The organism is Paenibacillus sp. JT22N7 (assembly GCF_059383875.1).
Map to the genome: position 1 here is coordinate 57672 of NZ_JBXENY010000016.1, position 57671 is coordinate 115342.

Sequence of the window (57671 nt, forward strand, 5' to 3'; positions counted from 1 at the left end):
CGTTCTCCTTGATATTTTTGAGCAGGGATCGGGCCATACATATTTGATTTAGATAACATCTCCTTAAAAGTTATCTCGCCCCATTGCTGCAATCGCAATGGTTCCGGCGCATGCTTCATCAATGTTATTTTCCAATCACTGGTATCGTTCAGTTCAGAAGCACTTACTTTTACCTCATAGGAAAGGTTTAACGATTGATGCTCCCCGGTCCAATCCACTTCTTTGTTAAGGGAAGGATCGTTCAGATCAAAACCCAATTTCTCTGCTTCTTGAATAGCATTTTCAATCGTCATTGTCCCTTGAAGAGCAATTCTCTTTTTGAAGGTGATTTCCCAGCGATCCTTCCCTTGTTTGAGACGTCCACGCAAAATCCAGCCTTTACGGTACAAATCCAATGCAGAAGTATCCAAAAATCGAATATCCAGTTGCTGATGCTCAGCTTGGTCCAGATGAACAAGGTCGGTGCGCAGTTCATGTTTATCCGTAAGTACCTGGTTGCCATCCAATAAAAATTTGATTTCATACGGCATATCGGTTTGACTCATTCTAATTCCTCCATTCGCAGAAATGAATGTAATAATAAAAAAAGTGGGGGAAGCCCCCACTTTTTGCTTAATGTGCTGGAACTGCCTCTTTGATCACCGGGTAGAAAGTTCGTGCGTCTTTCTTTTCATCTTGAGTTCGAAACACAGTGATATCAAGCTTCTCTCCATTAAGCTCAACCGGGATATGTTCCCTGCCATCGAGAAACGCGACTGTACCTAGAGCAAGTAGGCCTTCTGGGCTTGTACCGACAAAAAAACCCCCGATATTTTTAATCAGCTTTGTTTTTTTGCCTTGATTATCTATTTCTTCCAAAGAGTATTCAATCGTTATCACTTCAGCGAGCTTACTAGCTTCTATTTTATTTACTTCTACATGTCTAATGAAAACAATTGAATCTTCTTTTTCCAATTTGACGAAGGGGCCATCGTTAATCAAATAATGGTACCAGAAATGATGGCCGCCCAATTTCCTCCTTTTACTGCCTTGCTCGCCTAGAAACACATGCTCAAAATAAGAGGTGCTGTTTCCTTTAATTAGTTTGAACCACAGTGCTTTCAGCATGTTCTTCCAATCATCATCTGAATTCCCAGCCGCAAGATGTCCGTTCGATTCAGCATATTCCCGAGCAATTTGCATGGGCTTAGTTCCAATAGCAAATTGTAAGAACTCATTGACCTCAGCTTGTTCCTCAGGAGAAGTTGATTCCTTGCTTCCTACTTTCCAATCATAATTATCATGCAATTTAATAAATAAGTCGTACGAGGGCTGTTTGCTGTCAGGAATTAGGGTTTCCTTAAATACTGTAATCTCATTCTTTTCACTTCCTGGCGTTGAAGCTTCATCGGGCTGCGGGTTCATATCGACGATAACGTAACCTTGTGCAGGGTCCTTTTGATTGTCACTAAGTCCTTTAATCAAAGGGAGGATTCCGTTTTCCTTCATATCCGCTTCCCAAATTTTTTGAAATGTCATCAGTGTATCCCTCCAAAAATGTGTTTTTGAACCTGTAACATCTTGTGTGTTTAAGACCGCTTTTATGTATCAAATTACGACAGCCATAATAAGTTAATATAATTATTATGACCTTTATATGCCAAACAAATGAGTGATAATAACACTGAATTTAGGTAAATATAATATTCGTTGTCAGCTCATAAACAAGGAGGATACAATAATGTCGCAAATGTTAGATGCTAACGCACGAGAAAATGGAACGCGGTTTTTAATCTATCCGCAAAGCAAAACCATTCCTGGATTCGAACAACCCGAGGTGGTTTATCTTAATGCTCAGCCAGGCTCGATTCAGAGCGGACCGGAAGACAACAGAATATACGTGGTTGATGCTGTTAATAAGATTCCTTTTGGCTTTGAGGGTTCCCCTGCGTTCAAGTACAGATATGAAGGTGAACAGAATCCGCCCGTGAAGCCCGATGCAGACGGCCATTTTGATCATATTCGACCGGGAACGCATGAGTTTTCAGCAATGACCATGTTTGCCACGGTAAGGCGTGTAATGGAGATTTGGGAGGATTATTTTGGACATGCCATTAAATGGCCGTTTTCGCCGCCAAAACTTCTGCTAATTCCCAGAGTGGAATGGGACAATGCTCACTCAGGTTTGGAAGGTTTTTTGGAGTTCGGTTTTCCTAGAGGAAGAAATGGCAGAATAGATCATAATGATGCCTATTGTGAAAATTTTGATGTATTAGCGCATGAAACAGGCCACACCATTAATTTTTCGGTTTTAAAAGGGTTAGATGAAATTCAAAATTCTGATCAATTAACGCCTGAGTATGGCGGGCATCATGAGGCTTTTGGCGATCTAGTGGCAATAGTGGCAACCTTACATTTCGATTCTGTAATTAAACGGTTGCTGGATAACACGAAGGGGAACTTGTTCTCCCCTAACGAATTAACCCGACTCGGGGAATTAAGCGGTGGCCGATCCATACGCATAGCATTTAATGATTTCAAAATGAGTATGGTTGGGCGAGAACCACATGCTTTATCCCAACCATTTACGGGAGGTGCCTTTGATATATTAGTAGAGATGTTTCAACTTAATTTAATTGAACAAGGCTTAATTTCGCAATCGCTTGGAGATCGCTCGTTTCATGCAAAGGGAGATGAGATTTCTAAAGTGCAACGGGAATTTGAAGCCCTTTATCCAGGCAAGGAGGAGCAATTTACGAAAGCATTGCTGGATGCCAGAGACACATTTGGTAAGCTAATGGCCACTGCTTGGAGCAACACAGAGGTGCAAAAATTTAGCTACAACAAAATGCTGGGCCACATTTTGGATGCAGATCGCGAGCTTTATAATGGGAAATATGAAAAAACCATTCGTGGCTGTTTTGACTGGCGTGGAATTACGGCCTCAACCAGATTTCAATTTGATTCGATGAAAACACATCTTGTAGATGAGCTGCTGCCCGTTTAAATGAGGGGCTGAAATGGATTCAAACATTCGCTACAGATCCGCGCGGTTTTGTAGGGAATGTTTGAATCAAAAATGCCTCCCCAAAAGATACTAAAATATTGTTAGCTCCCGCTCTGTAAAGAGTCAGGGGGCTAATTGTTTATGAATAAATGGCCAACCGAAAATATACGCATCTTAAGCAGTATTTAAAAGGGGCGCAAGAGGCGCTTCTGCATTGAACGTACATTATCCAGAAATCGTGACGATTGAACCGCCGCCATCTTTATATGTATGATGTACCATTTTCGATTTGGCGAATTATCCATTATAATAAGCTCAACAATAATATGGATATTGGGGGCGGTGTTTCAACATGGCGATCCTTACTTTTCTCATTATCGGCTGGGTCCTGAATTGGTTTAAATTCGAGCGGGTGTTTAGTCAAGCCTTTAAAGAGCTATTTAACAAAGAGGTATCATCGGCAAGTTACTACTTCCTATTTTTTGTCATAGGGGTTTTCGGTGAAATTGTGTTACTGATTCAAGGTGCCTACTACGATTATTTCTTGCAAAAATAGCTGATAGAATAGGCTTTGCAGCATAATAACCGATATCGGTATTTGGGCTCACAATGAGCCGGGAGCTTCTGATATGGCTGGTGTTTCTTCGCATAATGCCCGTTTTCTTGATAAAAATAAAGCGCTTCTGCAGCAGTAGTTTGGAGAAAGCGCACAGCAGCAGGCTGACGCCGGTCATTGACTGGTGCCAGCTTTATTTAACTTTCCCAGCTAACATGGACGCTGCGGCACAGAAATTGTCCGCCAAAACCTTCTTGTGAGTCGATGACAACATGTATCGCTTCTTCCTGATAAGTAAATTCCAATTGAAAAATAGTATTGTGCTCCTCGACAGTAGAGAGATTCTCTTCCTGGACCCCATCAAAACGGAAGATGACATTTTTCGCTGCCTCTTCAACTAAGGAGGGCTTAATAGCAATGGTCAAGCTTTTCTCCTCGCTCGAACCTTCAGTTTCCCCATCCCAGCTTGCATCCATTATTTCATCGTAGTGAAAGGGAGGAAAATAACCATAATGTGCAATGAGCTGCTCCGCACCTTGAATCGAATGGCGTGGGGAGAAAATCCGTTTGATCTTATGCGCTTCCTTTAACTGCTTATGATACATGGGGGCTGTGAAGAGCAGCAGCGATTCCGGGTTAATCTCCATCACGATCGCTGTGAAAGCGGCCCAAGATGAAGTGCCAGTTGTCCCCGTGGTCACTTGAATGTGATCATAGCGAAGCAGCTCTATTTTTGGCGAATGACTGAGCTTTAACCGATATCCTAATGTATCCTGATGCGCATGGGGGAAATGCAGCCATTCTGGCTCTATGGACAGCACACGGATGCTCCACTCTGCTGCCCTATTCATGCTTTTTCCTCAAGGGTATTTATGTAGGCCAGCGGATTATTTTTCATATCAACCTCACCTTTACGGAATAAAATATTAGCTGCTGCTCGAAATTTATAAATAGCCCGACATTGGGGAATTATTCTAAGGGCGGAAAAAGGCGACTGATCCGCTTTCTTATGAATAGCCAAACATAGTAGGAGGAGATTAAATGAAATTTGAACTTGGGCGCTGCATGCTGCTTGAGCGATTAGCGGAAGCCGACATGACCATCGGTCAATTAACCGAAGCGCTGCATTATAAACACGAGCGGATGAATGATTTTATAGAAAATAAGAGAATGATGCCCTTGAAAACCGCTATTTCAATCGCTGATACGATTGGATGCTCGGTAAATGACCTATATGAATTAATCGCGCTAGAAGCCGAAGCCCCTCCCAGAGGCGAATAGGAGGCTCATCTAGGGCGTATGCCGCCAAGCCGAAATGCCGCCTTGCGAATCCAATTGTAGAAATAGCCGCCCCTCTTCATGGTACAAATCAGGACAGAAGGCTTCCTCTGCAGCTTCCTGTGCCCCGTCATGCCTATTCCATACGGTCATATTCAGCCCCCTCCCCCATAAGAACAAGCGATCACCATCTACTGCTAATTTTCCCTGTGGATGAGGATAAACATTCTCTATTGGTGAAGTGGTCTCATAGGCAGGGGCCTCTCTTAATACGATTGAACGTTCACCCGTCATCACATTGAACACCATAACGACAGGCAATGCGCCTTCATCCGGCAAATCCTCCTCATCGAATAGATCGCCATCCACTTGTCCCCAGATTGCAATGGTCTGCGAATCTACCCAAGCGGCGGGCAAGTCCCAGTCCACAAGTATTTCCCAAGGTGAGGATACGGAAGCACCGTCTTCCGACTCACGAGCGTTTTTAAGCCAAGCTCGGACATTCCAGGACCGAATAATACCAACAGGCTGCCATACCCAGCCCGTATCTACAACCCACTGCTGATCCGGCGATACATAAAGTTTGGCGTGAAAATAATTAAGATAGCCGTCGTCTTCATATTCGGCCTGTGGACGGCTGCTTAGAAGCTCCCCTGTCAACACATCGGTTAAGTCCACACGATTCCACAGTGTTCCATGAATGAGCAGAGATCGTCCGTCAATCTCGGCAAAGGCTAACGGAAAGGTACATACCTCTGAATGATAGTCGTCTCGAGACAGCTTCATCATTTGTTGACGGGCGAGCAAATCATAAACTGCGGCGTGACGGCCAAAACAGTTCGAAACCGCTGCATATTGCCCATCTTTACTGATTACGACTTGTACGGGATGATGAATATTGAACTCAGGGATATCCACTTGGAGCAGTTGTTCAGCAAGTCCTGTAGCAAGGTTCAGCTTCCACAATTCACATGCATGATTTAAGGCAAGCACCGACCTATTTTGCTCATTAGGCAAAGGATGCATAACAGCGATAGGACCTGGGGAGGCGCTAAGCGCTGGCAAAGAAATGTGATGCAATGGCATATTACCACCCCTTTTCATTAATAGCTCTATTTTAATCTATTCCTATGTATCTTCCAAATACTAGGGCGTGCAAGCAAACCGGAGTCGGTCTACTGCGTCTTGCTTAGCGCTTATTCGAAGCGAATCTCAAAGCAAATTTCAAAGCAGATCTCAAAGCAAATCTCAAAGCAAATCTAAAAGCAAATCTAAAAGCAAATCTCATCTGACGATTCAAGACTTAAGGAGCCGCAGCGTGAGATTGTTGCTAAGACCATTGTCGCTAAGACCATTGTTGCTGAGGCCATTGTCGCTAAGAACACGCGGCTCGGAAAGCTCGCTCCTTTTTTTTGGAGGACTGAGGTTCCGCTATTCTGGCTTTTTCAACGATTTTAGGCTTTAAGCGGACAGGAGATCCGTTATCTACCTAATAATCCGAGCAAAATGGCTATTGGAAGTGCATTAGCGTCTCCTGAGTCCGCAGCCTGTCCCATAACCCGTGATCCTAATAAAATAGCGTCTGCTGTGTCCGCCAAAATTATCTTTGTGCAGGGAGTAAAACTATGAAACCAAGCGCATAGAGCTGCCTTAAGGTACGCTTGTTTATATTCATGGAGAGTGATATTTCCGGTAGAAGAGGCAATACGATTGACGCTAAATTCAATCAGGGTCTGGCTTGCTTACGTTTGTATACATGCCTTAGTCGGTCGGACGGCTGTTTTGGAGGACTGGCGTCTTTTTTTTGCTGAGATAAATGCCAATTCACCACAATAGGCTCAAAAACTTTTAAAATCAAGTGAGAGAATTAGCGAGGATGGGGAGTCTTAGTAGTGAGATAAACAAAAGTCGCACCGTAAGAGGAGGGAAGCAAGTGGAGCTGAGAGACGATCATATGATAATCAAAGCCGTGCTGAACGGAAATAAACAAGCGTACGCGGATATCGTCCGGCGCTATCAAAATAAGCTTTATGGACTGTTTCGAAAAATGGGCTCTTCCGAGGCTGATGCTGAGGATTTGACGCAGGAGACGCTGCTCAAGGCGTACCGCAAGCTGGCATCGCATAATCCGGTGCAAAGCTTTGCTGGCTGGCTTTATACAATAGCTGTTAACTTGCAGAAGGACGGCTGGCGACGGAAAACAGCAGAATCCCCCGTGCAGGATGAAGGCTGCGAACGCGAGACACCCGAATCCAAGCTGCTGCAAAAAGAGCTGCGCTCTGAGCTGGACCATCTGCTGGAGAAGCTGCCTGAGCATTATCGGCTGGTGCTGGTTCTCCGCTACACGAACCAGCTGAGCCACGAGGAAATCGCCAGCATAACCGGCATGTCTGTACGGCAGGTCACCAACATCGTTCACCGCGCTAAAATCAGACTGCGGAAAATGGTAGAAGCCAAGGAGGGACAACGTTATGACATTTTGGAATCGTACAAAAGCTGAAACAGCCGGTCTTAAAGCGGGGGCTGAAGCAGCGACACCGACACCAACACCGACGATGGAAGATAAAAAAATAGAAAGCGTCTTGTTCGAGGACAAGCTTCAAGACGATTTTACCGATCGGGTGATGCTGGAGCTGGAGGGCATCGACATAGAGCCAGCGGGAAATCGTGATCCGCTTGATCTTGAGCCGGGCGCCTCATCTATTGCCCATCAAGTCAAACGTCAATATGCGGTCAGAAAATCTTCAAGACGCAAAGCCTGGGGGCTTGCAGCCGCTGCCGTCGTGCTCGCGGGAAGCACGCTGCTATACGCACAACCGACACTTGCGGATATGGTGCGGTCGCTTTTTGCCCAGAACAGTTATGTGGATAACGGCATGAAGCAGGCGCAGGAAGCAGGACTTGTGCAGCATCCGGATGCCAGCGCCGAGGATCAGGGTTATACGCTGAAGGTTAACGAAGTGATAGCCGATTCGACCCGTCTCATTGTAGGAATCGACATTTATGATGCGAAAGGAAATCCGGTAGCTGGCGAAATTCAATCTACTAATGGGAATTTCAATCTTTTTGATGTAGATAGAGGGCATATTGGAGATATCCCTTATGGAATCATGACGGGAGGCAATACGACTACGAGCCGATTCGAATTTGTTTTTAGACGGCCAGTATTGAAAGACAAGCTGCAGCTCGACGCTTACATTAACCAGATCGCCTTGCATCAAGGAACACCGGGTTCGGATGACTTTTCGTCTAAGACGGTCAAGGGTCGATGGGCGCTGCGGTTCGATGTCGATTTGAGCAAGGCGAAAGCCCAGACGCTGCTCACCCCTATCGGCATTTCTTATGAGACGCCAAGCGGCATTCGGATTCAGATGCAAGGAGCAACCCGTACGCCGAGCGGAGGCTCGCTTGAATTTACGACGTCGCTGACGCCGGAGGCGGCGAGCAGGGCATTAAACGGTCAAAGCGGGTTTAATCTGTTAAACTACCATCTGGAGGATGAACAAGGCAATGTGCTTGAGAAGAGCCCAAGCATGACGGAAATGGAATTTTCAAGCCGTCGCTACGAGTTTGACCGATGGAGCGGGTTGACGAAATGGTTTTACCAATTCGATGATTTTGCCTATGACAAGCAGCAGATCCGGTTTGTGCTGGACAGCTATATGATTCGGGAAAAAAGCGAGGCCTCGGTCGTCTTTGATCCGTCTCAAGCTTCGGCCGAAAATCCTGTCCTATTTGAAGACGCTGGCGATTCATTGCTGCTCAAGGGATTAACGGTCAACTCAGATGGGGTAGGGAAAATTCCAATTGGGGGAACGTTCAGCAATCCCAACTTTGCGTCGGATACTTGGATCGCCGTTGATGAGAATGGCAAGGAATACCGGATGTCGGTTGGCGGGGGATATAGCCCTGAACATCCGAATTTGGACGATGGGGCTGATCTTGGATTCGTGATGTTTGGCATGAACAGCATGCCGAAAGAGCTGACGATTAAACGCACGGTCATCAATCGCCAGTACAAGGATGCCGACTTGTCTTTCATCATTCCGTCAGAGGGAACGACTGGTGTCATTCCGCAATAAGCCAGCGGGGCGACAGCGGATGGGCGTTGTCCCCTATGAAACTGTAATTTGGGGTATGATGGCTATTGCAGCTACATGGATTTACGGATTTCTCCTTTCAATCACGAGGATGGGGTGAAAAAATGAAAGAAACGATATTCGTGCTGGCACCAGATTCATTCAAGGAAAGCATGACAGCAAAAGAAGTCTGCATCGCAATGGAAAAAGGGCTAAGGAAAATCTATCCGGCAGCAGGTTATATTCATGTCCCGATGGCTGACGGAGGAGAAGGAACGGTGCAATCCCTTGTGGATGCTACAGGCGGGACTATACATTATAAAGAAGTAAGCGGACCGCTTGGCCAGACCGTAACGGCAGCATATGGCATTCTTGGCGACGGTACAACGGCGGTTATCGAGATGGCATCGGCCAGTGGCATTCATCTGGTGACGAAGCAAAAGAAAAACCCGCTTTGCACCACTACTTACGGGACCGGCGAAGTGATTCGCGCTTGCTTGGATCAGGGAATCCGCAAAATCATTATTGGAATCGGCGGCAGCGCCACCAACGATGGGGGAGCGGGCATGGCTGAAGCGCTCGGTGCAAAATTCCTTGATGCACAAGGACAGGCACTTTCGCGTGGCGGAGGGGCTTTGGAACACTTGGCCCGCATCGATGTGTCGATGCTGGATGAGCGTTTGCAGGAAGTGCAGTTTATTGTCGCCTGCGATGTGACGAATCCGTTATGCGGGGAGCATGGCGCTTCGCAGGTATTTGGTCCGCAGAAGGGAGCGACGCCGGAAATGGTTCAGCGGCTGGATGCGAATCTTTCACATTATGCAGATGTCGTTAAGCAGCAATTGCGTAAGGATGTTCGAGACATACCGGGCGCAGGCGCAGCTGGCGGATTGGGGGCAGGCCTATTGATTTTCACGCAGGCGGTTTTGCGCAAGGGTATTGAAATTGTAATTGAATATACAGAACTTCGAGACAAGTTGGCTGAGGCCGATGTCGTGTTTACGGGTGAAGGCGGCATCGATTTTCAGACGAAATTTGGCAAAACCCCCTACGGTGTAGCACAAGCGGCCAAGGAAGCGGGCAAGCCGGTCATAGCTATCGCCGGATACATTGGGGAAGGAATCGAAACGTTATACGCCGAAGGCATTGATGCTGTGTTCGGAATTGTTCCAGGAGCCTCCGATTTGGAGAAGCTTCTGAAGGAAGGTCCAAGCAACGTAGAACGTACTGCCGAGAACATTGCGAGGGTGTTGAAATTAACGAAAGTTTAGGAGAGCTGCGGGCTAATTCAAGACAGTTCAATAGAGACGAGCATGCCCGCTTTATCCTTTGCCATACTTCTACCCTGTTCAGCAGCACCGTGCTCACACATAATTCAGTTATTGAATACCGACGGTGCTTTTGATGATATCGAAGGGGAGGAATGGATATGTTTGATAAAACGGTAGCGCTGCAGCCTTATGCGGATATGTCTGTGCATATGGAGGGCTTTGAGGTGGTTTCGGCCCAGCTCGGCGGTGATGAATGCGTGTATGTACTGCTGGTTAACCGCATCCCGAAACGGAAACGAGGCGTGCACGTCCCATCAGCACTGAAGGAAACGTACACCTATAAGGTGCTCATCATAGAAGATAACTATATGGAAGCAGTGGTGATTGAGGGACAGCATTTCAATTATCATTATGTGCAGCCCCTTCGGAATAAACTGCTGTTAGTCGGTGCGCGCTGCTCTTATTATGGCTTAGAGAGATATGATTTGAACGCCAAAGTATGTGACTATAAGGGCGAGACCGTTCGGGAATTTATGCTGGGAGACGGCATTCAGAGCGTGCAGGTAACGGAGAAGGGCACCATTTGGACCAGTTATTTCGACGAAGGTGTTTTTGGAAATAACGGGTGGAATCATCCCATTGGGGCACAAGGTCTCCTGGCTTGGGATGAGCATGGCAACAAAATATACGAAGACCACACGTCGAATATCGCGGATTGTTATGCGCTGAATGTCGTGAATGAACAGGAGATCTGGTTCTATTTTTACACGGACTTTCTGTTAGGCCGTATTTCAGGCGGACCCGAGCAGGCTAAGGTTACCTATATGAATCCGAATATTTCCGGCTCCGCCGGGTTTTGTACGGATGGGTACCACTTTTTATTCGACGGCGGCTACGGCAAGCATGAGACCTTTATTTTGAAGAAAAATGAAAAACGAGACAGCTTGAGTGCGGGGCACAAAATTCATTTTTTGAATGAGCAGGCGGAGCCGCTTAAACCGCTTACTCAAGATTTTCGAGAAAACCGTGTGCTGTTCAGTGAAGGCAACTATTTGTACAAAGTGGCGATTGAAGAATTAATTTAGTTCATATAGACTTAGGAGAAAGTTAGAACGAAGCGAGTAAGGGAGCTGCCAGGATGAAAGTGCAATTAGAAGGCATTACCGTATTATCGAATGATGTATCCCGGCTGGCCAGCTTTTATCGTGATGTACTCGGATTTAAAATCGTAGTAGAAGAAGGTCATTATGCGGAGTTTGAAAATAATGGGGTTCGTTTGGCGATATGCTCCAAGCCGTTAATGGCGGATAATACGAACGACCATCCTTCGTTTACAGAAGAGCATAAGGGACAGGCGTTTGAGCTTAATTTTCAATGCTCTTCTCCAGAAGAGGTTTATGCTCTTTATGATGAATTTGTCTCAAAAGGAGCTACAGCGATTACAGCGCCTCAATTAAAGGCTTGGGGACATACAACAGGCTTTTTCGCTGATCCGGAAGGCAATATTCATTCGATATTTGCGATCAATCCCATTGAAGCGAGTCCACAGTAGGCATTAGACAAACAGACAGCCCGCATCTCATGTTATTAATGAGTGAAGGCTGTCTGTTCTTTTTGCCCAATCGTTATTTTATTCGAGTCCTGCCTGTGCTTTGGATAGCAGCTTTCCTTTGTTGAAAGAGAGGATAGCATTCGCTCCTGTATCTCCTGCGCCATAATAGGAGTAGACGACCATATCTGCGGTTTCGCTCAAGGCGCTACCGTCACCGCCAACAATATTTTTCACCTCATCATAGGTCATGCCAATCACAATCTGCTGATACTGATCAAAGGTAATTCGAACATCGTCCCCTTTGTCAGCCGGGCCATTATCGCTTGGCGCAGACGCATCGACACTGCCGCCAGCTTGATTAATGGCTACAACCGTTGATTTGAGCTCTTCCAGCTCTTGTTCCTTAGCGGCTAGCTGCTGTTCCAGCCCCGCAACCTTTTCCTGCAAACTGTCAAAATCTGATTGTGTAGGTCCCGAAGAACCACATGCTGAAAGGGTAAGCAGCGACAATATAAGGGCCACTCCGCTTAACCATCGTCTATTATTTTTTTTCATAGAGACAACCCCCATTTTAAGATGAACTCGCTTTTATACAGCAACCAACAGTTTCTGGAAAGAAAAACAATGCCGCCATCCAGTTTACCATAGCAAATACCTGATGTAACTGAGGCTTTGGCTCTGGTCCTAATTTCTTAGTCTTATGTTCTGCTTCCAGTTAACTGAATCGCTTCTCTATATTGGCTGGGCGTTTGTTTCATTTGCTGCTTGAATTGCCGCATAAAATGAATTTCATTATTATAGCCGCACATCTCCGAAACCTTCTTCACGGAAATATCCGTCGTTGAAAGCAAATATTTCGCATGCTCGATTCGGCTCAGAATCAAGTCCGTAATCGGGCTAACGCCAAAAAAGTCCTTATACAAGTGCTGAAAACAAGATTTGCTCATCGTCAGCTCATGAGAGAGACCGGCTATCGTCCACGGGAGAAAAGGCTGATTGTACATTTTGGTGCGGACAATCGACATTTTATTGTAATGGGTGCTGCTGATTTCTTTATTGGAAACATGGATTTTGTTGCTTAGCTTAATAAAAAACAGCTTCAAATATAATTGAATCGTTTCTGATTTGAAACGGTTGGAGGAATAGTTTTCATAGCACAAATGGTTAATCATCAACGACAGCTCGTTCATGTCGCCAATGCGGACGATTTGATTTTGGGGGATTTCTAGCTCAGCGAGCAGAGCTTCATCACCCTCCTGCAGCTTGAAGTGAAACCAGTCATTCGTAAACTGCGCTCCGCATGCGCGGTACATTTGCGGCTCGTCCTCGCTGTAAAGAATGAAGGAATTCGGTTCAGTCAGCATTTCGGAGCCATTTAAGGTGAAAAATGCAGGTGTTTTCAAAAGCAGCAGCATATAGTCGCCGGAGCCCTGCGGCCTATTTATAATAAAATCGCTATCGTGGCTATGATTAAAGCCGATATTTCCAATATTCATAAGCGCCTCCATGGATGCGGGGTATGCCCATTGTATAATCCGCTTGCTGCGTTGTAAATATAATTTGCACAATAGGTTAGTAGATGCGCATAATGTGTAATTGAATGCCCATGCCCTTCTAAATTATGCTGAATATATCAAATTCAACGTTCAGCGTGACGTGGCAAAGAGGGGATATATATGCAAATCCATATAACGAATCAACGTGGCCCTGCTATCGAGAAGGGCATGATCGGACTGTTTTTCGAAGATATCAATTACGGGCTCGACGGTGGTCTTCATGCGGAAATGATCGAAAACCGTTCCTTTGAGTTTTTAGAGACAACAGGGGACAAAGGCAGTGTTCAGGAGACGTATGCCGGACTTTATGGCTGGAGCGCATATCCGCAAGCTGCAAGCGGCGCTATTTTGAATATCGAAACGGACAAGCCGCAAAACACGACAAACCCGCACTATCTGGCGTTCACCGCGACGGATAGCCAGAAGGCTTTTACGAATAAAGCGTATGATGGCGTTTGTTTGAAGAAGGACGTGGCCTATCACGTCTCTTTCTACGCACGAGCAGAAAATTACTCAGGTGGCATTGAAGTGTTTGTGGAGAAAAATGGCAAGAATATGGCTTTTGCTGAGGTTACTTCATCCGTCAAGGGCGAATGGATTCAATACAAAGCGGAGCTGCGCGCTAGCGAGGTCGTTTCTTATGGCGCTTTTGTCATTCAACTGAACGAGCCGGGCACCGTCTGCTTTGATTTTATTTCCATGATTCCCGCAGATGCGGTGTTGGGACTGTTCCGCACAGATTTGGTAGAGCTGCTGAAGGATATGAAGCCGGGATTTTTGCGGTTTCCCGGAGGCTGCGTCGTAGAGGGCTACTCTCTGGATAACCGTTACCAATGGAAGCATGGCATAGGAAAAGCGGAAGAGCGGAAACCAAATACCAACCGCTGGGCGCTGCATGGAAATAATGAGGAAAACCAGTTTATGAGCCCATACAGCCACTATAATCAGACGCTCGGAATCGGGTATTATGAGTATTTTCTGCTATGCGAATATTTGGGGGCGAAGGCAATCCCCGTTTTGAATGTTGGACTCGCTTGTCAGTATCAGTCTGATGAGCTCGTATGCGTCGATACGCCAGCTTTTCAAGAATACATTGACGATGCGCTGGATCTGATCGAGTTCGCAAATGGACCAGCAGATTCGCCATGGGGACTTATTCGGGCGCAAATGGGGCATCCAGAGCCTTTCGGGCTAGAGATGATTGGTCTCGGTAATGAGCAGTGGGAAACGGAGCATGTCGATTTTTATAAGCGCTCCGATCTGTTCCAGCAAGCCATTCATCGTCAATATCCTGGGATGAAGCTTATCGGCTCAGCAGGCCCGGATATTTCCTCTGAAAACTATGAAAATGCGTGGAAATATTATAAAGACAGAACAGCGAAAAATCCGGATTTCGTGTACGCGGTAGACGAGCATTATTATGTAAAGCCGGAATGGCTGTGCGAAAACGTCCATTTCTATGATAAGTATCCAAGAAACATTAAAGTGTTTGCTGGCGAATATGCGGCTCACCATGGCAATGGCATGAACGCGCCCCATTTTAACAACTGGAGTGCCGCTTTGGGAGAGGCAGCCTTTATGACGGGGCTTGAGCGGAATGCCGATGTAGTCGTCCTTGCTTCTTATGCGCCGCTGTTCGCAAGATTGGGCTATTCTCAGTGGTCGCCAGATATGATATGGCTTGATGGCGAGCATTCCTATGGCAGCCCTAGCTACTATGTGCAAAAAATGTACAGCACGCTTATGGGAAGCGAACTGCTTAAGGTCGTCCATGACGACGAGGAAATTCCGTTCTCCGTCTCCTATGATGCAGAAGAGGGCGCGATCTTCGTGAAGCTGGTCAATACGCTCAAGCGTACCGTTCGGGTAGAGCTGAAGACCGAATTCCAGCTCGCCGAGGATGCGGAAGTTTATATTATGCAAGGCGGAGAAGAGGCGGTCAACTCTATCGAGCTCCCGCTTAACGTAGCTCCGCAAAAGCACGAAATCAAGGTGAGCAGCACGATGGAATATGAGGTCCATGCGAAGTCATTTCATGTCATTAAGATGTTTTGCAAGGATGGGAAATAGGGATAGCTTTAACGGTGCAATAGGAGTTATGACGGTGGGTTGAACAGGAACAGGAACAGGAACAGGAATAGGATCAGGTGGGGCCCAGCAACGACCAGTCAAGCGGCGGAGATTAGTATCCGTTGCTGGGGCTGGTCTTTTTTTTGTGAGGGGAAATGGGCCTAATTTCTAGCATCGCTTCGAATCAGCTATACGTCGGTCCAGCAGCATGCTATAGTAAAATTTAAGCAGTAGCAGGGGGATTATCCCATTTTCAATAGCGGATTTAGCATTCTTGAACCGACCAAGGAGATGGTTTTTATGGAGCATGATGATATCAACATAAGAATGGATAGGCAAAGGGACATTTTAGCAGAGGAGCATAGAGATCCTTTCGTAATAACCTTTTTCACCTACGCCAATCAGGATATTTATGGTTTTGTAGCTAAGGGCAGCACGGGATTTTCCAAATATGGCTTAGACATTATTGCCGCAGCCGTATCCACGCTTACGATTAATGCCGTTAATTCCATTAATCAATTTACAGATGACAGTCCTGAGGTAGACATGGGCAGGAACTATATGAAATGCATCATTCATGAAAAAGTCAGTAGGGATTCGCAAATTTTATTGCGATCACTCCGGTTAGGCATGGAAGACATTCAGCGTTCATATGGCGAGCAATTTTTGATTATTGAGGAAATAAGGATGGAGAAGAATTGAATTGAATTGAATTGAAATAGACAGGGAGAGAACCGAGATGAAACAAGCATTAATCGTTATCGATGTGCAGGAGGTTTTTTTTAACTTGCCGGAAAATTACTTATATCAAAAAGAGGACTTGGTGCTCCGCATTAACCAATGGATTGCGGCTGCACGAAGGGCAGAGGTTCCGGTGATTTTTATCCAGCATACGGATTATAACAATAAAAATGGAGAATTTTATGTCGATTCACCAGATTGGCAGTTGCATCACGGACTGGATATTAGGCCAGGGGATGCAGTCATTCGAAAAACGACATGGGATTCGTTCCACAACACTGAATTGCCTGTTGTTTTGGAGGGGAAATCGATTGAACAGCTTATTTTTGCTGGAGCACAAACCGAATTTTGTTTGGATACAACGATTCGAGCCGCGTACAGCCGTGGCTATAAGTCTAATATTTTGGCGAAAAATAGCCATAGCACCCTTGCGAACGCTGTGCTGACCGCTCCTCAAATTATTGAGCATCACGAGCACATATGGAATGGAAGGTTTGTCAAGATTCGCGACTTAGACGAGCATGTATTTTAACCCTGTATGACCCTTTGCAGTTGAAAAATGCTGTCAACGTTTCTCAACGAGCCGCCGCCGCTTTTTTTGATTTAATTTCAGCAGCTCTGGAAGCTCGATCCTTTTTTGGAGGACTGAGGTTCCGCTATTCTGGCTTTTTCTACGATTTCAGGCCGTAAGCGGACAGGAAAGTCGTTATTGCGCTCCTAATCCCGTCAAAATGGACATTTACCGCGCATTAGCGGCTTCTGAGTCCGCAGCTAGTGCCTTAACCCGTGATTCGGTTAAATAGCGGCTTCTGAGTCCGCCAAGTCAGTCTTTGTGCAAGGGAGTATCGGGTTAACCCTAATGTTCTACTCATAAGGGGGACAATCCCGGTAGTAGAGGCCATACGTTTGATGCTAGATTCGATCTGAATCTGGCCCGTTTACGGTTGCACACGCACTAGATTGTATTCGCTCTATTTCATATCCCATTTCCTTCATAGCGGCAAGTCCGTCCTCGATGACAAGCATTTTCGTCCCAGTCCATCCGCAGCTTAATCCATATAAGAGCCACTCGCGAACCCGTTTGGGATGATTGAGATTGTAATTCTCTTCAGGCATGTTGTTACTATTATTAGCCAATATAAATCCCGAATTTAGTGGACACCCAGCGATAGGATCATCCCATGTGCGTATGCGGATGTGTAAAGGGTGGATTTTGGAATCCTTTAAATAAATTTTTAGTTCGTGCATACAGGTCTGGCTTTCGACTCGCATAGACAGCGTATATTTATAGTCTACTCCGTCGATTGATATACTGCGCAGCTTGTTCTTCAACTTGATCACCTGTTCATATGAATTTGCTGGCGTTGTTGTACCGTATTTCTTGTACTTATTGATTAGATCGTCTTATGGGAGAACGGGAAATGGAAAGCAGAGATCATTCCTTCTACAAATTTCCATAAACCACAATTTCATCAGCCTGCTCCAGCACCTCGCGAACCCAAGCAGTGAATGAATGGATAAAGGCAAGCTGGCCCGGGTCTTCTAAAGATAGGGCATCAAACTCCTGCACAACCTGTTCCCAGACCGCCTGCGGTATCGGATTATCCCAGCAAGGATCGAAAGCTGCATAAATCTCGCCTGTGCGTATATCGGCAAGCGGGTATTTTTGCTGAATATACGGCAGCATATCGCTGAAATCTTCCTCATAAATAAAAATCCGATTATTGGCTGGTTCTGCATCCTCATAACGAACGGGGCTAAAGGAATAGCCGATGCCATTTTTAGGCCCGTTGTAACGATATTTCATGGTGCGGATCGTTTCCGCCTGCTTTTTGCTCATGGCTCCTTCGGCCCCCATATCCTAGTTTTATAGATTTCCCGCTTATTTGCCACTCATTTCATTTAAAGCATCAGGATAAATAATGGTGTCAAAAATAGTTCCCGTACCCTCATCCTGAATGTTAATGGTGACCTTGAGCTCTTCGGGAGATACGCCAGCAATTGCTTGATAAGACATTGCCGCCGCTCCAATGCCAAAATTCGCAATTGCATCGAAGCTGTTTTTGTAAGCTTTTTGATCCACGATACATGTAAACTCTGAGAAAGCTTTGTTATGCTTGACATCCTTAATAAATGCCAAATAGTTCCCGCTTTTTAGATCCTCTATCGCTTGCAGCATGCCTTTTCCTGCTTTTTTCATTCATTCCTTATGAGCAGCTTGCGGCATTCTAAAAGTGACGGAACCGTCCGTATTTGTAGTAATTTCGTCAATCCCAATCTTTTTCGCATCAGCCGTTATACTGTCCATATCCTGGTCTTTGAGTATGGAAGCTGGCATCGTAAATTCGGTCTGTAGCAGCCTGTTATCGACCTCGATGGATTGTGATTGCTCGTTTGTGTCCGCAGCTTCAGCTTGTTGATGATTTGTAGAAGCTTGGGAACATCCGGCAAGTGACAAGCACACGATTAGTGCAGCCGCTCCCCAAATATGTATTTTCTTCAAAAAGGTACCCCCAACTTTATTCGGTTAATGTAAATCCTTGGTATTATACCATAAAGCTGAGGTAGAGAAGAGTTCTACTAGATTTATGCAGGCTGAGTGGAGCGCATGAAAAGCTAGAATGCAATGACCTCTCCATCCTCAGGAATAAACGCTTCATTTTCCAAGCCTCGCTCCTTCAGGAAGATTCTAAGCTGCTGGCGCTTGAGTGTACAATGGCTAATGGCATCCATGTGAACAGCGACGAGCTTCGTAGCTGGCGAAACCTTGCGAATACGCAGGATATCTTCCGCTGTCATCGTAATAGTCGTCCCCAATAGCAGCTGTGCGCGTGCGGTATGCAAAATCGCAATATCCGGCTGGTTCTCCCTAAATGTCTCTTCAATCGCAGGCGTATAGACGCAGTCACTGACTAAATAAATAGAACCATCCGCTGCTGTACTTAGGATGAATCCGGATACAGGGCCAAGCAGTCTGGTAAAAATACCTTGGGCATGCTGTCCTTTGATCCGTTTCAGCTGTATGCCGCCCCATTCCAACGAGTTGCCAATGACTTGTACGTTGAGGAAGCCGGCAGTTTGCAAGAAGGTCTGATCTTCCGGCTGGCAAAAGACGGGGGTTCGCTTGTTTAACACCGAGATCGCTTTTTTATCCATATGATCAAAATGTCGATGGGTTAACAATACAGCGTCCATGTCCTCAAAAAAAGGGAGGGGAACGGGCAGCGGGGTTAGCGGATTTCTGCGTAATGTTCGAGTGAAAGGAACAGGCGGAAGCTCGCGGGCGTCACTTAACATCGGATCCACAAGTATTTTTTTACCGTTTATCGTAACGACCAATGTGGCGTGGCGAATATGTTGGATTGAAATTGTAATAGGAAGCACCTCCAAATAATACCGATCGGTCTGTTTTTAAATTAACATACTTTTGGAGTGCCATCAAGCTGCTATTCCTCTTGCGTTACGGTGCGAATCTGCATCTAAGAAGTTGAACACGGCAGAAGAGTATGCTATTTTAAGACCAATCGGTATTTTTCTGAAAAGAGGGCTGGATATGCGCAAGGGACAAATGACGAAAGAACATATTATTCGCCAATCAGCAGGCCTGTTTAATACGAAGGGGTATGCGGGCACGTCGTTGTCGGAGATTATGGAGCGCTGCAATGTCCGCAAGGGCGGCATCTATAACCATTTTGAAAATAAGGATGAAATTGCGCTGGCTGCTTTTGATTATTCCTTTATGCAATTAAAGAGTTTGCTGATGGATGCCATCTCGAACAAAGCTTCCTCCACAGATCAACTGCTGGAAATATGCGATGTCTATGTAACGTTGATTGAACAGGATGCTTGTGAAGGCGGATGCCCCATTCTAAATACTGCGGTGGAAAATGACGACGGTCACCCGCTGCTCAAGCAAAAGGCGCAGCTTGCCATGAAAGAGCTGATGACCGAGCTTGGGAATATCGTTAGGGAAGGGATGGTTAGACAAGAGTTTCGCAGCGATCTGGATGTGGAAGCATCATGCAGTGTAGTCATCGGGCTAATTGAAGGCGGAGTCATGATGAGTAAATTATTTGATGATGCTAAATATATTCGGCATTGTGCGGAGCAAGCGAAGGCTTATATAAAGGAACGAATCGTTGCTTAAATGTCTTCGTGACCTGTCTTCTTAACTTTTCACCCTCCCACCCCGTGAAGGCGGAATGCCACAAATTGAATAGGAATAGGAAGCTAATTTTCAAAAAAAAGAGCCAATGCCGCGTTTGACCGCGAGCATTGGCTTTAGTTCTATTATGCTTTTATCATACTTCTATCATCTCACATTTAATATTTAATATTTAATGAGGTTGATAAATCTGATAAGCAAAGTGGTAAAGCGTCGTTTCATTAGAGCTCAAAACCGCATTATTGGAGCTGAACTGGATCGGAATAATATCAAAGTAGTGGTAGGAAACCCAGTTGTCATAGCCATAAAGTCCAACACCAGGCTGGATGCTGGAGATAGAGGCAGTGAATCCTCCGCTGGAATTAGTAGTGGTAGTCGCCGTATAAAGCAGATTGTTCAGAACCGTTCTGATGCTCACGGTAATAGGCACATTAGCAGCTGCATTTCCGCTTGAATCTCTAGCTGAACCCGTCACGGTAATATAGTTTTGGATGCGATACTTATTCCCATACCCATAGGTCATATAACCTGAAACGTTAGGGTCGGAGGTAATGTTCGATACCGTGACTGCCGCAGCCGCATTGCTCACGCTGAAGGTGTAAGGCTGCGAAGCATTAAACGAAGATGTGCTTAATACTCTAAAATAATAAGTGCCAGCACTCATGTTGTAGGTTCCACTAGTATTTTGGTTAATGGTAGCCAGTTGATTTAGGTTCTGGTTGTAGATGTTAACCTGATAGTTTGTGCCAGCCGCTGGATTGTTAAAAGATATCGTGTACTGCTTAGCTGTGCTGACCGTGAATTTGATCCAGTCCTCGTCAAAAGCGTTGTCGATGGTCTGGCTGACGGTGAAGGCGCTTGTTTTTGCTTTGGCATACACATAGTTGTCATCAGGCTCGGCACTGTCATAAACAGAGGATTGAACGACTGTAAAATAGAACGGATTGCTTGCATCATAGCCTGCCACCGTATTGACGGCCAAATAATAGATGCCCGCTGGAGCGATCCGGCTTACTTGCTCGTCCATTTGCGGACCATAAACCGAATAATGCTCCTCTACCAATTGCAAGGTATCTAAATCTAAGCGGAATAAGTGCAAATCATAATCGACAGCTGCGGATTGCACCGTTTGTAAAAAAGCGGTCAGTTTGCTAGGCGCAGTCGTTTGAAAGTTAAACCACTTCTGCCCGCCAGCTTGGTCAATATAATCAAAATAGACTTGGCCCGTATTGATCGTATAGGCGTTGCCAGGATCGGTATTGTATACCGCCTGAGTGACGGAGTCGAGGGAGCGCTGTTGCAGGCTTTGTGTCGAACTAGAGATGTCTGAAGGTGCAGGCAACGCTTCTGTAAGGTCAAGCTTGCTGCTTTCCGGAATGTCGAAGGATGGCAATTGTGTGCTGCTGGTTGTCAGACTTACCTCGGGAATGGCCTGGGCATTCGCGCTAGGTGTGAAGGAAAACCCGCCAAATACCGCCGTGACTAGTAGAGAAACCGCCAATAAAAGCCGCTTGAACATGGTAAACTCTCCTTTTTCTTCTAGTAGACTACGAATATAATCATTACATATTTATCTATTTTTTACAATTGTATCTTTGTGAACTTTTTGTCAAAATTTATATAAAGGACGAATGAAAATAGTGAAAATAGCGAGAATAGGCATAAAAAATAGCCCCGACATCCACGTTGTTGTGGTCGTGAGGGCTATTTGTGTATGAAGTAAAAGTTTGGAGTTGGCTCGAAAACTACTCGTTTACGATGTCAGCGATCAGCTCGCTTGCAACCTCAATGAGCTTAGGAATGACCGCATCGTTCGTGCCGGAAACGTAAATATCGCCCTCATAATGCCGGAAGGGGATCGAAGCTTCTCCGCAGCTCCACATAAAGAAATCGCCTTCTATAGACATCGTGGTAGCGCCTTTTACAGTAAACACCGATGTATATGAAAAATCAGGCTTCGACGCAAAATATTGTTTGCATTCTTCCAAAGAAATCGTCAGCGCCGACGAGTTGTTATTTTGCAGGGCTCTTGTAATGCGATAGCGTTTGCTCATTGAAATACCTCCAATTTAAAATGTTGAATGTTTTTTTATTTGATTGTTTTGCGTTCCGACATATAAGTTGCAAGCCCCAGCACCAGCGCCAGTCCCACAAGTACAGCTCCAACCCATGGCAGTGCGTTTAAGGACAGTTGAGTGATGACCCAGCCGCCAATAAAGGCGCCCACAGCATTGCCGAGATTGCCGGCGGAGTGGCTCGAGGTCGAGGCGAGAGCAGGAGCGGCTTTGGCAAGGCTCATAATTCGAACCTGCAGCCCCGGCATAACCGCGAAGGAACCGGCTCCCCAGAGAAAAATCGTCACGACGGCCGCCACTGGACTATGAATCGTAAAGGTTAGGATAGCCAAAATGACGGATATGGCCACATAAAGCCCTAAAATGGCGGGCATCAGCTTCCAGTCGGCAAGCTTCCCGCCGACAATGTTGCCGAGCGTTACGCCGCAGCCGAAAAGAACTAAAATCCACGTTACGCTGTGCTCAGCAAAGCCCGTAACCTGCGTAAGCAGCGGCGTAATATAAGTGAAGACGGCGAATAGTCCGGAATTGCCGAGCGCGCATATTAGCAGGAATACAAGGAGCTTCGGTCTTGCAAGAGCGGCAAGCTGTTGAACGATGCTTGCTGTTTGTTCCTGCTTGATTTTTGGAATGAAAACCAATATGCCTGCCAAGGCGATGACGCCCATGATGGCAATGGCTCCGAATGAGGCTCGCCAGCCCATATTTTGTCCGATAAAGGTACCGAGGGGAACGCCAATAATATTGGCAATCGTCAGTCCGGCCATCATAATCGATACGGCCCCGGCCCGTTTGTTCGGCGGTACAAGATTAGAAGCGATCACGGCTCCGACCCCGAAAAAAGTACCGTGCGTCAACGCGGTAATGACCCGTGCGCCCATCAGGACGGCATAGCTTGGGGCAAAGACCGAAATGACATTGCCGACAATAAATAAAACCATCAGCAGACATAACAGCCGCTTTTGCGGAATCTGCTGGGTGAGCATAGTCAATATCGGGGCACCGATAGCTACCCCAAGGGCATACATCGTAATCAGCTGTCCGGCAGCCGAGATGCTGACATGCAAATCTGTTGCGACATTAGGCAGAAGCCCCATGATGACAAACTCCGTCATGCCGATGGCAAAAGCACCAACCGTAAGAGAGAGAATCGAGACCGGGAACGGTTCCTTGGCTGCCCGTTTCTGGCTTAAACGTTGAGATAACTCCATGATGTAAATGACAACCTTTCTGCTGTGCAAAATAAATCTCTAATCGTTACGGTATGTATCCAAGCAATTAGACCTATTTCCTCATTATTTAGGTTTTTGAGTGTAATATCAAGCTATTTATAAATGGTGTTAAATAAATTTATATTGTAGATGAGAATTATTATCGATAAAATAAAGAAGCACACAGATCAGGTTTTTATCGGAAGGTGAAACGATGGATATAGAGCAGCATGTTAGGCTGTGGAATCAGGCTTCTATTAAAATATTAGATATACGGCATCACGTTATGCGCACGGGGGAGCAAGTGAAGGGCTACCGGCTGCCAGCCAGCGGTTTTTTATATACAGCAAGAGGCAGTGCCCAAGTTGCACTGGACGGAAAATTCTATGAAGTGAACAAGCTGCAGGTGCTGCATGGCGGAAAGGGCATAGGTCTGGATATTTCCGGGGTCGAGGACTGCTTTGAATATTATATGATTTATTATCGGGCCAGCCTTCCGCTGCCCAGCAGCAGAGAGCTTCAAGCCTTACTGGAGCAGCAGCTCCCTTTTCACATTCAATATGCCTTCGTTCCTCATTATCCGATTGTTTTATACAACTATGTTACAAGCCTTAATCAAATGTGGAGACAGGCGGACGCCCTTTCAAAATTCCAAGTCAAAACCTTGTTTTATCAATTCGTCCACGAGCTGCTGCGGCAGCTGGATGCACAGGGCATTCCAACGATGAAGCCGAATATGGTGGCGCAGGCAATCCGTTATCTGAACGAGCGATATGCAGAGCCCATCATGGTGGATGGACTGGCAGAACTGCTGGATTGCAGTGCGGGGCATCTATCCAGAAGGTTTAAAAAAGAGACGGGAAGCAGTCTCATTGAATATTTGACTCGTATTCGAATCCATAAAGCGAGAGAACTCCTTTTGCATACCGATGCGTCGCTACAGGCGGTTGCGGAAAGCGTGGGTATTCCAGACGCGATGTATTTCAATCGTATTTTCAAAAAATATGTTGGCATTTCTCCGGGACGCTTTAAAACGAGCTATGTTCATTTGCCATCCGATCAGTATAATGCTACGGGCAGGTCAGAATCCTCCATTGTCAGGCGTACCTTTCGCCGTTATATTCATAATGGTGATAATCATTATCAATATAAACAAAAAGGGGACTCACGCATACCAATGAAACCGAAACAGTCGATTACGCTCCTTCTTATGCTTAGCCTTACCCTATTACTGTCAGCATGCTCCGGCACATCAAACACGACAGCTGCGAGTGGCAATGGAAACGGCAGCAATGCAGCGCAGCAAACGAACAGCGGGCAAGCAACCCAGCAGCCGTCCACGCAGGAGAAAGTCATTCAGCATGCATGGGGAGAAACGGTTATTAAAGGGGAGCCTCAAAATATTATTTCCTTATTTCCGGCCGCTACCGATTATTTGCTGGCGCTTGGCATCGTGCCGCAGGCGGCATCAAGCAATGAAGAAGGCAGCGATCAATTCCCGACCTATCTTGCCGATCGCCTGCAAGGGCAGAAAAATTTAGGCTGGCAGGTGGAGCCGAATTTTGAGAGCATTTTAGCCTTGGAGCCAGACCTGATTATTGGCCAAGACTTTATGGGCGAATCCTTTGCCAGCTTAAATAAAATTGCCCCTACCTTGTTTGCGGAGAAAGTGAAGGATGAGCAGGGCATCATTCGGATGAAGACGAGCCTGCTTAAGCTGGGCGACATGCTCGGAAGAACGGAGCAGGCGAAGCAGGTTATTGCGGATTACGAGAAGCTGGCTGCAGAGGGCAAAGAGAAAATCAAGCAAGCTATCGGCGATGACACGGTTATGTTTTTGCGCCTGTCTGATAAGGAAGTGCGCTATTATAGCAAACGGAACTATGAAGTTCTTTATGATGATCTAGGCTTGCAAGCGCCAGCTTCTATACCGGATCCAGCGGATTCCATGCAGGTGATCTCGCTGGAGAAGCTGCCGTCTATTGACCCGGACCACATCTTCTTATTGTCATCCGATCCTGCGGAAACGACGGAGATGCAGAAGACTGAAGTGTGGAAAAGCTTGAAGGCTGTTCAAAATAACCATGTCTATTTGGTGGACTATGGCCTATGGTTTCAAGGTCCTGGCGGTCCAATCGGCCAAACGAAAATTATCGAAGAAACGGTTCAATTTCTTACCCAATAAAGGGCGGCGAGCAGAGGAGGATGGTGTGAGATGGCAATATCAGCAATAGAGCAGCTCATTCGCGAAAGAAGAACAATACGTCAATTTAACGAACGGACATTGGCGAAGGAAACGGTCATTGCTCTATTGGATGCGGCTGTATGGGCTCCGGTTCATTCGCGCAAGGAGCCTTGGCGATTCATTTTGTTCATGGGAGCCGGAAGGCAGCAGTTTTCAGATGCGGTGCTGCATACGTTCTCGGAGGACGAGCGGGAAAAATGGGGACAGAAGCTGCAGCTTGATTATTGCGAACGCATGCAAGCCCATTTGCTCATCGTCATAGAGGCTGACGCTAGGCAGCGGGAATGGGAGGATGCTGTTGGTGCAGGCTCCGCGCTTATTCAAAATATCCAGCTGCTGGCGTGGGAGCAGGGAATCGGTGTCGTATGGAAGACGAATGAATATAATTTCGACCCGGATTTTTGCAGGCTTACGGGCGTAAAGCCAGGCGAACGAATTATTGGAACGCTGCATCTTGGTTATTTTGATCCCGATAAGAAGCCTAAGCCTCGGCCTCGTACACCTGTTGGGGAACTGCTAACCTGCATTACAGGGGAATAGAAGAAAATTCAGTTCAGCTTTCGAAAAAAAGGAAGGGATCCCGACTTCTTCCGGGATCCCTTCTATGCCGTGCGGAACGAGCCTGCCGCGGCTATGCTGTTCTGACAGCCCACATATGAATTCAGATGTCCATGATACACCAATTCCAGCTTGGGCGTATGCTGGAGATCGCCAGGCGTTACGAGCAGCGGCGACTTGTCGATCAGAATCATCCCGCTTTGCTGGAACATCGTCGCCACGAATTGTGAGCAGAAGTATGAATTTTTGCGCTCCCATTCGATATTGAACAGAATGCCTAACATGCCGACCAAATTGTAGCTATACAAATCTTGATTTTGCTCAAAATGCTGAACCTGATTTCTCAGATTAGCATAAACTACCGGGCTCACTGTGCATCGATAAAGGGCGCACATCGACTCGCCGAAAAACTCGCTGCTCACGTCTTCCCGGACGAATCCTCCGAAGAACGGATTGTTCGGATTTTTCCTGCCGAAGCTGTACACTTCGCGTAGGTCCGAATCAAAAGCGATCGAAGCGTGATTCAGCGGATCCTTCGTAAACGTTCGGATAATCCTTGTGAAGAGGGTTCCCGTATCTGTCAGAAGCACATAAATCTCTTTTTCTATACTCATCCCACATGACCCCCACATTAAAGATCTTTTGTCTGCTATTAACTTTAATACAGGAGAGCATGCTGCGGAACCTTCTGAGGTAATAGATGATCCCCGACCATTGTCTAGTTTCATTAGCGGCATGCGTGATTACACTCGCCTCCACACATGTTCCGGAAGGTGTTCTGGCTGATTGATAATGACTGAACCGTCATCTAATCTGAGCCAGGATTGAACATGCTGCTCACCTTCCGTGAGCTGGATTATTCTTGCACCGCGTGCAAACCCTTCTTTACCATAGCTGTTATAGCCGGTTGCCCGTCCGTAATAAAGATTTATGCTGTGCAGCTCACCCCAAAAATCGTTAATATGGTCATGACCAACGAACACGCCCCGTACATCATTCATTTCAAGAAAAGCAGTAAAAAGCCCCGAATTTACTTTTGGACATCCCATTCCCTCGTAATTATGTCCGTAGCAGCGGTGATAATTCCACACTTCATTGTATTCAGGCAAAGGAATATGGAAAAAGGCGAGTGACGGCAGTGGAAGCCCATTATTTTGCCCAGTTAGTCGCTGGGATTGTTGCTGATACCAACTAATTTGACGAGGAGTAATCCATTCATAGCCTCCTATTGGATGAGTGGAGTGGCTCCCAGAGTCTAATAAATACAAGGCGGCAGCAGGGCTTGTGCTATTTTTTGAACCAATTTCAAGCACACAGTTTCCATATCGATTATCAAGCTCAGGCCCTTTTTTTGTTAAACAAAAAGGAAATCTTTGTTGTAGGGAAATCAACTCCTCCTTCGAGCATCCTTGCTCAGCATCGTGATTTCCGAAGACGGCTGCCCATGGTATACTAAGCTCTTCCGCGATTTTAATCGCATCCATATAAGACTCCTTGGGGCTTATACATTCTTCACTGTGGATCACATCGCCTGTAAAAATAACGAGCTCAGGCATTTCAGCTTGAAGTATGTTTTTCATCAGCGAATACGTCTGTAAATCTGCCTGTTCTCCATTTTTCCAATGCAAATCGGTGAATTGGACGATTGTAAAAGTACCGTCATCCTGAAATTTTAATTTTGTCATCCTTACCCCCACATAGATGCAGCCATTTTAATACTTCATGTTTTATTAAAGGTTATATCTTCGCGATATTCCTTGTTTTTCCTGCTACAACTAATGAAGAGACACGTAACTATCAAGAAGGCAAAAAATCATATGTGAATGAATTAATGAGTAGGGCAGCTCAGTGGGATAGTCGCCAAAGCCGGGGATGAAATAAATTCCCTTATTTTGGGCCTTATAGACTATTTAAATATTTCCAAAATTTCCGATATTTATATAGGTTATAAATCTACTATCGGAAAGAGGAGTAAGAATGAAATTGGATTATTTTTTTAAGAGGAATGTGATTTTGGCTTTGTGTGCAGCGCTTGTGCTTTCGCTTTGCTATGTTTATCCGGCAAAGGCAGCTGCACTAATGGAAGACACTTTTGATGCAGGTGCTGGCAATTGGACACCTTCTAGCGGAAGCTGGTCTGTCGTTAATGAGAAAGGCAATAAAGCTTATTTCCAGTCTGGCACAAGCGAAGGGCGTGCGGTTGCTGGCAGTCAGTCATGGAGCGATTATTCGGTTGAGGCTGACGTACAGGCTGTCGATTTTAATGGATCGACGAGAACCTATGTGGCGGGCCGTTATATAGATGGCAATAACTTTTATGCAGCATCGCTGTACAACAGCAACGGTGGTGCGCTGGAAATTAGAAAGAAAGTGAATGGTTCGACAACGACGTTGGCTAGCAAAGCGGGTTATGCTTTAGAGACTGGCGTATGGTATAAGGTAAAGCTCGAAATGAGCGGAACGACAATCAACATGTATGTAGACGGCAAGCTGGAGCTGTCAGCTGCCGATACCAGCCTGGCGGCGGGTGCCGCGGGACTCGTTACGTTCAAGTCCATCGCCAAGTTCGATAATGTGAAGATTGCAGATAGCTCGCCAGATGCAACGCAGCCATCAACCGAGCCGACTGTGGCGCCAACACCAGTATCGACGCCTGCTCCGACAGCAGTGCCGTCAACCGAGCCATCGACTAAACCGTCAATTGAACCAACGGCGACACCGTCTTCAACCCCATCGGTTGAACCGACGCCTGTGCCAACGCTCGTTCCTTCACCGCCAGCTGGGAAGGCAGGCCAGTACAATTTGGCAGGCTTTGCGCAGGGCAGCACGGGTGGGGGCATGATTTCAGAAACAGATTCCCGTTATATGAAAGTGTATGATGCCAAGGATCTTGCTCTTGCGCTAAAGAAAGGGTCGGGATATAAGGTCATTGAAATTATGAACGATCTTGACTTAGGGTGGAATGAGATTCCGAAAGAGGCCCAAGTATCGCCTTTCGCTGCTCATAATAGCGCATTAACGCACCCGGTTTTAATGGAAACGGGAATCAGCAAGGTGACGGTCGATGATTTCAACGATTTGACGATCTTCTCGGCGAATGGGGCAACAATTAAGCATGCCGCTTTTACCTTCAAAAGAAGCACGAATGTCATCATTCGCAACCTTGCATTTGACGAGCTGTGGGAATGGGATGAAGCGACGAAAGGCAATTACGATAAAAATGACTGGGACTATATAACGGTGGAAAACAGCAGCAACGTATGGATTGACCACTGTACGTTCCACAAAGCTTATGACGGTCTTGTCGATGTGAAAAAAGGCAGCACGGGCGTCACGATTTCCTGGTCCTCCTTCCTAGCTGATGACCAAAGTGCTAACAGCTGGGTCACCAAGCAAATCAATGTGATGGAGGCGAATAAATCGGATTATCCGATGTACGCTTTTTTAAGAAGCAGCTCGGTTGGGTTAAGCAAGGATGATATTATTGCCATTGCATCCAGCCAAAAGAAGGGCCATCTGATTGGGGCTACTGAATTCGCCAGCGATAACGCTGCGCTTGAAGTGACGCTTCATCACAACTATTATCAAGACGTGCAGGATCGGATGCCGCGCCTGCGTGGCGGTAATGTCCATGTCTATAACATCGTGATGGACAGCGCAGGAGCAAGAAGCTCCAAAAAACGGCTGACCTCGTCCATGGAGAAGGCGATTTCCGGCAAAGGCTATCATTTTGGAATTACAAGCAACGGTGCGATTTCGACCGAGGGTGGGGCTGTGCTCATTGAGAAATCTGTAATCATTGATGTCACGTATCCGCTTCGCAATAATCAGGCAGATGCAGGCGATTCCACCTATACGGGAAAAATTGCGGCACTCGACACGATCTATTCTCTCGATGGAGCAACCTTCAGAGGGGACAGCAGTTCTGCCAAAAGCCCGCTTTCACCTGTGCCGGCAGCTATTAAGCCTTTTGCTTGGAACGGACTCAAGTCGCTTCCATATAGCTACACACCAGATGACCCAGCCACTTTAAAAGCAAGACTAGTCGCGGCTGACGGTTCGGGTGCAGGCAAGCTTTCGTGGTCTAAAGCGAATTGGCTTCAAACGAGCTATAAGTCTTAAGTCAGGAATAAGGCTGTCGCCAACTGCGGATATTTAACCTGCGGCTTGGCGGCAGCTTTCTTTTTTTTACCCGCACAGGGGAGGGTTGTATTTCTTATCGCTGCTCGTTCCTATAAAATAATAAGCATAAAGGTAAAGAGAAAAAGGTGGCGAGCAGGATGTCCGATCATGAATACGCTTCGCAAGCGGGCGAATATGAGCGGCTGGACAACATGTGGTTCAAGCTTAGAGCGGTCGAAAAAAACGATAGCAGCTCGGGAAGCTGGTCGTTTCGGCTGCAATTCATCGAATCGCATATGCTGCTGCTTGCTGCATCCGGCAGAGGCTGGATTACTGTAGACGGGCGGTATTCGGAGCTAAGGGCAGGTAGTGCCTTTGTTTGTATGCCGGGTCAACTAATCGAGGCATTTCTAGACGTTTCGGGCGAGCGTGGACTTTATGCTGTGCGCTTTGATGTGTTTGAGCAGCCCGAATCGTCGGAGCGGCAAACGCAGAACGAGCGGCAGCCCCAAAATCTGCGGTTTCCCGTCGAAGGAGAAGTCATGGTAACCTCCATGATTGAATGGAGTGCACTTTGCGAGGCTATGGGCCATACGATAAAAAGCGACAATCGCTTGCAGCGATTGCGTGGTCAAATTCAGTTTTATGAGCTGCTGTACAGCCTGCTGCGAGATGGCAAGCGCGTATTGGACACGGAGTCCGAGGCTGCAATGAAGCGTGCCAAGTTATATATCGAGCAGCATTACCGCGAGGAGCTGACCATTGAGCTATTGGCGAGGGAGGCTGGCATCAGCTCACGGCATTTTATCCGGCTGTTTAAGCAAACCTATGGTTGGAGTGCCATTGAATATTTGGCAAGATATCGCATTAGGCAAGCCCAGGAGCTGATGAAGCCCGACTCGGAATACCAGCTTAAAGATATCGCCAGCTATGTCGGCTATCAGGATGAGCTTTATTTTCGGCGCAAATTTAAAAAAATAACGGGTACGCCGCCTGCTGCATATATGAAAAATGCTAAAAAAAGAATCGTAGCCTATCATGCCAACATGATCGGACATTTGCTGGCGCTGCATATTACGCCTCATGCGGCTCCAGCCGATCATCCATGGACCGAATATTACCGTCGAAAATACGACACCCATTCGGTTCTGCCCTTAGCGCAGGATGATGATGTGAAAATAGAGCAGATACGCAGTACGAACCCGGACTACATCATCGGGCTTAAAGAATTTACGAGCGCGGCAGCAGAGAAGAAGCTGGAAGAGCTAGCGTCAACTTATTTGATGCCATGGCTGGAGCATGATTGGCGAATGCAGCTAAGATTGCTTGCCCAGTGGCTGGACAAGTCCTCAGAAGCGGAAGCCTGGCTCGATCAGTATGAACGAAAAACACGTGCTGTACGGGAACAAGTGAAGAAGGTATGGGGCAACGATCGTCTGCTCATTGCCCGAATATCGGGGCATGCGATTAACATTTTGAGCAGCAGAAGCTTGGGCGAGGTGTTTTATGACGATCTCCAAATTGCGCCAGCGGCAGGCATTATGCTAGATCAGCCCGAGCAGCAATGGACACGGGATGAGCTGATGCATACGGATGCGGATAGGCTTCTGCTCATTGTAGATGACGATGCAAAGGCGCAAGCAGCCTGGCAGGAGCTGCGGCAATCAGCGGCGTGGGGGCAGCTGAAGGCAGTCAGAAATAGGCGAATCGACCAGCTTCCTTCTTATCCATGGACCGAATATACAGCGTTCACGCAAGATTTGGTATTGGACGAGGTGTTAAAGCTTTGGCGTAATCGTGCATAAAATGTTGGCGAGATCGTCGATAGGCGAGGAGGAAAGTATCCGTTATACTCCTAACAGTGATATTGATTCTCATTTTTAAAAATATAGGAAAGGATATGATTTTTCCATCCTTTCCTATATTTCAACGCGAAACGCTAGCTTTGCCGCCAGAGGACAGCGACAGCCGTTTACGCTTGATGAGAAATGAGATATATCGACCGCTCAGGAGGGTACAGAAAAATGAAACAATCGAAGACAGCATTATCGCTAATCATGATCGCGCTGGTGGCGCTTGTGATGGCTGCATGCTCGGGGAACAATGGACAAGGAAATACGACAGCAACAGCTTCACCATCAGTATCGCCAGAGGCGAGCAATTCGTCCAGCGAGCCAAGTGCCACGGCAGCGGATAGCGTCCGTACGGTAGCCAGCGAGAAGGGCGAAATTACGATTCCGGCAAATCCCAGCCGAGTGATTGGGCTTTCCGTTGTGTATCCGGAATTTCTGCAAGCTTTGGGCGTTACGCCAATTGCCGTGCAAAATTATCACCCGGAGTTTCCGTCTTATTTGGAGGATGCATTCAAAAATACAATAAAAATGGGTATCGCCACGACGCCTGATTTTGAAAAAATATTAGCCGCTGCGCCTGATCTGATTATCACGCCGGAATGGTGGTCGGACAAAGACTACGATCAGCTTACGAAGATTGCACCAACTGTATTGCTGCCGCAACGCGATGACTGGCGTGATGAGCTGAAGGATATTGCTGGCGTATTAGGCAAGCCAGAGGCTGCGGATAAGGTCATTCAAGATTTAGTTGATCATGAACAGGCAGCCAAAGAGAAGCTCGATACTCTCGTTGGGGACGAAACGGTCATGTATATGATGATTATGCCGGATGGCATTGTTCTTTATGGCGAAAATATTGACCGTGGCAGCTTTGTTCATAAAACGCTGGGGCTTAAAGCGGTTGAGAATTTCCCTCAGAGTGAGCTTTCCATTACCATATCGCTGGAGAAATTGCCGGAATACAATCCGGACCATATTATTTTGCAGATGAATGATGATAGCAATGAAACCATCCAGAATTATTACAAAGAAATCCAAAGCAGCTCATTGTGGAAAAACATGACGGCCGTGAAGAAAAATCAGGTGTACCTGGTAGGCGGAGAGGAATGGTTTAATCTGGGGATGTCCCCTCTGGCGAACCGTTTTGCGATTGATGCCGTTCTACAGATTTTTGAAAATAAAGGCCAATAGAGGTATGTCTTTATCTGAGAAGTTTTTTGTTACTTCGGTGGCAGCAGAAAACACGATATTGAGCTTTACGCTGGTGGAGCTGAGCGAGAAGCAAAATGCCGAGCTGCTGCTCCGAACATACGCCCCGATGATTGGGACAGAGGACATGCGCGTAGCAGCAGCTTTTTTTTGCAGCTGGTATGCAGGCGTTTGTGGAGCCATGCATAGCATGCTCGCCGCCGCAGATCGTAGAGCCTCAGCCTTGCGAATGACGAATATGTCGGTGCAGCTCAGCCGAATAGATGGAATGCCGCTCTTTTCCTTTCACATTCATGAGGGCTGGCGTGAGACTATTCCCGCCGAGATTCCTGCCGAGGCGCCTGCTGAAAATGCTCAAGCCGCGCTTCCTATTTTCTACCGGGATGAAGTGAGGCCCATTATTGCTGCACTTTCGCAGGCATCACAAACCCCTGCTGCCTTGCTGTGGAAGCAGATTTATAATGCACTCTATGACTATATGGAAGATGAAGCTATGGAGGCAGCCGGTGAGGAAAGCCAGGCAGCAGTACGCGAGCGTTTCAGGCGCTGGGCCTGGGACATGGAGCCGGAAATTTTCGGGCTGCGCCGCAATCCTTTTCGCATGACGCCGAAATTCATGGCACATCCGACTGAACCCGATCAGATGATGTTTGTGAAGGCGACCTGCTGCCTGGCTTATCGGCTCGCAGCGTTTCGTGGCTATTGCGGCAATTGTCCGATTGTTCAAAGATAGAGAATAAGACTATTTTGCTTAAATAGCGTGGTATTAAACAGAGAAGAAGGTCTGCAACCCCCGCATGAATGGGAGGGCGCAGACCTTCTTTTATTAGGCGTCACAAGCAATGGGGGATGGATAGTGTTCCGATTATGCTTGCAATACCTTCAAATTTATTGAGCCAACAGCTTGGGAAGCTCGTCCAGCAGCATATCACTAGTCAGCATATCTTCGTAATTCCACTTTGTTTCGACAAAAGTGACTTTTCCGCTCTTGACGGCAGGGAGCGATTTCCAAAGGGATGTTTCCAGCAGTTCAGCAAAGGAGGCTTCCGCATCTTCATTGTGTGGATACAAGATGAATAGGCGGTCTCCGATGAGCATGTCGTGCATGAGTTCTTTTGAAACCTCAATATAGGGAGAGCCCGCGGTCGGTTCAAGCTCCTTTACCCGCTCGGACATTTGGTAGCCTGATTGCTGATACAATAAAGAGGCAAGACCGCCGGTTTTCATCAAATACATATCTTTGCTCCAATAATAAATTAACACGACCGCTGTTTCGCCTTCAGTAAGCTTTCCTGCCTTATGCAACTCACTCCACATGTTCTCAGCTTTAGCATTATAATCGGCAAGCAGCTGCTTGGCCTCGGCTTGTTTACCGACGATTTCTCCAATGATGGGGAGGCGCTCGGCTAATGGCAGGCTTTGATCAAAAACGACGGTCGGCGATATTTTTGATACTTCTTCGTACTGTTTATCTAAAACATAACCGAGCATCGTCAGATCGGGAGCCAAGTCTACAAGAGCTTCAAAATTGGTTGGAAAACCAATATCCTGCGCCTTTGTCTGTTCTTTGTCCAAATAGACGGATTCATCAATAAATCGGCGATCAACGCCGATGGGCTGAATGCCTAGCGCCAGCAGATCGCCGATTGAATTGCCTTGGAGTACAACGCGCTCTGGACTTTCGGGAAGCTGTACCTCATGCCCCTGACTGTCTGTATATACGCTTGGAGCAGGTTCAGCATTCGTTTGGCTTGCAGCCGGACTATTGTTCTGCGTCTGAGTGGAAGCAGCAGGGCTGGTGCTGGAAGCTATGGAATTAGCAGCTCCACTGCCGCTGGAGCAGGCGCTGAGCATTAAGGCTAGACATAACAGCACGGTCGCTCCCATGGAGGCTTTGGTTCCTTTGTACATCGTGAAATCCCCTTCTTCGACATATTGATAATCCTTATCATGTTCCATATCAATATAACGTCGAAACCCCCGTGCTGCATCAGACAATCTAAGCATAAGGGTAGGACGATCTGCTTCTTGCTGGCTGCTGCCAGCCCGTGCTTTGAAGCTTCCGGGTGTTACACCGGTCGTTTTTTTGAAGATACGAATGAAATAAGATAAATCTGGATATCCCACACTGCTGGAAATTTCTTGGAGCGAAGCTTCCGAATGAAGCAGCAGCTCCTTCGCCTTATCCACACGAGTTAGAATTAGAAAATCAATTAAGCTGTAGCCAGTCTTATTTTTAAACTGCTTGGAGACATATGGGGCGCTATAATTCAACAATTGGGCGATGGATGCGAGTGTAATAGGCGTGCTATAGCATTCACGAATATGTCGGATGACCTGCTCCACAAGGTCAGGCTTGACGGTCTGCTTGCCTTGCATTTGCAACTGCTGTTCCACCTCGTAGATGAACTGATAAAACAAGGCTTTGACATGAATTCGCTGTAGGGAATGAGTTTCATGCCACTGCTGCTGCATCGTCTTCACCAAATGAAGCAGCGCAACCGGATCATGGGGAGCGAATTCATATTGTTTATGAAAAGGACTGTCATTATCCGCAAGTTTTCGAATAAATGGAGCCGTTAGGAGCGGCAGCGAAGCTTTATAAAGAATGAGATAATATTCTAATGGTTCCTTAATTCCATCTATGTCCAAGAGGCTGCCCTTGCCGCTGTGCAGAATATGGAAACGGTCCGCCTGAAGCTCCTTCCCGTCAAGCCGAAATCGTGCCGTTCCGCGAACGATATATATAAAAGCGGGCGATGGAAGCCGGTAGGCATTTAACTGGCCTCCAACTCCTATAAGCTGATGGCGAATATCGTTCAGCCGGATGTGCGCATGATGCCACAGTAATAAATAGTCGTCATCCTTCAAAACAACGGCTCGCCTCCTTTCTATCAGGTATATAATTGATAACTATTATCAATTATAACACTTCCATGAATAGTAGTGGTGATCTGTTTGGCTGTTTTCTCCGATTTTATTAGGTCTTCGAGACTATTCAAATTTTACCATTAATTACTATAATTAGAATGTAATCTACTACAATATGGAAGGAGTATTTTGAGATGAATGATTTTATAAAGCGGCATTTGGTCTTCGTATTATGTTTAACGCTTGTCTTGTCAGCTGGGACAATCGGCTTTGTTTATCCGGCAAGCGCAGCGACGCTATTGGAGGACAGCTTTGATGGAGGAGCAGGCAATTGGACATCCACTAGCGGAAGCTGGTCCGTCGTTCAAGACAGCGGCAATGCGGTTTATTCCCAATCGGGCACAAGCGAAGGCCGAACTTCTGCTGGCAGCCAGACATGGACCGATTATGCGGTGGAGGCGGATGTAAAGATCGTTGATTTTAATGGATCGACTAGAACGTATGTTGCCGGCAGATACGTGGATGGCAATAATTTTTATGCAGCGTCCTTGTATAACAGCAGTGGAGGCACACTTGAAATTAGGAAAAAAGTAAGCGGTTCCACGACAACTATAGCGAGCAAAACGAATTTTGGCCTGGCAACGGGTGTATGGTATAAGGTGAAGCTCGAATTGAGTGGAACGTCCATCAAGCTTTATGTAAACGGCCAGCTTGAGCTCTCGGCTACGGATTCCAGCTTGGCTGCGGGTGCAGCGGGTTTGGTAACTTTTAAATCTATTGCTAAGTTCGATAATGTAAGCGTTACCAACTCGGGCTCGGTGCCAACGACACCAACACCTTCGCCGACAGTGGCTCCAACCCCGACTCCGACGGTGCAGCCAACCCCGACTCCATCCACTAGCCCGACGACTGCTCCAACACCGACACCAACGCCTTCTCCAACATCTGGGCCGACCAGCGAATATCAACTAACTGGGTTTTCCGCAGGCAACACAGGGGGAGGCAGCATCGCCGAAACCGATTCCCAATATATAAAAGTTTATAATGCAACAGATCTAGCCGCTGCGCTAAAGAAAGGCTCAGGCTATAAGGTCGTCGAAATCATGAACGATCTCGATCTTGGCTGGAACGAAATTCCGGCGGCAGCGAAAGTCTCGCCGTTCGCCTCTCACAACAGCGCATTAACGCACCCGGTTCTACTTAATACGGGCGTTAGCAAAATTACAGTGGACGGCTTTACGGACCTGACGATTTTCTCCGCCAACGGCGCGAAGATCAAGCATGCTGCTTTTACCTTCAAGAGAAGCACGAATGTCATCATTCGCAATCTCGAATTTGATGAGCTGTGGGAATGGGATGAAGCAACCAAGGGAGATTACGACAAAAACGACTGGGATTATATCACAATCGAAGAAAGCAGCAAGTTTTGGATCGACCACTGTACGTTCCACAAAGCATATGACGGACTGGTCGATGTGAAAAAAGGAAGCAATGGCGTCACCATTTCATGGTCCTCCTTCTTAGGCGATGACGGCAGTAAAGGCAGCTGGGTCACCCAGCAAATCAATGCGCTGGAAGCGAATCAGTCGGCTTATCCTATGTATGCTTTTTTAAGAAGCAGTGCAGTAGGACTGAGCAAGGATGACATTATCGCGGTTGCTGCCAGCCAGAAGAAAGGGCATCTGGTGGGCTCAACCGAATTTGCCAGCGATAATGCAGCGCTTGAAGTGACGCTGCATCACAACTATTATCAGGATCAGCAGGACCGGATGCCTCGCCTGCGGGCTGGAAACGTCCATGCCTACAACATCGTTATGGACAGCGCAGGCGCTTGGAGTGCCAGATCACGGATTACTTCGGCGATGGAGACAGCCATTTCCGGCAATGGTTATCATTTTGGCGTAACGAGCAATGGAGCGATTTCCACAGAAAATGGTGCTGTGCTGATTGAGAAATCAGTCATTATTGATGTTTATTACCCGCTTCGCAATAATCAGAAGGATGCCAGTCTTCCTGACTATACGGGGAAAATCGCGGCTATAGACACGATCTATTCGCTGGATGGAACAACCTTTAGAGGAAATAGCGATACAGCGGGAAGCCCGCTTTCTCCAGTTCCAGCAGCGATCAAGCCTTTTTCCTGGAACGGATTCACAACGCTTCCTTATAGCTATACAGCTGATGATCCAGCGACATTGAAAGCAAGGCTCGTGGCTGCAAATGGCGCGGGTGCGGGCAAGCTGTCGTGGGCTAAAGTGAACTGGCTGCAAACGAGCTAGGCATCCTGCTTTGGCAGCAGTTGCTGCAATAGGCTTGGAGGAAAGAGCAAAGGGGACTATAATCGCCTTTGCTCTTTCTTATGTTTATTTCAGTTTGCCAATCGTTCACTTAAATGTATAATGATTATTCGAGGTGATGACGATGGCAAGATCCAAGGAATTTGAAATCAATGAAGTATTAGATAAAGCCATACAGCTATTTTGGGTACAAGGGTACGAGAAAACTTCAATGAATGAACTGGTTAACTTTATGGGCATTCATCGTAGAAGTATTTATGATACATTTGGGGATAAGCATGCCTTGTTTATAAAAGCTCTCGAACGATATGAAGCTAAGCAAACGAATAGAATGAAATTTTTGGTTGAAAAGCGAACGCCGGTAAAGGAAATCATCCGGGAGTTGTTTGAAGCGACAATAAAAAATGAAGGGGAACCTCTTGGGTGTTTTCTCGTGAATTCAGGCGTGGAACTGGGCGTGTTGGATCCAGAAGTTGCATCCCTGGTGGATGAGAGTTATTCACGGACTGAGGAATTGTTGACTAACCTTGTTCTGGAGGGCCAGCAATCGGGTGAGATCAAGGCTGGCCTTGAACCTGAAATGATTTCTCATTATTTAATGAATGCGTGGTTGGGGCTGCGTACGCTGGTCAAGACAACATCGGATCAACAAAAATTCAACAATATTATTGCTATGACACTGTCCGTTTTAGATTAAAAGGGTCATGCCAACATGATGGGCAAAAGGAGTGACCTAAATGGAAGCTGGTTTGTTTCTGTGATACAAGTTCCCACTTGTCCCTCTAGTGCAAGAAAGAGCTTGTATCTTATGCCTTGAACAAGCCAAGGAATGCCGCTCCAAAAGCAATATTTTTAGCCATAAAAAAATTCGTTACTGTTCGTTCTAAAATGGCTATACGAATAGCAAGTTAGATCTAACTGTTTTTTACCCTAATAAGAATGATCATTCTAAAATTGTGCTTGAAACTCATTTACACTAATCTGCACGTTATGAAGGAGAGAATAGGATGAAGTATACCGTTATTACAGGAGCAAGCTCAGGGATTGGATAAATTAGAAGAGCTTAAAACGGCCATTCAGGAAATAGATCCTAGTGTAAATGTTATTGTTCAAACAAGTGACCTGTCTGTTACAGATCAGGCTTACACTTTGTATAGCAAGCTAAAGGAATACGAAATAGACACTTGGATTAACAATGCGGGGCTGGGAGAAGCCGCTTTTGTAGCAGATCAGAATTTAGATAAAGCCCAAACGATGCTGCGTGTTAATATCGAATCCTTGACGATCCTTTCTACCCTGTATGTGCGAGATTATGCAGATGTCGAAGGAACTCAGTTAATTAACGTCTCATCCGCGCTCGGTTATGCCATTGCTGTTGGGAATGTTGCTTATTCAGCATCTAAATATTATGTTAGTGCCTTCACAGAAGGGCTTGCAAAAGAGCTAGAACTGAAAGGTGCCAAACTAAAGGCAAAGGTTTTAGCACCGGCTATAACAGAAACGGAATTTCTAGAAAGCGGCACAAATACAGAATTATTCAAAAAAAATTCAAGTGGAATTAAATGATGTTGATATACCACAGATCAATAGCCATGAGGTACTTGTCAAAGTAAAAGCTGCAGGCGTAAACCCACTGGACATTCTTAATCTGAATGGCAGTGTGCGGATGATTGCCGACTATAAGCTGCCATTCACTTTAGGGAATGAACTATCAGGCGTTATTGAAGCCGTTGGTGATAAGGTATTGAATTTTAAGGTAGGTGACCCTGTCTATACGAGGCTGCCGCTTAATAAAATCGGTGCTTTTGCTGAATATGCGGCCGTGAATGAAGATGCTTTATCCATCATGCCTGACCATTTGTCTTTTAATGAAGCGGCTGCGGTCCCCCTTACTGCCTTGACTGCTTATCAAGCCTTGCATAATGTACTCCATGCCCAGCCGAAGAAAAAGCTTTTCATTCCCGGAGGAACCGGAGGATTCGGCGCTATGGCAATTCCCATTGCCAAATCAATGGGATTATATGTGATTACAAGTGGCAGTGAAAGAAGCTGCATCGATTCAAATATAGCATGCGGAAAAAACTTGGTGCGGCAGTGGAGGGTATAGCTTTAGGTTAGGTGTGGGCTAGCATTCACCGAGGGTTATTCCACTAGTTCGTTGATATTGTGTAGACCCTGTGAAAAGCGCTTCAAAAAGGAAATACCGTAATGGGAGTCAGGGAAGGCATTATTATCGACAACATTCATGATATTAATATTTAAGAGCAATAAAGAGAAGGAGCAAGGGCAGTTAAAGCTGCCTTTGCTTTTTTTGCTAGTACTGTTAATTGTACATCTCTAATTGTGCTCCCAATTGCACATCTCCCTTTCATTGCTTGCTTTGTCATAGCAAGGTAAAATTAAGAATAAAAGACGCAGCTTTTATCAGGTTGGTAACAGGGGAGGGGGAGTAGCGGTGTACAAGGTTCTCTTGGTTGATGATGAATGGCTCATTCTTGACGGCATTTCCTCCGTGATGGATTGGGCTCGGCTAGGTACACAATTAACAGGAACAGCGCAAAATGGTTTGGAAGCGCTAACAAAGTTGAGGGATAATCCGCCGGACATCGTTATTACCGACATTCGAATGCCGGGCATGGATGGCTTGCAGCTCGTAGCTGCTGTTGCGGAGCAGTATCCCGGTATCTCTTTTATCATGCTGACCGGCTTCTCGGAATTTGATTATGCCAAAACAGCTATGCAGTATGGGGTGAAGCATTATTTGCTGAAGCCGTGCAGCGAGGAAAGCTTGGTGGAGGCCATCACGGAGATCGTTCAGGAGAAGAAGGAACGGGCCAGCCAGGAGAGCTTCGTGCAATCAATCAAGTATGATTTAGAGCGCGTGTTGCCGCATGCCAAGGAGCATTTTCTAAAGGAGTTCGTAACGAATAAAACGTATGGCGTAAGAGAATGGCAGTATTTTGGCGACCTGTTCGGGCTGCATTTTCAAACGCAAAGCGTACGCCTGCTGCTGGTGGAAATCGAGGGCGAGCATGAGTATGAGCATCTGTTTGCCGTGAAAAATATATCCGAGGACATCTTTCCTAACCCCATACTCAGCTCTACCGTAGGCCAGCATGTTCTTCTGCTCATGGAAGACGAGCTGTCCGAGGCGCAATTTTTCGAGAAAATTGACAGCATCCGCGCCACCTTCACGAAATATTATCATTTTGACCTAACCGCCGCCCTCAGCGAGGCGGGAGAGCTGGCGCAGGCGCGGCGCTTATATACGCAGACGCTTGTCTGCTTGAACCATCGATTTTATCTCGGTGAAGGCAGTCTTATTATGGAGCGCGACATTTCCCCATCTGGGGAAGGGGATCGTTCTGAATGGGAGTATGACCAAGAACGTTTAATGACAGCAATTAAAGCAGGGCATTGGGCAGAAGCGGATAAAGAGCTTCAGCAAATGTTTCAAATGCTTTCTGAGCTGCGCTATGACATATCCACAACGAAATCCTATTTGATCCAGATGTACATGGAAATGATTCGGCTGTGTGGATCTTCCGAGATGAAGGCGTATATGGATAAGCTCCCGGGTTTAATCGAAACGAGCACCTTGCAGTCTTTTCAACAATATGTGATGGGCATCGCCCAAGAGATTGCTCTCCACAACTATGAGCGGAATCGATGCAGGCAGTCGCAGATGGTGCTTCATATGAAAAATATTGTCCAAAGCCGCTTCAAGGATGAATCGCTGACTTTGCAATCTATTGCCGGGGAGATTTATATGAATCCGGATTACATAAGCAAAATGTTCAAGAAGGAGACAGGCGAAAAATTTACGAACTACATGATGAGCTTTCGGATTCAAAAGGCGCTGGAGATAATCGGCCAAAGCGAGGAATTTACAATAGCGGCGCTGGCTGAGGAAACGGGTTTCGGCGGCAATTCGTCTTATTTTAGCAAAATGTTTAAGAAGTATACCGGATTTTCTCCTTCGGAATATAAGAAAACGCCATAGGCTTATCGTTTACACCCTGAAGTCGTCGAGATACGACTGCAGGGTGTTTTTTTGCAAATATAAGCATTTATATTTCTCGGATTGAAACGCGCCGTGCCGCCAAAGGACGGCGTTAGCCGTTTCACCACGGTTTTGAACATAAAACCATCGGAAATGAACATGTGAAAAGAGAAGCCGTACTTGTATATTTATAAACATAAATATTAATCGATTAACATTTAGGGTGGGGGCAGAAGAATGGAGTTGAAGCTGGAGGAAGAGCAGCAGCAGGCGCTCAAGGGCAGCAGAGCTAAAACAAGCAAACTCGTTTTCCTCAAAAAGGAATGGCTGCGGAATAAATATGTATACCTCATGTTAATTCCGGTCCTAGCGTATTATTTCATTTTCCACTATGGACCGATGTACGGCTTGTTGATGGCTTTTCAAAAATCTTATAGCCCAATCAAAGGCATTTTGGAAGGAAAATGGATCGGCTTTGACAATTTTACGATGTTTTTTAACAGCTATTATTTTTGGCGAATTATTAAAAATACGTTGATCCTCAGCTTTTACAGCATTTTGTTCGGCTTTCCGGCACCGATTATTTTGGCGCTGCTGCTTAATGAGGTCCGCAAAAAGTGGTTCAAGAGCACGGTACAGACGATCAGCTACATGCCCCACTTCATTTCGGTCGTCGTTGTTGTCGGAATGCTGAAAACGTTCTCGTCGCTCGATGGCGGCTTGTTTAATGTCATTCGCAGCTTCTTCGACCTGCAGCCGATTATGTTTCTAGCGGAGAAGGATATGTTTCGGCCGATGTACATTCTTTCGAACATTTGGCAGGGGGCGGGCTGGGCCTCGATTATTTTTCTGGCAGCGCTCAGCAATATTGATACCCAGCTCTATGAAGCGGCGAAGATGGATGGGGCTGGCAGGTGGAAGCAGCTGCTGCATATTACGCTCCCGGGCATTATGCCGACGGTTGTCATTATGCTGATTTTGCGTTTGGGTGCGGTTATGAACGCCGACTTTCAGAAAATTTTGCTCATGCAGACGGCACCGACCTATGAAACGTCAGACGTCATATCCACTTTTATTTACCGTTCCGGCATTTTAGAAGGCAACTATACGTATTCGACCGCTATTGGATTAATTAACGGCATTATTAATTTCTCGCTGCTGTTAATGGCCAATGCGATTAGTAAAAAAGTGAATTCGACCAGTCTCTGGTAAACGGGAGGTGACCTATGAAACGCTCGTCAGGGGAATATGTTTTTGACTTTTTCAATGTGATTATGCTGTGCTGCATTATAGCCGTATCCTTTTATCCGATGCTGTATGTGCTGAATTCTTCTATAAGCGATCCAGATCAATTGCTGCGCTCAAGGTCGCTCATGCTGCTGCCCGAAGGCTTCCAGCTTGAGGCTTATAAATATGTGTTTCAAAATCCGAAAATTTATAACGGCTACTTGAACACGCTCTTTTATGTCGCAGCAGGAACTCTGGTTAATTTGCTAATGACGGCTTTTGCCGCCTATGCGCTATCCAGAATGGATTTATTCGGCCGAAAAACGTTTATGCAGCTCATTACCTTTACGATGTTTTTTGGCGGCGGCATGATCCCAAGCTTTCTGCTCATTCAGAATTTGGGACTGGTGGATACTCGCCTGGCGATGATCATCCCTGGTGCAATCAGCACCTTCTACTTCCTGATTATGAAAACAAGCTTCGAGAGCATTCCGATAAGCTTGATCGAATCCGGCAAGCTGGATGGAGCTAATGATTTTCTAATCTTATTTCGTATCGTCCTGCCTTTATCCAAATCGATTTTGGCGGTCATGTCGCTGTATTATGCTGTAGACCATTGGAATGATTATGTGGGCCCGATGCTCTACTTGCGAAGCCAGGAGCTGTATCCGATCCAGATTGTAATGCGGGATATTTTAATTAGCAGCAGTACGGAGTCGATGGGTGCCGGCGTGGACACAGGCTTTGCAATCGGAGAAAACATTAAATACGCCACGATTATTATTTCTACGCTGCCGATTATGCTGGTGTATCCGTTTATTCAAAAGTTTTTTGTTCAAGGCGCTTTAATCGGTGCCGTGAAACAATAAAAATCAATTATTTTTTGGAGGCGATTTGGGTGAAAAGAAAAATGGGGTTGGTCATTTTGTCCTCGGCGCTGCTTGTCGGCCTGATGTCGGCGTGTTCGCAAAACAATGCGCCAAATGAAGGAGCGGCAGCAGGCAGTCCGGCCAATGCAGGGGCGTCCAGTCCAGCAGCCGGAGAAGAGAAGCTGACGGAAATACCGCTGCCCATTACGAATGAAGCGTTCACGATTAATTATTGGCGTGCGAATGATGCGAAGCTGACCGCCTCGATGGACAACTTTGGGGAAATGGCCTCGTATAAGAAAAAGGAAGAGCTGACGGGAATCAAGGTGAAATTTACCCACCCGCCGCTGGGACAGCAAAAGGATCAGTTCAACCTGCTCATTGCAACGAAGGAGCTTCCAGACGTCATCTACTACAACTGGGCGGATGCAGTAGGCGGTCCTGAGAAAATGATCGAGGACGGGCGGATTATTCGCTTGAACGAGCTGATCGACCAATACGCGCCAAACCTGAAAAGCATTATTGAATCCGATCCGGATGTGTTGAAGCAAATTGCTCTCGATGACGGCACGATCTATATGTTCCCGCTTCTGAAGCTGGATGCGCTCAAGCTGAATGCGACAACGGGCCCCATCGTGCGCAAGGACTGGCTTGATAAGCTCAATTTGAAAACGCCTACAACGATTGATGAGTGGCATACGGTGCTTAAGGCGTTCAAGGAACAGGACCCGAACGGCAACGGCAAGCAGGATGAGCTTCCGTTTACAGGCAACTGGGGACCGGGAAATTTGACGAAGCTGCATGATTTTTCTCCAGCCTTCGGAGTCATTGGCGGCTTCGAAATGAAGGGCGGAAAAGTGGCTTTCGGGCCAATCGAGCCTGAATACAAAAGTTTCCTTGAGACGATGGCAGCTTGGTATAAAGAAGGGCTGATTGATCCGGAAATTATGACGAATGACGGCAAAGCCTTTGACTATAAAATTACGAATAATTTAGCCGGCTCCTACTTGGGCGGTGTGTTCAGCGGCATGGGCAAATATTTCAACCTGATGAGGGATACCGATCCGGATTTTAATCTGACAGGCGCTCCATGGCCGGTATCGCCGGATGGCAATGCCTACGCGACCTTCAATATGAACAATAAGGTGCTGACCTATGGAGAAGCGATCACATCAAGCGCCGATGAAGACAAGCTGAAATATATCGTGCAATGGATGGATTTTAATTACAGCGCGCAGGGCAGCGACTTGTTCAACTTTGGCATCGAGGGCGAGAGCTACGAGAAGGACGGCGATGCTATCAAGTTTACGGGCCTCATCACCGACAATCCGAACGGCTTGACCTATGATCAGGCGCTGGCTTCTTATGCGCTATCGATTATGGATGGCCCGATCAATCAGGACAGCAAATATTTGGACGCCCTCTTGTTCGATCAAGGCCAGCGGGATGCCAACACGGAGTGGATGAAAGCGAGCTCCGAGCTGACGCTTCCTCCTATCCGCCTGACGTTGGACGAAGCAAGCACGGTCACTTCCATTATGAGCCAAGTCAATACGTACTTGAACGAGACGATGACAGCGATCATTAACGGGCAGAAGCCGATTGCCGAGTTCGACAAAATGGTAGAGACGATTAAGAGCATGGGCATTGATCAAGCTGTCGAAATGCACCAAGCGGCTTACGAAAGATACCAAACGAAATAAGCGGCAGCGTGAAAAATGCATAAACGGATGAAGGCTGCTGTATGGGGCGTAAAACGCCCCAAAGTAGCCTTTTCTTCGTGAAAATAGAGCTCCGGGTTCCGCTAGTGTATCTGGTTTTTGCCGAGTATGTTATATCTAGTGTATGACCTATGCAAAGGAGCGCTTTTTATAATGGCGGTATATCGGAATCTGAGCATCAAGCGAAAAATGTTTCTCATGATCTTTCTGATCATGACCCTTATTATTACGATTGCTTACAGCTCCTTATATTATGCCTATTCGATTTATGACAGACAGCTATATGACAAATCCTATCGACTCTTGAATTTATCGTCCACCACGATAGATATGGAGCTGAAGAAGCTGGAGTCGATGTCGCTCACCATTATTTCAGATTCACAAATTCAGCGAGGATTAAAGGATTTGCTTCAGGACGATGCAGAATATGCCGGTTACATAACCCGCAAGAAGATAACCGATCAACTGTGGGCGCATATTAGCAATGCTGAACGTTATGTGCAATCTGTTCATCTTATCGACTCCAGACAGCGGGTCAGCAAATATGGGGACTCCCCATCCTTCTCAGAGAAAAAATACGCCCGCATGATAAAAGAAGCTGTAGCGGGAAAAGGCGAAGTCCGCTGGCTTTACCCGGATGATTCCGACCCTATGCTAATTATGGTCAGGGAGGTGCGGGCGTATGAGCCTTTGACGCTGGAGCCCATCGGCATTTTATTTTTGCGGATTAATATTGAGAGATTAGTGGAGGACTATGCAGGCACGGCGAGTCAGAGTAGTGATATTTTGCTTAAATCAGGGCAGGATGTCATCTATCCGTACGGGCAAATGCCAGAAGGTGTGGCTGTTGCCTTTCAGCCGCTAAAGGCGGGAGACGGCTACGAGATCAAGAAGGTGAACAACGAGCCGACCTTTTTGTCGCAGAAAAAATCCTCTTATACCGGATGGATGTATTATAATATCGTCCCGTACAATCATATTTTTAAAACGGTCGTGTGGCTGAAAAATTCGCTCGTTATCGTCTATAGCCTGACCTTTATTGTCGTTGTTGCCATCGGGATGGCCTTTGCCCGCAGCTTGACGAGGCCCATTCGCCAGTTGATCAGCCAGATGAAGGAGGTGCAGTATGGCGACCTGGAGAGCATGGATGCCAGCATGTCCGCACCTGCTTTTCAGCAAATGGATGAAGTAGGGCTGCTGCAGCGAACGTATCGAATGATGATTACTCGCATTAATACGCTGATTAAAGAAAATTACGCCAACCAGCTTATCATTAAGGAAACGGAGTTCAAGGCGCTTCAGGCGCAAATTAATCCTCATTTTTTGTATAATGCGCTCGATTCTATCCATTGGCTGGCCAAAAAAAATGCGCAGCAGCAAATATCCAGCATGGTCGTCTCGCTTGGTTATTTGCTGCGCTCCTCAATCAGCTTAAAGCAAAATGTGATTACGGTTGCCGAGGAGCTTGAAACGGTGAAGCATTACATTACGATTCAAAAATACCGATTTCAAAATCGGCTGGATTTTCATATGGATGTGCCTGCTTCCTGTTATGCCGCTGCCATCCCTAAGCTTACTTTGCAGCCTCTATTGGAAAATGCCGTGCAATATGGTTTGGAGCCTATGATTGAGCCCTGTACGATCCGGCTTTATGCGGAGTGGGGGGAAGGGAAGCTAGCGCTTATTGTCGAGGACGGCGGGCCGGGCATGGAGGAAGCTTATGTGCAGCGTGTGCTGAGCGGAGAGGCGGAGACGCGGGGGAACGGGATTGGCATTTTGAATATTAAAAATCGGATCAAGCTCGCATTCGGCGAAAGCTATGGGCTAGGAATTGACAGCCGGGCGGGGGGCGGAACGAAAGTCAGCGTCCTTATTCCGCTTGTGCAGGAGGATTAAGCAGATGATGCGAACGACCATCCGAATTGGCATAATGCTTGGCTTGCTAGCCGCTCTCTGGGGCTGCATCCCGGGGGATTCCGACCCATTGAACAAGCTTAAGGAGGAGCCGATTACGCTTCGCATCGCTTGGTGGGGCAATGAATTTCGCAACAACGCAACGATCGAGGTTATCCATATGTATGAAGAGCTAAATCCGCATATTAACATTGAATTTGAATACAGCGCTTTCAATGAATATTGGAGAAAGCTCGCGCCGTACGCGGCGGGCAATGCGCTGCCGGACATCATTCAGATGGACATTTCGTATTTGTCCCAGTACAGCTCGCTTGATTTGCTGGAGAATTTGGAGCCGTATATTCGAAGCGGTATCATAGATGCGTCCTCCATCAGCGAGAGCCATCTGTCCAGCGGGAAATGGGGAGACCAATTATACGGCATGAATTTGGGCGTCAATGCGCTATTTGCCGTATATGACCCAGAGGTTTTCAAGGCCAGCGGCGTAGAGCCGCCTACCGCCTCGTGGACCTGGGAGGATTTTGACCAGATGGGAGAGCAGCTCAAGGGCACAGGCGTTTATTTAGGAACGGTATTTACGCCGGAGCAGTTTTTTGCTTATTTTCTTAGACAGCATGGCTTTACCTTGTTTGCAGAAGATGGCACTAGTCTAGGTTATGAGGATGACAAGCTGTTTATCGACTATTTTGGACGAATGCAAAGGCTCGCGAAGGATAAACTGATATTTTTGCCCGATATTTGGACGTCCGATATTAATAAATCGGACGCAGACCCTTTTTTTAAAGGGGAGGCTCTATTAGGCTGGGGCTATTCCAATCAGTTCATCAACATCGTGGAGCATTACGGCAAACAGCTGGCTATCGTGCCGCTGCCTGGGCCAAACAGCAAGCAAGGGTTATTTTTGAAGCCGGGCATGTTTTTTTCGATTTCCAAAAATTCAAAAAATAAAGAAGAGGCCGCGAAATTCATCAGCTTCTTCGTCAATAATTTAGAGGCAAACAAGCTGCTGCAGGGAGAGAGGGGCGTGCCCGTATCTTCCCAGTTAAAGGAGCAGCTGAAGCCGTTCGTTAAGCCTGAGCTTGCGCAAATCTTTGAATATCTCGATTGGGTGGAGAAAAATAGCAGTCCCATGGACCCGCCGGACCCGGTCGGAACGGCAGAAGTGACCGTGGTGCTGCGTGATTTGCATGACCTGCTGCTATTTGGCAAAATAACGCCCGAGGCGGCGGCCACCGAGTTTCGGGCGAAGGCAGGCGAAATATTGGCGCGCAACAAAAAATAAACAATATCTAATGTTATAATGACTAGTAGACTGACGGAGCTAGAAGGGTGATAGCATGAGTGTAATTCGGTTGGAAAATGTGACGAAGAAATATGAAGACGCCATGATTTTTCGCGATATTTATTTTCGCGTGAGCCAAGGGGAGCGAATTGGCCTCATTGGGCGAAATGGAGCCGGCAAGTCGACGGTATTCAAGCTCATTATGGGCAAAGAAGAGCCGACAAGTGGCAAAGTGGAAATAGATCCAAAGGTGAAAATTGGGTATTTCTCGCAGTTTTCAGAAATGCGCGGAAGTCTGTCCGTCCAGCAAGAGCTGGAAATGTGCTTCGAGCAGGTTGCTCTGATTGAACGGGAGCTGCAAGCGGTTGGGGAAAAGCTGGGCTTGGTATCGGATGATGGCGAAATGAATGAACTGCTGGCAAGGCAGGCGGAGCTTTTCGAGCAAATGGACCATTTGGATGGCTGGAACGTTTCCGTCGAGATCAACACCGTTCTGACGAAGCTGGGCTTCAACGACCGTTCACGCCATCAGCCGATTGATGAGCTGTCTGGAGGCTGGAGAAACCGTGCGGCTTTAGCGAAAATGCTAATTGAGCTGCCCGATGTTGTATTGCTTGACGAGCCGACAAACTACTTGGATATGGAAGGCATTGCGTGGCTGGAGCAGTGGCTTTACCGGTTTAATGGCGCCATGATCCTGATCTCTCATGATCGGCAGTTTATCGACAAGGTCGTCACGCAAATTATCGAGATTGAAAATTATCATTTTCAGCCATACGACGGCAATTATACGGACTATATTCGTAAGAAGAAGCTGCGCAAGAAGGAGCTGGACCGCCAGTTCGAGTGGGAGGAAGAGCTGCTGCTCATGGAGTCGGAAGCGATCGACAGCCGCGCCAGCAAAAAATCGTCCAAAGACCGGTTATCCCGCAAATTGGCCGATAATAAGAAGCGGGTCGAGCCGAATCCGGTGAACGTGCTGATTACGGATATTTATGAGTTGCTGCGTTTCCCGGACAAGCTGTGCGAGGTTAAGCAAATCGGGCAAAGCTATGAGGAACGCGCTATTTTTCAGAACGTCAGCTTTGACATTCAGAAGGAGGATCGCCTCGTCATCGTTGGCCCGAACGGAAGCGGGAAGTCCACGCTGATCAAGGTGCTGACGGGGCAGGAGAAGCCTGAATCCGGCGAGGTCACCTGGGAAAAAGGGGTCAGCTACGCGTATTTCAACCGGATGTGGGAGGAGCTTGATCCTAAGGATACAGTGAGCCACGCCGTCAATACGTATGGTCTAGGGCTCGATGCGCCGCGGAAAAAGGTGAACAAATTTCTGTCGATGCTGCAATTTTCCGAGATGGATTTAAGCAAAGTGATTGGCAGCCTGTCCGGCGGCCAAATGGCCCGGGTTGCATTGGCGAAATGCCTGCTTTCGGGTGCAGCCGTCATCATATTGGATGAACCGACGAATCATCTGGATTTAACGAGCATACAGGTGATGGAGCAGGCGCTGATACATTTTCCCGGCGCTGTTGTGACCGTAAGCCATGATCGGTTTTTCATTGATAAAATTGGCACGAAGATGCTGGTGTTCGATCCGGAATTGGGTATTACCCAGCAAAATTTATAGCAGCGAATGGGCTGGAAAAGCTCAAAAAAACGGTACTTCATCAAAGGATGGAGTGCCGTTTTTTTATTGAAATATAGAGAAAGGATATCTAACGCGATCCTTTCTCTATATTTCTCAGAATGAAACGCGCCGCGCCGCTACAGGACGGCGACGGCCGTTTCACCTTGAAATATAGGAAAGGATATCTAACGCAATCCTTTCTCTATATTTCTCGGAATGAAACGCGCCGCGCCGCTACAGGACGGCGACGGCCGTTTCACCTTGCGCCAGCGCTTCTTCTGTTATTTTACGAATATCGATGGGGGAAAGAGTGCCTTCATGGATAATATCTGGCAGGATGTGCTCGAGGAAATACTTCACGCAGTGGAGGTCGATATTTTTGATTTTAATTAACGCATAACGGTACATGACGATAAATTCCTTCTCGGTATTGCCGCGCTGGAGCTCAGCGAATGCCTCGTAGACCTGATCCATTTTATCAGCAACTTCCAAAATGAGCCCTTCTACCGAATGGTCTTTGCCCTCGCGCAGCTGTCTGCGGAAAATAGCCTGAAATTCCTCAGGAATATGGTCCTGAATAAAATGCTCGACCATGCCATCCTCAACCTGCTGCAGCATCGAACGCAGTTCAAGGGAATAATGCTTGACGGGCGTTTTAATGTCTCCAATAAAAATTTCCCCATAATCATGGCTGCTCGTAATTTCATAAAGCTTCTTCCAATCAATCGTGACGCCGTGCTGCTCCTCGATATCGGCAAGCGTCTTGGCGTACTGGACAACTTTCCAGGAGTGAGCCGACACGCTGTGCTCTTCGAATTTGAATTTGCCAGGGGTGCGGATAATGCGTTCCAAATCGTTTAGTGATCTAAAGTACGTATGAATGCCCATAAGTGCCATCATCCTTTATTTAGTTGAGTATGATTCGACTATACGCCAGTTATGTCAGCTCAGGATTAACGCCGTGTGACGCTCAGGTCAATTTTCAAATCCATTGATAGCGATTCTCAATGTTGCTATACTGAGAGGATAAGCTGGACAAGGCTCGAAAGCATGGAACGGAGGCATCATGTACGATAATCAACCCCCAAAGACGGATTTATTAAGCATTCGCCGCTTTATGGAGCAGCATTTCAATGAGCCGATATCTGTGGGACAGCTGGCAGAGATGGCCCATATAAGCCCTAAATATTTTGTGGATTTGTTCAGAAAAACATATGGGCAAAGCGCCATTGATTATTTGACCGACCTGCGCATCAACAGGGCAAAAAGATATTTAACGGAGACGGACTACCGTCTGCGGGAAATTGCCCACAAGGTAGGCTACAGTGATGAATTTTACTTCAGCCGCAAGTTTAAGAAAGAGGTTGGCGTATCCCCCTCCGCCTTTGTGACCCGTCCCAGACAACGCATTGCGGTATGTTCTCCTTCGCTTATAGGGCAGCTGCTTGCGCTGGGCATTATTCCGGTTGCTGCGCCGCTCGATTCAAAGTGGACGCCTTATTATTATAATGTGTACCAGATGAGCATTCAGGTGCATATGCGCTATGGGGATTTGCAGCGGCATGAGGAATGGGACAAGCTGACGAAGGTCCGTCCCGACGCAATCGTAGGCTTCGATCATTTGCGCGATGAAGAAAAGCAGAAGCTGGGCAGCATTGCCCCTGCCCTATTCGTTGATAAGGGGCAGAAGGATTGGCGAGAGCAGCTTCGTCAAATGGCCTCTTTTTTAAAAGGCGAGCAGCAGGCGGAGGAATGGATTGATGGATATGGGCAGAAGCTGGAATCGGCCCGGACGAACATCAAGCATGCCGTGCAGGAGGATACCTTTGTCGTATTGCGGATATATGGGAAAAAGGTGCATGCCTACTGCAACCAAGCTATTTTTGAGCTGCTGTATCAGGAGCTGCAATTGTCTCCGGCCTATGAGCAGGCTTCGTTGTACAATGTGGAGCTAACACTGGAGCAGCTCAGCCATCTTGACCCGGACCGCTTGCTGATAGTAGTATGCCCTGAGGCAGAGTCGCGCTCGTACTGGCTAGCGCTTCAACATAACAAGGAATGGCGGGCGCTCAAAGCGGTTCGCAATCATTTTGTCTATCTGTTGCCTTCGGACCCATGGTTCGAATACTCAGCCATAGCGATGAATCGGATGCTGGACGAGATGCTGCTGCTCCTAACCGGATATTGTCCAAAGGCAGGAACGGATAAAGTCCATGGAGACTGCATAGGGCATCCTTTATAATTCTCCTAAGTGAGAATTGTTATCATAGGAGGGTATTTCGAATGTTCCAGAAGTACAGTTTTTTGCGAAAAAGGTTAAAAGCAAGCGGGCTCTCGCTGCTCATTATAGGAATGGCGCTTAGCCTGCTGAGCGCTTGTGGCTCCACGAATGCCGAAAACCCAGCTGAGCCAAGCCAGACAGCTGCTGCTGCACAAGAAAGTCAGGCTCCTGAGGTTAGCGAAGCCCCTGAGGCTTCAGAGGAAGTGTCAGCGACGAAGACGGTAACGGATGAACAAGGGCATGAACTCGTTATACCAGCCAAGCCATTAAAGGTATTCGCCCCCTATATGGAGGATTCTCTGCTGAGCTTGGGCGTAACGCCTATTGCCCAATGGGGGAATAGCGGGAAAGGCCAAGCCTACTTGCAGGATCGGCTTAAGGGTGTGCCAACTGTCGAGTTTTCAGGAGGACGTCCGCCTTCCCCAGAGCAAATTATGGATTTTGAGCCTGATCTGATTATTTTGCATACGGCCCATTATGCCGACGACGGCATCTATGAGCAGTATTCCAAAATTGCGCCTACGTACGTTTTCGTCAATGCGGCTGGCGATTTAAACAGCTCGATAACGAAGCTGGGAGAGCTGCTTGGCAAACCTGACGAGGCGAAGCAGGCGCTGAGCGATTATGAACAGAAGAAGGAAGAAGCCAAGGCCAAGCTCGCTCCAGTTGCTGATGGGAAAAAGGCGGTTTTAATTAATTTTAATGCCAAAGGAATGTACCTGATTGGCGGCAACTATTTTGGAGGCTATGTACTTTCGCATGAGCTAGGCATAGGAAAGAGCAAGCTGGTTGAAGAGAAAAACAGCGTGGATGCCTCGCTCGAAATTCTCCCTGAGCTGGATGCCGATTTTATTTTTACAATCGACTACGCGGGCTCAGGCGCAGCCAACATTAAGGAGCTGACCGACAATGCGATTTGGAGAAGCATGCCTGCGGTCAAAGCGGGCCATGTTTACGCGGTTAGCGATGAGTATTGGACAGGCGGCGGTCTAATCGCATACAGCAAAATTATCGATGATATTGTTCGGTTTCTAGCGCCATAATGAAAAGCGAAGCTAAGGGACATTATACGGCTGAAAGCAGCGAGAGAGTGGTGCATGCAAGCCACAGGCAGCTGGAATACCGCATTAGGATAGCCGTGCCGAAGGAGCCGCCTCCGGAGAAGGGCTACCCGATCATTTATGCGACGGATGGGGATGCGGTATTCGGCACATTCGCCGAGGCTGCTCGCTTGCAAACGCGCAAGCCGCATGGCTATGACCCCGTCATTATCGTAGGCATCGGCTATCCTTCCGGTGAACCGTTCGATATGACCCGGCGCTGCTATGATTTCACGACACCTGCAAAGCTCGAAAATTTGCCTGCCCGGCCGAATGGCCAGCCATGGCCGGAGCATGGCGGAGCTGATTGCTTTCTCGATTTTTTGGAGACGGAGCTGAAGCCGGCGCTGGAGAAGGAATTTCCCATAGACAAGGAGCGGCAGACGATTTTCGGACATTCGCTGGGGGGCCTGCTCGTCCTCCATGCCTTATTCAGCCGCCCTCAGTCCTTTCAGCGCTTTGCTGCGGGAAGCCCGTCCATATGGTGGAACAAGCATGCGGTGCTGGAGGAGCAAGCCGCATTCGATGCATGGCTCCCTCAGACCGATCACCCGCCGAAGCTGTTGATCACCATTGGCGGAGAAGAACTGCCGGATATGGTGAAGGACTCCGAGCAGCTGGTGGATAGTCTGAAGCCGCTCCAAGCCAGCGGATTCCATGCGGCAATCGCCAAATTTCCCGAGGAGAGCCACGTTAGCGTACTGCCGGGAGCGATAAGCCGGGTCATTAAATTTGCCTTATCCGGCTAGCGGATTGTTATTGACATCTCACAGATCAGGTCGCTCACTCCTTTTTTGAAGGACTGAGGTTCCGCTATTCTGGCTTTTACTGCGATTTCAGGCCGTAAGCGGACAGGAAAGCCGCTATGGCTCTCATCATCCCGTCAAAATGGCCATTTGCAGCGCATTAGCTGCTCCTGAGTCCGCTGCCTGTGCCATAACACGTGATTCTGTTGAAATAGCGGCTGCTGTGTCCGCCAAATCTAGCTTCAAAATTGAAAATAGATCATTGTATTTAGGCAGGCCCATGCGCATAAGCATGGGCCTGTTTGTTTTGCAGACAATCCGAAAAAAGGACCCCCTAAAACGAAATTTGAAGCCTTACAGGAACGGAAGCTGCCGTCTACAATGGATAAAGAAGGCATTTCAGTCTGTAGAGCAAGATTCCAACGTAGTATGGGGGATTTATAAGGTGAAAATACGGCACGAAGCACAATCGGCGGCAGCGCTTGCTGCAAGCACGAGAGCGGCCAAGCACAGCAGATGGTTCAGGAAGCTGTACGGCCAGAGGCATGTGCAGGTGATGGCGCTGCTTGGCATTTTATGGATGATTATTTTTAATTATGTTCCGATGTACGGCATCATCATAGCGTTCAAAGAATTTAATATCGTCAAGCCGATCAGCGCGGCGCCTTGGGTAGGCTGGTCGCATTTTCAAGAATTTTTCCAAGATGAAAGCTTCGTCAATGTCATGCGCAATACGCTGGGCATTAGCTTGATCAAGCTGGCGATCGGCTTTCCACTGCCGATTATATTCGCCTTATTTTTAAACGAGGTGCGCTCGGTGCTGTTCAAAAGATCGGTACAGACGATATCCTATTTGCCGCATTTTCTATCGTGGGTTATTCTTGGCGGCATTCTGACGACTTGGCTGTCGGATGTCGGCATCGTCAATCATGTACTGATGGCGCTTAACGTCATTAAGGAACCGATCTCGTATCTTGCAGAGCCGGATTATTTCTGGGGCATTATTATTACCTCGGATATATGGAAGGAGCTTGGCTGGTCCGCCATTATTTATTTGGCCGCGATTTCGAGCGTATCGCCTGAAATGTACGAGGCGGCTACGATTGACGGTGCTGGCCGCTTTCAGAAAATGTGGTACGTCACGCTGCCAAGCATCAAAGCAACGATTTCGATTTTGTTCATTCTGGCGGTCAGCGGCGTGCTGAACTCCAACTTTGATCAGATTCTGGTGCTGAGAAACGCATTAAATGAAAGCGCAAGCAATGTGATTGATATGTTCGTCTATCAGACGGGCATGCAGCAGGGACGGTATTCCTATGCCACCGCAGTCGGCTTGTTCAAATCCGTTATCGCCCTTATCTTGCTGCTCATCGCCAATCGTGTAACGAAAAAAATCAATAACACATCGTTGTTTTAGGAAGGAGGCGACTGGCTTTGCTCAGCTTGAAACGAAAAACAAAGGGAGAAGCAGTATTCGACCTCTTCAACGGCTTCGGCATGCTGCTCGTGTGCTTTGCGACCTTGTATCCCATCTGGTACGTCCTCGTAAATGCATTCAATGAAGGGCAGGATGGCATGCGCGGCGGCATTTACTGGTGGCCGCGGGTGTTCAGCGCGGAAAGCTTCGAGGCGGTATTCCAGAGCGCGGGCATTATGACGGCAATGGGCATTACGGTAGCGAAAACGGTACTTGGCGTGCTGCTGCATGTTTTTTTCACCGCGATGGTAGCCTATGCGTTTTCCCGCAGGGGACTTATTGGCGGCAAAATTTACATTTTAATTGGCACGGTTACCTTGTTTTTCGGCGGCGGCCTGATTCCTACCTATTTGCTAATTAGAGATTTGCATTTGCTGGACAATTTTCTCGTGTATATTATTCCAGCGATGTTCAGCTTCTTCGACCTCATTATATTCATGACCTTCTTCCGGGAAATTCCGGATGGGCTGGAGGAAGCGGCGAAAATCGACGGAGCGAATGACTGGGGCATTTTCCTCAAGGTGGTGCTGCCGGTATCGCTGCCGGTTATTGCGACGATTGCGCTGTTCCATGGGGTGTATCAGTGGAATGACTATTTTGCCGGCGTCATTTATATGAACAACATGGATTTGCAGCCGATCCAAACGTATTTGTACCGGGTAGTGGCACAGTCCAGCTCGAATCAGATGGTAGCCGCCATTCCGGGCGGCGTTGGCAAAACCGTTACCT

Annotated in this window: 50 protein-coding genes and 3 pseudogenes (2 of these 53 cut by a window edge); 35 read left to right on the plus strand and 18 right to left on the minus strand. The window is 47.1% G+C overall.

Annotated elements, in window-relative coordinates; all coding sequences use genetic code 11:
- On the minus strand, nt 1-545 hold the start of the coding sequence (locus AC50Y5_RS30595; RefSeq protein ID WP_494865320.1) for a histidine phosphatase family protein. It extends 703 nt beyond the left edge of the window; the window shows 545 of its 1248 coding nt (coding positions 1-545); it begins with the start codon at nt 543-545; the stop codon falls past the left edge of the window.
- A gap of 67 nt (nt 546-612) precedes the next feature.
- On the minus strand, nt 613-1518 hold the full coding sequence (locus AC50Y5_RS30600) for a hypothetical protein (RefSeq protein ID WP_494865322.1): 906 nt from the start codon (nt 1516-1518) through the stop codon (nt 613-615).
- Nucleotides 1519-1720: 202 nt separating this feature from the next.
- Between AC50Y5_RS30600 and AC50Y5_RS30605 the strand changes: the two genes are divergently transcribed.
- Nucleotides 1721-2986: a gluzincin family metallopeptidase gene (locus AC50Y5_RS30605; protein ID WP_056031551.1), complete on the plus strand. Its 1266-nt coding sequence runs from the start codon at nt 1721-1723 to the stop codon at nt 2984-2986.
- A 352-nt stretch (nt 2987-3338) separates the two neighbouring features.
- A complete protein-coding gene (locus AC50Y5_RS30610; protein WP_056031549.1) occupies nt 3339-3542 on the plus strand; it encodes a hypothetical protein in 204 nt (67 codons plus the stop codon).
- Nucleotides 3543-3739: 197 nt separating this feature from the next.
- Here the strand turns inward: AC50Y5_RS30610 and AC50Y5_RS30615 are convergent, their stop codons facing one another.
- Nucleotides 3740-4393 carry a hypothetical protein gene (locus AC50Y5_RS30615; RefSeq protein WP_494865325.1) on the minus strand — a complete coding sequence of 218 codons (654 nt, stop codon included), beginning with the start codon at nt 4391-4393 and terminating at the stop codon, nt 3740-3742.
- 190 nt (nt 4394-4583) lie between these two features.
- Here AC50Y5_RS30615 and AC50Y5_RS30620 point away from each other — a divergent pair, with 190 nt between their 5' ends.
- Nucleotides 4584-4823, plus strand: a complete 240-nt coding sequence (locus AC50Y5_RS30620; RefSeq protein ID WP_494865327.1) for a helix-turn-helix domain-containing protein — start codon at nt 4584-4586, stop codon at nt 4821-4823.
- 9 nt (nt 4824-4832) lie between these two features.
- Here the strand turns inward: AC50Y5_RS30620 and AC50Y5_RS30625 are convergent, their stop codons facing one another.
- Nucleotides 4833-5906 (minus strand): hypothetical protein, encoded by a 1074-nt coding sequence (locus tag AC50Y5_RS30625; RefSeq protein ID WP_494865330.1) that lies wholly within the window; start codon nt 5904-5906, stop codon nt 4833-4835.
- Between the two features lie 847 nt (nt 5907-6753).
- Between AC50Y5_RS30625 and AC50Y5_RS30630 the strand changes: the two genes are divergently transcribed.
- The 5 genes from AC50Y5_RS30630 to AC50Y5_RS30650 all read left to right on the plus strand — a co-directional run bounded on the left by AC50Y5_RS30630 (nt 6754) and on the right by AC50Y5_RS30650 (nt 11722).
- Complete coding sequence (locus AC50Y5_RS30630; protein WP_235533071.1) at nt 6754-7320, plus strand: RNA polymerase sigma factor; 567 nt, start codon at nt 6754-6756, stop codon at nt 7318-7320.
- Complete coding sequence (locus AC50Y5_RS30635) at nt 7292-8902, plus strand: DUF4179 domain-containing protein (protein WP_494865331.1); 1611 nt, start codon at nt 7292-7294, stop codon at nt 8900-8902. Before AC50Y5_RS30630 ends, AC50Y5_RS30635 begins: the two co-directional genes overlap by 29 nt.
- A 122-nt stretch (nt 8903-9024) precedes the next feature.
- Complete coding sequence (locus tag AC50Y5_RS30640; protein ID WP_494865332.1) at nt 9025-10170, plus strand: glycerate kinase family protein; 1146 nt, start codon at nt 9025-9027, stop codon at nt 10168-10170.
- A 158-nt stretch (nt 10171-10328) separates the two neighbouring features.
- Nucleotides 10329-11255 carry a YxiH-YxzG fusion protein gene (locus AC50Y5_RS30645; RefSeq protein ID WP_494865333.1) on the plus strand — a complete coding sequence of 309 codons (927 nt, stop codon included), beginning with the start codon at nt 10329-10331 and terminating at the stop codon, nt 11253-11255.
- A 53-nt stretch (nt 11256-11308) separates the two neighbouring features.
- Nucleotides 11309-11722, plus strand: coding sequence for a VOC family protein (locus AC50Y5_RS30650; RefSeq protein WP_494865334.1), 414 nt, complete (start codon nt 11309-11311; stop codon nt 11720-11722).
- A 78-nt stretch (nt 11723-11800) separates the two neighbouring features.
- Here AC50Y5_RS30650 and AC50Y5_RS30655 read toward each other — a convergent pair whose 3' ends face one another.
- Nucleotides 11801-12277: a hypothetical protein gene (locus AC50Y5_RS30655; protein ID WP_494865335.1), complete on the minus strand. Its 477-nt coding sequence runs from the start codon at nt 12275-12277 to the stop codon at nt 11801-11803.
- Between the two features lie 143 nt (nt 12278-12420).
- Nucleotides 12421-13218 (minus strand): AraC family transcriptional regulator, encoded by a 798-nt coding sequence (locus tag AC50Y5_RS30660; RefSeq protein ID WP_056031511.1) that lies wholly within the window; start codon nt 13216-13218, stop codon nt 12421-12423.
- A gap of 180 nt (nt 13219-13398) precedes the next feature.
- Here AC50Y5_RS30660 and AC50Y5_RS30665 point away from each other — a divergent pair, with 180 nt between their 5' ends.
- The 3 genes from AC50Y5_RS30665 (at nt 13399) to AC50Y5_RS30675 (ending at nt 16621) form a co-directional block, all read left to right on the plus strand.
- Nucleotides 13399-15348 (plus strand): alpha-L-arabinofuranosidase family protein, encoded by a 1950-nt coding sequence (locus AC50Y5_RS30665; protein ID WP_494865338.1) that lies wholly within the window; start codon nt 13399-13401, stop codon nt 15346-15348.
- 300 nt (nt 15349-15648) lie between these two features.
- Entirely contained in the window at nt 15649-16050 is a 402-nt protein-coding gene (locus tag AC50Y5_RS30670) for a ribosomal-processing cysteine protease Prp (protein ID WP_494865340.1), read from the plus strand.
- A 37-nt stretch (nt 16051-16087) separates the two neighbouring features.
- Entirely contained in the window at nt 16088-16621 is a 534-nt protein-coding gene (locus AC50Y5_RS30675) for an isochorismatase family protein (RefSeq protein ID WP_494865342.1), read from the plus strand.
- 912 nt (nt 16622-17533) lie between these two features.
- On the opposite strand, the gene AC50Y5_RS30680 is transcribed toward AC50Y5_RS30675, so the two are convergent.
- The 4 genes from AC50Y5_RS30680 to AC50Y5_RS30695 all read right to left on the minus strand — a co-directional run bounded on the left by AC50Y5_RS30680 (nt 17534) and on the right by AC50Y5_RS30695 (nt 19473).
- On the minus strand, nt 17534-17929 hold the full coding sequence (locus AC50Y5_RS30680; RefSeq protein ID WP_494865344.1) for a hypothetical protein: 396 nt from the start codon (nt 17927-17929) through the stop codon (nt 17534-17536).
- A gap of 42 nt (nt 17930-17971) precedes the next feature.
- Entirely contained in the window at nt 17972-18289 is a 318-nt protein-coding gene (locus AC50Y5_RS30685; RefSeq protein ID WP_494865346.1) for a hypothetical protein, read from the minus strand.
- On the minus strand, nt 18290-18592 hold the full coding sequence (locus AC50Y5_RS30690; RefSeq protein ID WP_494865348.1) for a hypothetical protein: 303 nt from the start codon (nt 18590-18592) through the stop codon (nt 18290-18292).
- Between the two features lie 113 nt (nt 18593-18705).
- Entirely contained in the window at nt 18706-19473 is a 768-nt protein-coding gene (locus AC50Y5_RS30695) for an MBL fold metallo-hydrolase (protein ID WP_494865350.1), read from the minus strand.
- 169 nt (nt 19474-19642) lie between these two features.
- On the opposite strand from AC50Y5_RS30695, the gene AC50Y5_RS30700 reads away from it, so the two are divergent.
- The gene (locus AC50Y5_RS30700; RefSeq protein ID WP_494865352.1) at nt 19643-20236 is read left to right on the plus strand and encodes a TetR/AcrR family transcriptional regulator; all 594 of its coding nucleotides are present in this window, start codon (nt 19643-19645) and stop codon (nt 20234-20236) included.
- A 190-nt stretch (nt 20237-20426) separates the two neighbouring features.
- Here AC50Y5_RS30700 and AC50Y5_RS30705 read toward each other — a convergent pair whose 3' ends face one another.
- The 3 genes from AC50Y5_RS30705 to AC50Y5_RS30715 form a co-directional block, all read right to left on the minus strand.
- The gene (locus AC50Y5_RS30705) at nt 20427-21773 is read right to left on the minus strand and encodes an Ig-like domain-containing protein (protein ID WP_494865354.1); all 1347 of its coding nucleotides are present in this window, start codon (nt 21771-21773) and stop codon (nt 20427-20429) included.
- A gap of 226 nt (nt 21774-21999) precedes the next feature.
- Nucleotides 22000-22308, minus strand: coding sequence for a hypothetical protein (locus tag AC50Y5_RS30710; RefSeq protein WP_056031478.1), 309 nt, complete (start codon nt 22306-22308; stop codon nt 22000-22002).
- Between the two features lie 35 nt (nt 22309-22343).
- Nucleotides 22344-23540, minus strand: coding sequence for an MFS transporter (locus tag AC50Y5_RS30715; protein ID WP_494865356.1), 1197 nt, complete (start codon nt 23538-23540; stop codon nt 22344-22346).
- Between the two features lie 214 nt (nt 23541-23754).
- Here AC50Y5_RS30715 and AC50Y5_RS30720 point away from each other — a divergent pair, with 214 nt between their 5' ends.
- Nucleotides 23755-25725, plus strand: coding sequence for an AraC family transcriptional regulator (locus AC50Y5_RS30720; RefSeq protein ID WP_056031475.1), 1971 nt, complete (start codon nt 23755-23757; stop codon nt 25723-25725).
- Between the two features lie 30 nt (nt 25726-25755).
- Nucleotides 25756-26325 (plus strand): nitroreductase family protein, encoded by a 570-nt coding sequence (locus tag AC50Y5_RS30725; RefSeq protein ID WP_494865359.1) that lies wholly within the window; start codon nt 25756-25758, stop codon nt 26323-26325.
- Between the two features lie 62 nt (nt 26326-26387).
- Here the strand turns inward: AC50Y5_RS30725 and AC50Y5_RS30730 are convergent, their stop codons facing one another.
- Complete coding sequence (locus tag AC50Y5_RS30730) at nt 26388-26957, minus strand: hypothetical protein (RefSeq protein ID WP_494865361.1); 570 nt, start codon at nt 26955-26957, stop codon at nt 26388-26390.
- 129 nt (nt 26958-27086) lie between these two features.
- Nucleotides 27087-28028 carry a metallophosphoesterase family protein gene (locus AC50Y5_RS30735; protein ID WP_056031465.1) on the minus strand — a complete coding sequence of 314 codons (942 nt, stop codon included), beginning with the start codon at nt 28026-28028 and terminating at the stop codon, nt 27087-27089.
- Between the two features lie 394 nt (nt 28029-28422).
- Between AC50Y5_RS30735 and AC50Y5_RS30740 the strand changes: the two are divergent.
- The 5 genes and pseudogenes from AC50Y5_RS30740 to AC50Y5_RS30760 form a co-directional block, all read left to right on the plus strand.
- A pseudogene (locus AC50Y5_RS30740) lies at nt 28423-28917 on the plus strand (LamG-like jellyroll fold domain-containing protein); the annotation flags it as partial.
- Nucleotides 28918-29043: 126 nt separating this feature from the next.
- Nucleotides 29044-30465, plus strand: a complete 1422-nt coding sequence (locus tag AC50Y5_RS30745) for a pectate lyase family protein (RefSeq protein WP_494865434.1) — start codon at nt 29044-29046, stop codon at nt 30463-30465.
- A 158-nt stretch (nt 30466-30623) separates the two neighbouring features.
- Entirely contained in the window at nt 30624-32270 is a 1647-nt protein-coding gene (locus AC50Y5_RS30750; protein WP_494865363.1) for a helix-turn-helix domain-containing protein, read from the plus strand.
- Nucleotides 32271-32489: 219 nt separating this feature from the next.
- Nucleotides 32490-33509: an ABC transporter substrate-binding protein gene (locus AC50Y5_RS30755; protein ID WP_494865365.1), complete on the plus strand. Its 1020-nt coding sequence runs from the start codon at nt 32490-32492 to the stop codon at nt 33507-33509.
- Between the two features lie 4 nt (nt 33510-33513).
- Complete coding sequence (locus AC50Y5_RS30760; protein WP_494865367.1) at nt 33514-34260, plus strand: (2Fe-2S)-binding protein; 747 nt, start codon at nt 33514-33516, stop codon at nt 34258-34260.
- Nucleotides 34261-34415: 155 nt separating this feature from the next.
- On the opposite strand, the gene AC50Y5_RS30765 is transcribed toward AC50Y5_RS30760, so the two are convergent.
- Nucleotides 34416-36398: an AraC family transcriptional regulator gene (locus AC50Y5_RS30765; RefSeq protein ID WP_494865369.1), complete on the minus strand. Its 1983-nt coding sequence runs from the start codon at nt 36396-36398 to the stop codon at nt 34416-34418.
- Nucleotides 36399-36592: 194 nt separating this feature from the next.
- Between AC50Y5_RS30765 and AC50Y5_RS30770 the strand changes: the two genes are divergently transcribed.
- From AC50Y5_RS30770 to AC50Y5_RS30820, 11 genes and pseudogenes are all read left to right on the plus strand, one after another.
- Nucleotides 36593-38677 carry a pectate lyase family protein gene (locus tag AC50Y5_RS30770; protein ID WP_494865371.1) on the plus strand — a complete coding sequence of 695 codons (2085 nt, stop codon included), beginning with the start codon at nt 36593-36595 and terminating at the stop codon, nt 38675-38677.
- Between the two features lie 142 nt (nt 38678-38819).
- Nucleotides 38820-39392, plus strand: a complete 573-nt coding sequence (locus AC50Y5_RS30775) for a TetR/AcrR family transcriptional regulator (protein ID WP_494865373.1) — start codon at nt 38820-38822, stop codon at nt 39390-39392.
- 310 nt (nt 39393-39702) lie between these two features.
- Nucleotides 39703-40234 (plus strand): annotated as a pseudogene (locus tag AC50Y5_RS30780) (SDR family NAD(P)-dependent oxidoreductase); the annotation flags it as partial.
- A pseudogene (locus AC50Y5_RS30785) lies at nt 40221-40742 on the plus strand (NADP-dependent oxidoreductase); the annotation flags it as partial. The pseudogenes AC50Y5_RS30780 and AC50Y5_RS30785, both read left to right, overlap by 14 nt.
- A gap of 408 nt (nt 40743-41150) precedes the next feature.
- Nucleotides 41151-42698, plus strand: coding sequence for a response regulator transcription factor (locus AC50Y5_RS30790; RefSeq protein WP_494865375.1), 1548 nt, complete (start codon nt 41151-41153; stop codon nt 42696-42698).
- Nucleotides 42699-42935: 237 nt separating this feature from the next.
- On the plus strand, nt 42936-43910 hold the full coding sequence (locus AC50Y5_RS30795; RefSeq protein WP_056031437.1) for an ABC transporter permease: 975 nt from the start codon (nt 42936-42938) through the stop codon (nt 43908-43910).
- A gap of 14 nt (nt 43911-43924) precedes the next feature.
- Entirely contained in the window at nt 43925-44794 is an 870-nt protein-coding gene (locus tag AC50Y5_RS30800) for a carbohydrate ABC transporter permease (RefSeq protein WP_494865377.1), read from the plus strand.
- Nucleotides 44795-44823: 29 nt separating this feature from the next.
- Nucleotides 44824-46497, plus strand: a complete 1674-nt coding sequence (locus AC50Y5_RS30805; protein ID WP_494865379.1) for a type 2 periplasmic-binding domain-containing protein — start codon at nt 44824-44826, stop codon at nt 46495-46497.
- A 171-nt stretch (nt 46498-46668) separates the two neighbouring features.
- Complete coding sequence (locus tag AC50Y5_RS30810; protein WP_494865381.1) at nt 46669-48411, plus strand: sensor histidine kinase; 1743 nt, start codon at nt 46669-46671, stop codon at nt 48409-48411.
- A gap of 4 nt (nt 48412-48415) precedes the next feature.
- Nucleotides 48416-49711: an ABC transporter substrate-binding protein gene (locus tag AC50Y5_RS30815; protein ID WP_235533067.1), complete on the plus strand. Its 1296-nt coding sequence runs from the start codon at nt 48416-48418 to the stop codon at nt 49709-49711.
- Between the two features lie 55 nt (nt 49712-49766).
- Entirely contained in the window at nt 49767-51338 is a 1572-nt protein-coding gene (locus AC50Y5_RS30820) for an ABC-F family ATP-binding cassette domain-containing protein (protein WP_494865383.1), read from the plus strand.
- Between the two features lie 234 nt (nt 51339-51572).
- Here AC50Y5_RS30820 and AC50Y5_RS30825 read toward each other — a convergent pair whose 3' ends face one another.
- Nucleotides 51573-52226, minus strand: coding sequence for a YfbR-like 5'-deoxynucleotidase (locus AC50Y5_RS30825; RefSeq protein WP_056031420.1), 654 nt, complete (start codon nt 52224-52226; stop codon nt 51573-51575).
- Nucleotides 52227-52404: 178 nt separating this feature from the next.
- Here AC50Y5_RS30825 and AC50Y5_RS30830 point away from each other — a divergent pair, with 178 nt between their 5' ends.
- The 3 genes from AC50Y5_RS30830 to AC50Y5_RS30840 are packed head-to-tail and all read left to right on the plus strand — an operon-like array spanning nt 52405 to nt 55468.
- Nucleotides 52405-53580 (plus strand): helix-turn-helix domain-containing protein, encoded by a 1176-nt coding sequence (locus AC50Y5_RS30830; protein WP_056031417.1) that lies wholly within the window; start codon nt 52405-52407, stop codon nt 53578-53580.
- A gap of 41 nt (nt 53581-53621) precedes the next feature.
- Entirely contained in the window at nt 53622-54662 is a 1041-nt protein-coding gene (locus AC50Y5_RS30835; protein WP_494865386.1) for an ABC transporter substrate-binding protein, read from the plus strand.
- Nucleotides 54662-55468: an alpha/beta hydrolase gene (locus tag AC50Y5_RS30840; RefSeq protein WP_494865388.1), complete on the plus strand. Its 807-nt coding sequence runs from the start codon at nt 54662-54664 to the stop codon at nt 55466-55468. The genes AC50Y5_RS30835 and AC50Y5_RS30840 overlap by 1 nt, the downstream gene beginning before the upstream one ends.
- A gap of 126 nt (nt 55469-55594) precedes the next feature.
- Here AC50Y5_RS30840 and AC50Y5_RS30845 read toward each other — a convergent pair whose 3' ends face one another.
- Nucleotides 55595-55753 carry a hypothetical protein gene (locus AC50Y5_RS30845; RefSeq protein ID WP_494865391.1) on the minus strand — a complete coding sequence of 53 codons (159 nt, stop codon included), beginning with the start codon at nt 55751-55753 and terminating at the stop codon, nt 55595-55597.
- Nucleotides 55754-55916: 163 nt separating this feature from the next.
- Between AC50Y5_RS30845 and AC50Y5_RS30850 the strand changes: the two genes are divergently transcribed.
- Together AC50Y5_RS30850 and AC50Y5_RS30855 are read left to right on the plus strand one after the other, a co-directional pair.
- Entirely contained in the window at nt 55917-56882 is a 966-nt protein-coding gene (locus AC50Y5_RS30850; RefSeq protein WP_494865436.1) for an ABC transporter permease, read from the plus strand.
- Between the two features lie 80 nt (nt 56883-56962).
- Nucleotides 56963-57671 carry the 5' portion of a carbohydrate ABC transporter permease gene (locus AC50Y5_RS30855; RefSeq protein ID WP_494865438.1) on the plus strand. Its footprint extends 116 nt past the window's final position, so 709 of the gene's 825 nt are visible here — the first part of the coding sequence; its start codon is at nt 56963-56965; its stop codon lies beyond the right edge, outside the window.

Bases quoted from the DNA above. Each gene is read 5' to 3' on its own strand.
- AC50Y5_RS30600 (WP_494865322.1), bottom strand. From the start codon at position 1,518: ATGACATTTCAAAAAATTTGGGAAGCGGATATGAAGGAAAACGGAATC.
- AC50Y5_RS30605 (WP_056031551.1), top strand. From the start codon at position 1,721: ATGTCGCAAATGTTAGATGCTAACGCACGAGAAAATGGAACGCGGTTT.
- AC50Y5_RS30610 (WP_056031549.1), top strand. From the start codon at position 3,339: ATGGCGATCCTTACTTTTCTCATTATCGGCTGGGTCCTGAATTGGTTT.
- AC50Y5_RS30615 (WP_494865325.1), bottom strand. From the start codon at position 4,393: ATGAATAGGGCAGCAGAGTGGAGCATCCGTGTGCTGTCCATAGAGCCA.
- AC50Y5_RS30620 (WP_494865327.1), top strand. From the start codon at position 4,584: ATGAAATTTGAACTTGGGCGCTGCATGCTGCTTGAGCGATTAGCGGAA.
- AC50Y5_RS30625 (WP_494865330.1), bottom strand. From the start codon at position 5,906: ATGCCATTGCATCACATTTCTTTGCCAGCGCTTAGCGCCTCCCCAGGT.
- AC50Y5_RS30635 (WP_494865331.1), top strand. From the start codon at position 7,292: ATGACATTTTGGAATCGTACAAAAGCTGAAACAGCCGGTCTTAAAGCG.
- AC50Y5_RS30640 (WP_494865332.1), top strand. From the start codon at position 9,025: ATGAAAGAAACGATATTCGTGCTGGCACCAGATTCATTCAAGGAAAGC.
- AC50Y5_RS30645 (WP_494865333.1), top strand. From the start codon at position 10,329: ATGTTTGATAAAACGGTAGCGCTGCAGCCTTATGCGGATATGTCTGTG.
- AC50Y5_RS30650 (WP_494865334.1), top strand. From the start codon at position 11,309: ATGAAAGTGCAATTAGAAGGCATTACCGTATTATCGAATGATGTATCC.
- AC50Y5_RS30655 (WP_494865335.1), bottom strand. From the start codon at position 12,277: ATGAAAAAAAATAATAGACGATGGTTAAGCGGAGTGGCCCTTATATTG.
- AC50Y5_RS30660 (WP_056031511.1), bottom strand. From the start codon at position 13,218: ATGAATATTGGAAATATCGGCTTTAATCATAGCCACGATAGCGATTTT.
- AC50Y5_RS30665 (WP_494865338.1), top strand. From the start codon at position 13,399: ATGCAAATCCATATAACGAATCAACGTGGCCCTGCTATCGAGAAGGGC.
- AC50Y5_RS30670 (WP_494865340.1), top strand. From the start codon at position 15,649: ATGGAGCATGATGATATCAACATAAGAATGGATAGGCAAAGGGACATT.
- AC50Y5_RS30675 (WP_494865342.1), top strand. From the start codon at position 16,088: ATGAAACAAGCATTAATCGTTATCGATGTGCAGGAGGTTTTTTTTAAC.
- AC50Y5_RS30680 (WP_494865344.1), bottom strand. From the start codon at position 17,929: ATGAGCAAAAAGCAGGCGGAAACGATCCGCACCATGAAATATCGTTAC.
- AC50Y5_RS30685 (WP_494865346.1), bottom strand. From the start codon at position 18,289: ATGAAAAAAGCAGGAAAAGGCATGCTGCAAGCGATAGAGGATCTAAAA.
- AC50Y5_RS30700 (WP_494865352.1), top strand. From the start codon at position 19,643: ATGCGCAAGGGACAAATGACGAAAGAACATATTATTCGCCAATCAGCA.
- AC50Y5_RS30705 (WP_494865354.1), bottom strand. From the start codon at position 21,773: ATGTTCAAGCGGCTTTTATTGGCGGTTTCTCTACTAGTCACGGCGGTA.
- AC50Y5_RS30710 (WP_056031478.1), bottom strand. From the start codon at position 22,308: ATGAGCAAACGCTATCGCATTACAAGAGCCCTGCAAAATAACAACTCG.
- AC50Y5_RS30715 (WP_494865356.1), bottom strand. From the start codon at position 23,540: ATGGAGTTATCTCAACGTTTAAGCCAGAAACGGGCAGCCAAGGAACCG.
- AC50Y5_RS30720 (WP_056031475.1), top strand. From the start codon at position 23,755: ATGGATATAGAGCAGCATGTTAGGCTGTGGAATCAGGCTTCTATTAAA.
- AC50Y5_RS30725 (WP_494865359.1), top strand. From the start codon at position 25,756: ATGGCAATATCAGCAATAGAGCAGCTCATTCGCGAAAGAAGAACAATA.
- AC50Y5_RS30730 (WP_494865361.1), bottom strand. From the start codon at position 26,957: ATGAGTATAGAAAAAGAGATTTATGTGCTTCTGACAGATACGGGAACC.
- AC50Y5_RS30735 (WP_056031465.1), bottom strand. From the start codon at position 28,028: ATGACAAAATTAAAATTTCAGGATGACGGTACTTTTACAATCGTCCAA.
- AC50Y5_RS30750 (WP_494865363.1), top strand. From the start codon at position 30,624: ATGTCCGATCATGAATACGCTTCGCAAGCGGGCGAATATGAGCGGCTG.
- AC50Y5_RS30755 (WP_494865365.1), top strand. From the start codon at position 32,490: ATGAAACAATCGAAGACAGCATTATCGCTAATCATGATCGCGCTGGTG.
- AC50Y5_RS30760 (WP_494865367.1), top strand. From the start codon at position 33,514: ATGTCTTTATCTGAGAAGTTTTTTGTTACTTCGGTGGCAGCAGAAAAC.
- AC50Y5_RS30770 (WP_494865371.1), top strand. From the start codon at position 36,593: ATGAATGATTTTATAAAGCGGCATTTGGTCTTCGTATTATGTTTAACG.
- AC50Y5_RS30775 (WP_494865373.1), top strand. From the start codon at position 38,820: ATGGCAAGATCCAAGGAATTTGAAATCAATGAAGTATTAGATAAAGCC.
- AC50Y5_RS30795 (WP_056031437.1), top strand. From the start codon at position 42,936: ATGGAGTTGAAGCTGGAGGAAGAGCAGCAGCAGGCGCTCAAGGGCAGC.
- AC50Y5_RS30800 (WP_494865377.1), top strand. From the start codon at position 43,925: ATGAAACGCTCGTCAGGGGAATATGTTTTTGACTTTTTCAATGTGATT.
- AC50Y5_RS30810 (WP_494865381.1), top strand. From the start codon at position 46,669: ATGGCGGTATATCGGAATCTGAGCATCAAGCGAAAAATGTTTCTCATG.
- AC50Y5_RS30815 (WP_235533067.1), top strand. From the start codon at position 48,416: ATGATGCGAACGACCATCCGAATTGGCATAATGCTTGGCTTGCTAGCC.
- AC50Y5_RS30820 (WP_494865383.1), top strand. From the start codon at position 49,767: ATGAGTGTAATTCGGTTGGAAAATGTGACGAAGAAATATGAAGACGCC.
- AC50Y5_RS30825 (WP_056031420.1), bottom strand. From the start codon at position 52,226: ATGGGCATTCATACGTACTTTAGATCACTAAACGATTTGGAACGCATT.
- AC50Y5_RS30830 (WP_056031417.1), top strand. From the start codon at position 52,405: ATGTACGATAATCAACCCCCAAAGACGGATTTATTAAGCATTCGCCGC.
- AC50Y5_RS30835 (WP_494865386.1), top strand. From the start codon at position 53,622: ATGTTCCAGAAGTACAGTTTTTTGCGAAAAAGGTTAAAAGCAAGCGGG.
- AC50Y5_RS30840 (WP_494865388.1), top strand. From the start codon at position 54,662: ATGAAAAGCGAAGCTAAGGGACATTATACGGCTGAAAGCAGCGAGAGA.
- AC50Y5_RS30845 (WP_494865391.1), bottom strand. From the start codon at position 55,753: ATGCGCATGGGCCTGCCTAAATACAATGATCTATTTTCAATTTTGAAG.